General features: G+C 68.3%; 42 protein-coding genes and 1 pseudogene. 33 read left to right on the top strand and 10 right to left on the bottom strand.

The features are described 5' to 3' along the window. Positions 1 to 395: MerR family transcriptional regulator (locus ABD671_RS19535; protein WP_344735144.1), on the bottom strand; the 395-nt coding region annotated here is incomplete at its 3' end. Between the two features lie 224 nt (positions 396 to 619). Next, positions 620 to 1063 (bottom strand): nitroreductase family deazaflavin-dependent oxidoreductase, encoded by a 444-nt coding sequence (locus ABD671_RS19530; protein ID WP_344735143.1) that lies wholly within the window; start codon positions 1061 to 1063, stop codon positions 620 to 622. 84 nt (positions 1064 to 1147) lie between these two features. Between ABD671_RS19530 and ABD671_RS19525 the strand changes: the two genes are divergently transcribed. Beyond that, positions 1148 to 2083, top strand: coding sequence for a 1,4-dihydroxy-2-naphthoyl-CoA synthase (locus ABD671_RS19525; RefSeq protein WP_344735142.1), 936 nt, complete (start codon positions 1148 to 1150; stop codon positions 2081 to 2083). A 19-nt stretch (positions 2084 to 2102) separates the two neighbouring features. On the opposite strand, the gene ABD671_RS19520 is transcribed toward ABD671_RS19525, so the two are convergent. Both ABD671_RS19520 and ABD671_RS19515 read right to left on the bottom strand, forming a co-directional pair. After that, entirely contained in the window at positions 2103 to 3272 is a 1170-nt protein-coding gene (locus tag ABD671_RS19520; RefSeq protein ID WP_344735141.1) for a tyrosine-type recombinase/integrase, read from the bottom strand. A 219-nt stretch (positions 3273 to 3491) separates the two neighbouring features. After that, positions 3492 to 3863: an ArsR/SmtB family transcription factor gene (locus tag ABD671_RS19515; protein WP_344735140.1), complete on the bottom strand. Its 372-nt coding sequence runs from the start codon at positions 3861 to 3863 to the stop codon at positions 3492 to 3494. 680 nt (positions 3864 to 4543) lie between these two features. Here ABD671_RS19515 and ABD671_RS19510 point away from each other — a divergent pair. The 21 genes and pseudogenes from ABD671_RS19510 (at position 4544) to ABD671_RS19410 (ending at position 25572) form a co-directional block, all read left to right on the top strand. Then, a complete protein-coding gene (locus ABD671_RS19510; protein WP_344735139.1) occupies positions 4544 to 5146 on the top strand; it encodes a hypothetical protein in 603 nt (200 codons plus the stop codon). Further along, the gene (locus ABD671_RS19505) at positions 5125 to 6111 is read left to right on the top strand and encodes a hypothetical protein (protein WP_344735138.1); all 987 of its coding nucleotides are present in this window, start codon (positions 5125 to 5127) and stop codon (positions 6109 to 6111) included. The genes ABD671_RS19510 and ABD671_RS19505 overlap by 22 nt, the downstream gene beginning before the upstream one ends. 83 nt (positions 6112 to 6194) lie before the next feature. Further along, complete coding sequence (locus ABD671_RS19500; RefSeq protein WP_344735137.1) at positions 6195 to 6902, top strand: SAF domain-containing protein; 708 nt, start codon at positions 6195 to 6197, stop codon at positions 6900 to 6902. Next, the gene (locus ABD671_RS19495; protein ID WP_344735135.1) at positions 6902 to 7705 is read left to right on the top strand and encodes a hypothetical protein; all 804 of its coding nucleotides are present in this window, start codon (positions 6902 to 6904) and stop codon (positions 7703 to 7705) included. Before ABD671_RS19500 ends, ABD671_RS19495 begins: the two co-directional genes overlap by 1 nt. After that, a complete protein-coding gene (locus ABD671_RS19490) occupies positions 7705 to 9201 on the top strand; it encodes a TadA family conjugal transfer-associated ATPase (RefSeq protein WP_344735162.1) in 1497 nt (498 codons plus the stop codon). Before ABD671_RS19495 ends, ABD671_RS19490 begins: the two co-directional genes overlap by 1 nt. Then, on the top strand, positions 9189 to 10076 hold the full coding sequence (locus ABD671_RS19485; RefSeq protein ID WP_344735133.1) for a type II secretion system F family protein: 888 nt from the start codon (positions 9189 to 9191) through the stop codon (positions 10074 to 10076). Before ABD671_RS19490 ends, ABD671_RS19485 begins: the two co-directional genes overlap by 13 nt. Next, the gene (locus tag ABD671_RS19480; RefSeq protein WP_344735132.1) at positions 10073 to 10981 is read left to right on the top strand and encodes a hypothetical protein; all 909 of its coding nucleotides are present in this window, start codon (positions 10073 to 10075) and stop codon (positions 10979 to 10981) included. Before ABD671_RS19485 ends, ABD671_RS19480 begins: the two co-directional genes overlap by 4 nt. 51 nt (positions 10982 to 11032) lie before the next feature. Next, positions 11033 to 11233: a hypothetical protein gene (locus tag ABD671_RS19475; RefSeq protein ID WP_344735131.1), complete on the top strand. Its 201-nt coding sequence runs from the start codon at positions 11033 to 11035 to the stop codon at positions 11231 to 11233. Between the two features lie 38 nt (positions 11234 to 11271). Then, positions 11272 to 11679 carry a TadE family protein gene (locus ABD671_RS19470; protein WP_344735130.1) on the top strand — a complete coding sequence of 136 codons (408 nt, stop codon included), beginning with the start codon at positions 11272 to 11274 and terminating at the stop codon, positions 11677 to 11679. Continuing rightward, on the top strand, positions 11676 to 12143 hold the full coding sequence (locus tag ABD671_RS19465; protein ID WP_344735129.1) for a TadE/TadG family type IV pilus assembly protein: 468 nt from the start codon (positions 11676 to 11678) through the stop codon (positions 12141 to 12143). Before ABD671_RS19470 ends, ABD671_RS19465 begins: the two co-directional genes overlap by 4 nt. Positions 12144 to 12199: 56 nt before the next feature. Further along, positions 12200 to 12574 carry a pilus assembly protein TadG-related protein gene (locus tag ABD671_RS19460; protein WP_344735127.1) on the top strand — a complete coding sequence of 125 codons (375 nt, stop codon included), beginning with the start codon at positions 12200 to 12202 and terminating at the stop codon, positions 12572 to 12574. Positions 12575 to 12596: 22 nt separating this feature from the next. Further along, complete coding sequence (locus tag ABD671_RS19455) at positions 12597 to 15863, top strand: LysM peptidoglycan-binding domain-containing protein (RefSeq protein ID WP_344735125.1); 3267 nt, start codon at positions 12597 to 12599, stop codon at positions 15861 to 15863. A 216-nt stretch (positions 15864 to 16079) separates the two neighbouring features. Then, positions 16080 to 17389: pseudogene (locus ABD671_RS19450) on the top strand (ISL3 family transposase). A gap of 223 nt (positions 17390 to 17612) precedes the next feature. After that, positions 17613 to 18518 (top strand): hypothetical protein, encoded by a 906-nt coding sequence (locus tag ABD671_RS19445; protein ID WP_344735124.1) that lies wholly within the window; start codon positions 17613 to 17615, stop codon positions 18516 to 18518. Positions 18519 to 18608: 90 nt separating this feature from the next. Beyond that, positions 18609 to 18869: a hypothetical protein gene (locus ABD671_RS19440; protein ID WP_344735123.1), complete on the top strand. Its 261-nt coding sequence runs from the start codon at positions 18609 to 18611 to the stop codon at positions 18867 to 18869. Next, complete coding sequence (locus tag ABD671_RS19435; RefSeq protein WP_344735122.1) at positions 18866 to 19807, top strand: hypothetical protein; 942 nt, start codon at positions 18866 to 18868, stop codon at positions 19805 to 19807. Before ABD671_RS19440 ends, ABD671_RS19435 begins: the two co-directional genes overlap by 4 nt. A 20-nt stretch (positions 19808 to 19827) precedes the next feature. Continuing rightward, the gene (locus ABD671_RS19430) at positions 19828 to 20163 is read left to right on the top strand and encodes a hypothetical protein (protein ID WP_344735121.1); all 336 of its coding nucleotides are present in this window, start codon (positions 19828 to 19830) and stop codon (positions 20161 to 20163) included. 1 nt (position 20164) lies between these two features. Further along, complete coding sequence (locus tag ABD671_RS19425; RefSeq protein WP_344735120.1) at positions 20165 to 21034, top strand: hypothetical protein; 870 nt, start codon at positions 20165 to 20167, stop codon at positions 21032 to 21034. Then, entirely contained in the window at positions 21034 to 22434 is a 1401-nt protein-coding gene (locus ABD671_RS19420) for a TrbL/VirB6 family protein (protein ID WP_344735119.1), read from the top strand. The genes ABD671_RS19425 and ABD671_RS19420 overlap by 1 nt, the downstream gene beginning before the upstream one ends. Beyond that, positions 22431 to 23966, top strand: coding sequence for an SCO6880 family protein (locus tag ABD671_RS19415; RefSeq protein WP_344735118.1), 1536 nt, complete (start codon positions 22431 to 22433; stop codon positions 23964 to 23966). The genes ABD671_RS19420 and ABD671_RS19415 overlap by 4 nt, the downstream gene beginning before the upstream one ends. Before the next feature lie 91 nt (positions 23967 to 24057). Next, positions 24058 to 25572, top strand: coding sequence for an ATP-binding protein (locus ABD671_RS19410; protein WP_344735117.1), 1515 nt, complete (start codon positions 24058 to 24060; stop codon positions 25570 to 25572). Between the two features lie 164 nt (positions 25573 to 25736). Here ABD671_RS19410 and ABD671_RS19405 read toward each other — a convergent pair whose 3' ends face one another. The 6 genes from ABD671_RS19405 to ABD671_RS19380 all read right to left on the bottom strand — a co-directional run bounded on the left by ABD671_RS19405 (position 25737) and on the right by ABD671_RS19380 (position 31221). Further along, the gene (locus tag ABD671_RS19405) at positions 25737 to 26648 is read right to left on the bottom strand and encodes a cation diffusion facilitator family transporter (RefSeq protein WP_344735115.1); all 912 of its coding nucleotides are present in this window, start codon (positions 26646 to 26648) and stop codon (positions 25737 to 25739) included. 3 nt (positions 26649 to 26651) lie between these two features. Further along, the gene (locus ABD671_RS19400) at positions 26652 to 27380 is read right to left on the bottom strand and encodes a cation diffusion facilitator family transporter (RefSeq protein ID WP_344735113.1); all 729 of its coding nucleotides are present in this window, start codon (positions 27378 to 27380) and stop codon (positions 26652 to 26654) included. Positions 27381 to 27411: 31 nt separating this feature from the next. Further along, entirely contained in the window at positions 27412 to 27783 is a 372-nt protein-coding gene (locus ABD671_RS19395; RefSeq protein ID WP_344735161.1) for an ArsR/SmtB family transcription factor, read from the bottom strand. Positions 27784 to 27912: 129 nt separating this feature from the next. After that, positions 27913 to 29745 carry a hypothetical protein gene (locus ABD671_RS19390; protein ID WP_344735112.1) on the bottom strand — a complete coding sequence of 611 codons (1833 nt, stop codon included), beginning with the start codon at positions 29743 to 29745 and terminating at the stop codon, positions 27913 to 27915. Between the two features lie 50 nt (positions 29746 to 29795). Further along, entirely contained in the window at positions 29796 to 30149 is a 354-nt protein-coding gene (locus ABD671_RS19385; protein ID WP_344735111.1) for a helix-turn-helix domain-containing protein, read from the bottom strand. A 28-nt stretch (positions 30150 to 30177) separates the two neighbouring features. Then, complete coding sequence (locus tag ABD671_RS19380; protein ID WP_425574941.1) at positions 30178 to 31221, bottom strand: tyrosine-type recombinase/integrase; 1044 nt, start codon at positions 31219 to 31221, stop codon at positions 30178 to 30180. A 296-nt stretch (positions 31222 to 31517) separates the two neighbouring features. Between ABD671_RS19380 and ABD671_RS19375 the strand changes: the two genes are divergently transcribed. The 11 genes from ABD671_RS19375 to ABD671_RS19325 all read left to right on the top strand — a co-directional run bounded on the left by ABD671_RS19375 (position 31518) and on the right by ABD671_RS19325 (position 41928). Then, positions 31518 to 34238 carry an endonuclease/exonuclease/phosphatase family protein gene (locus tag ABD671_RS19375; protein WP_344735109.1) on the top strand — a complete coding sequence of 907 codons (2721 nt, stop codon included), beginning with the start codon at positions 31518 to 31520 and terminating at the stop codon, positions 34236 to 34238. 92 nt (positions 34239 to 34330) lie between these two features. After that, positions 34331 to 34918, top strand: a complete 588-nt coding sequence (locus ABD671_RS19370) for an ATP-binding protein (protein WP_344735108.1) — start codon at positions 34331 to 34333, stop codon at positions 34916 to 34918. Beyond that, positions 34915 to 35397 carry a hypothetical protein gene (locus ABD671_RS19365; RefSeq protein WP_344735107.1) on the top strand — a complete coding sequence of 161 codons (483 nt, stop codon included), beginning with the start codon at positions 34915 to 34917 and terminating at the stop codon, positions 35395 to 35397. The genes ABD671_RS19370 and ABD671_RS19365 overlap by 4 nt, the downstream gene beginning before the upstream one ends. Further along, entirely contained in the window at positions 35394 to 36881 is a 1488-nt protein-coding gene (locus ABD671_RS19360) for a type IV secretory system conjugative DNA transfer family protein (protein WP_344735106.1), read from the top strand. The genes ABD671_RS19365 and ABD671_RS19360 overlap by 4 nt, the downstream gene beginning before the upstream one ends. 70 nt (positions 36882 to 36951) lie before the next feature. Then, the gene (locus ABD671_RS19355) at positions 36952 to 37611 is read left to right on the top strand and encodes a hypothetical protein (RefSeq protein WP_344735105.1); all 660 of its coding nucleotides are present in this window, start codon (positions 36952 to 36954) and stop codon (positions 37609 to 37611) included. A 6-nt stretch (positions 37612 to 37617) separates the two neighbouring features. After that, on the top strand, positions 37618 to 38358 hold the full coding sequence (locus ABD671_RS19350) for a helix-turn-helix domain-containing protein (protein ID WP_344735104.1): 741 nt from the start codon (positions 37618 to 37620) through the stop codon (positions 38356 to 38358). Between the two features lie 454 nt (positions 38359 to 38812). Then, a complete protein-coding gene (locus ABD671_RS19345; RefSeq protein WP_344735103.1) occupies positions 38813 to 39379 on the top strand; it encodes an RNA polymerase sigma factor in 567 nt (188 codons plus the stop codon). After that, positions 39376 to 40128, top strand: a complete 753-nt coding sequence (locus ABD671_RS19340; protein ID WP_344735102.1) for a hypothetical protein — start codon at positions 39376 to 39378, stop codon at positions 40126 to 40128. The genes ABD671_RS19345 and ABD671_RS19340 overlap by 4 nt, the downstream gene beginning before the upstream one ends. A 32-nt stretch (positions 40129 to 40160) precedes the next feature. Next, the gene (locus ABD671_RS19335; RefSeq protein WP_344735101.1) at positions 40161 to 41252 is read left to right on the top strand and encodes an ImmA/IrrE family metallo-endopeptidase; all 1092 of its coding nucleotides are present in this window, start codon (positions 40161 to 40163) and stop codon (positions 41250 to 41252) included. Positions 41253 to 41332: 80 nt separating this feature from the next. Then, positions 41333 to 41488: a hypothetical protein gene (locus ABD671_RS19330; protein WP_344735100.1), complete on the top strand. Its 156-nt coding sequence runs from the start codon at positions 41333 to 41335 to the stop codon at positions 41486 to 41488. Between the two features lie 155 nt (positions 41489 to 41643). Continuing rightward, complete coding sequence (locus tag ABD671_RS19325) at positions 41644 to 41928, top strand: hypothetical protein (RefSeq protein WP_344735099.1); 285 nt, start codon at positions 41644 to 41646, stop codon at positions 41926 to 41928. Positions 41929 to 42021 lie beyond the last annotated feature (93 nt).

Genomic DNA, 42021 nt, shown 5'->3' with positions numbered 1-42021 from the left:
GGCCCGGTGGTGGGCCCGGTGGTGGGCTGAGTGGTGGTGCCGGTGGTGCGTGTCATCGCGGAGACCTCCTGGTCGCAGGTGACGATGAGCGCGTCGAGGAGGTCGACCCGGATGCGGTGGTCGGCGACGACCCGACGGCGGTGGCTGAGCAGCAGCGCCCGGCGTCCCTCCGCGTCGTCGTCGAGCATGGGCGCGGCGTCCCGCAGCGGGACGCCGGCCAGGCGCAGGCGCGCCAGCAGGCGAGCCCGGGGCACCTGGTCGGCGTCGTAGCCGCGGTACCCGGTGGCCGGGTCGACGCTCGCCGGCCGCAGCAGCCCCATCTCGTCGTAGAGCCGCAACGCTTTCACGGTCAGCCCGCTACGGCGGGCGAACTCGCCGATCGTCCAGCGCTCCATGGCGACCTCCCCTCGTCTCATCATCGGTGGCGGCGCCACCGATGCGACGACGCTGGGCCCTGCCCCTGGGGGAGGGTCAAGCGCAGGTGGGAGGTTGCCGGGATCGGAAAGGTTCGGCGGCCGACCGCCGAACCTTCAGCGGTGGGCCGCCGAAACCTTCGCTGGTGTGACGCTGTGCAGGCGGATCGACCGCGTCGACCTGCACACCGTCACACCACGGCTGCTCAGACCCGCTCGAGCACGAAGACCGGGATCTCCCGGTCGGTCTTCTCCGCGTACTCCGCGTAGGGGGAGTAGACCGCGACCGCGCGCTCCCACCACTCGGCGCGCTCGTCGCCCTCGACGACGCGGGCGCGGTAGGTGTGCTTCTCGGCGCCGTCCTGGAGGTCGACCTCGGGGTGGGCCACGAAGTTGGCGTACCAGGCGGGGTGCTCGGGCGCGCCGCCCTTGGAGGCCACCGCGGCGTAGACGCCGTCCTTCTCCACCCGCATGACGGGGTTCTTGCGCAGCTTGCCGCTCTTGGCGCCGCGGGAGGTGATGACGACGATCGGCCACTCGGGGTGGTCGGGCAGGGTGTTGGCCTCGGCGCCGTTCGTGGCCTCGTAGGTCTCGACCTGGTCGCGCACCCACTTCTCGGGGCTGGGCTCGTACTCTCCGGTGAGGGTCATGCCGCCCAGAACAGCACCTGCGCGGTGACCATTCCACCGCCCTTCGGGCGGGGTGGGCGGCCGCGGCGGCTAGCCTCACGCACCATGAGCGCGATCGACGGAGTCTCCGACACCTTCGACCCCGAGGCCTGGGACGTCGTCCCCGGCTTCGACGACCTCACCGATCTCACCTACCACCGGGCCAAGGCGCACGGCACGGTGCGTGTGGCCTTCGACCGGCCCGACGTCCTCAACGCGTTCCGCCCGCACACCGTCGACGAGCTCTTGCGCGTGCTCGACCACGCGCGCATGAGCGCCGACGTCGGCTGCGTGCTGCTCACCGGCAACGGCCCGAGCGCCAAGAACGGCAAGCACTCCTTCTGTACCGGCGGCGACCAGCGCATCCGCGGCAAGGCCGGCTACCAGTACGAGACCGACGGGCACCTCGACGCCGGCGCCCCGCCGAACCCGATCGACAAGGCGCGACTGGCCCGCCTGCACATCCTCGAGGTGCAGCGGCTCATCCGCTTCATGCCGAAGGTCGTCATCTGCGTCGTGCCCGGCTGGGCGGCCGGCGGCGGCCACTCCCTGCACGTCGTCTCCGACCTCACCCTGGCCAGCCTCGAGCACGCCCGGTTCAAGCAGACCGACGCCGACGTCGGCTCCTTCGACGGCGGTTACGGCTCGGCTTACCTCGCCCGCCAGGTCGGCCAGAAGTTCGCCCGCGAGATCTTCTTCCTCGCCCAGGAGTACTCCGCCGAGGACGGCGTCCGCATGGGCACCGTCAACCGCGCGGTGCCGCACGCCGAGCTCGAGACCGTCGCGCTGGAGTGGGGCCGGCTCATCAACGGCAAGAGCCCGACCGCGCAGCGGATGCTCAAGTACTCCTTCAACCTCATCGACGACGGCCTGGTCGGCCAGCAGCTCTTCGCCGGCGAGACCACGCGCCTGGCCTACATGACCGACGAGGCCCAGGAGGGTCGCGACCAGTTCCTCGAGAAGCGCGACCCCGACTGGTCGGCGTATCCCTGGTACTACTAACCAGAGACGTTTGCGCAGGTCAGCGGCCTGTGCGGTCGCTACTGTGCACAGACTGTGCACGCGGCAATCCGAGCGCAGTGCGCATGAGGCTGCCGGCCGCTCCTCGAGTACGGTCCTCGGCCGTCGGCCACAGGTGCGAGTAGGTGTTGAGAGTCGTGGTTGCGCTGGCATGGCCGAGCGCTCGCTGGACTGTTACCACGTCGCACCCCTCGGCGATGAGGCCCGAGGCGAAGAAGTGGCGGAGGTCGTGCAGACGCACGTCGGTCAGGCCGGCTGCTTGGCGAGTGGCGCGCCAGCGCCAGGTGACTGCGTTGTCGTACATCGGCTCCGTGCCGACGGTGAACAGCCATCGACTCGACTCGCCCTGCGGGGTGAACGCTGCTACGTGTTCAGACAGCAGGGTCACCAGCTCGTCCGGAAGGTAGACGACTCGTTCCGAGCCGTACTTCGGAGGCCGGATCGCGAACGAGCTCCCGTCCCGCTGGAGCTGTCTGCGCACGGTAAGTTGGCGTCGAAGGAAGTCGATGTCACCGACCTGAACGCCGGCGGCCTCGCCAAGGCGGAGGCCAGCGAAGGCGCACAATGCGACATACGCACGGAAGCCCTTCCGAGTAGACACGCGCTTGCTGTCGGCGGCGTCGAGGAGTCGGCCAACCTCGTCTGGCGTCGGGATCCGCATGGCGGCCTCAGCCTTGCGCCGCCGGGGGAGCGTGATTCCCGCGGAGGGGTCGGACGCGATCAGCTTGTCAGCTACCGCCGCCCGGAACACTGACCGGATGATGACGTGTCGCGTCTTGATCGTCGTTGGTGCGAGCGTCGTGCTCATCGCCTTCACCCACGACTCCACGTGTGAGCGCCTGATCGACCGCAGCGGCAGATCTGCGAACGGTACTGATCCTGCCACGTGGTCCGCGTTCTCCCGGGTCGACGGCACCCAGATCTGACGCTGTGACCAGTCGGCATAGAACCGGCTGAAGGTGATCTTGCCGGCTTGGGGATCCACGTAGTTGCCGGTGATGACTGCGGCCGTGGTCTCGTCCAACCATCGCTGCGCATCCATCTTCCGCTTGAAGAGCCGTCGATGCTGCTTGCCGTGCTCGTCGCGATAGTGCGCCTGCCAACGTTCGCCGGTGCGCTCCTCACCTGCCTGCGTCGTCCAGCGGATGGTGCGCTTGCTAATGCTCGCCATGATCGGACCTCCTGTCGCGTAGGACGTACCGAATGCCGGCTGCCTTGCGATGCTGATTCATCATCATGCTTGCCAGGGCATTTCGGCGAGCGGCACCTCTAACTGCGACCTGGGCGTCGTGTCGGATGTCGGCGGCTTGATGATGCGTCCGAGCGCGGAAGAACCTCACGTCGGGATTAGCAACTCCAGCGCCATCAGATCGGACACGTAACCGAGGAGTCATGCTCCTGGAGCGTCCTGGTCGTCCTGCTCGGCGACGGGGGAGTGGCGTCCGCTCACGTAATTGACCCAGATTCGCCCGACCTTTTCGGCCCGCTCGATATTTGTTCGCCACAGCACGGCGCGACCGCGACCGCCTGGTTTGCGCTCGCCAGGAGGCGTGTCGGCGATGACCAGGCCGGCCTCTTCAAGGATGGCCAGGTGCTTGCGGGCCGCTGTCTCTTTGGTGCCAGTCGCTTCAGCGATCTCGTGTACGCCCATCGGTCGCTCCGAGAGCTGGCGGAGGATCTCGGTCCGGACGCTGTGCCCGATCGCATCGATGATGATCTTCACCTCCGTCGGCATCTCGGGCGGAGCGGGCAGTGACGGCATGGACCGCATTGTGCCCGACACACCCATTGCTAAAGGGTCGCGTAACGCGTGGGTTTATGTGATCATGACGGTACAGCAAGCGGCTGGCCCGCCGAGCAGTCCACGCCGCCTTGCAGATCGGAACAGGTGGCCGAATACCCGATTCGGCCCGCTGCGCAAGGCCCGTCCGCCCGCCTGGGTGGGCGTCTCGGAAGGACACAGCGTGGAGACGATCCAGCGACGTACTCATCGGGGAGCCGCGCGGCTGCTCGACGAGGACGCTGTTGCCATTGCCACCGAGCCGGCCGCATACCTCCGCGGTCAGGTGGACGGCAGTAACACCGGCGACTCCGCCGCGCTCGCTTCTGTCCCCACGCCGCGCCAGTGCTCTTCCCGTCCGACGTCGACATCGCCGCCGGGTGCTGCCGCGTTCACGTCGGACGCTTGGGTCGCTCCCGCCAGCCTGTCGCACGGCGGGAGCGACGCAAGAGAGGGTCTTAGAGGAATTTCCCGATCGGATGTCCGATCCGGCGGCGTGACGGTTGCCATCACGTTTGAGAGGGCATCTTGCCGAGGAGAGGAGCCGACATGGACCTGATGGGTGGCGTCGACAGCCGCAGGTTGGCCTTTACTCCGCCGCGAGGACGTGGACATCGGCTTTACGCTTCGAGCAGGCAACACTCGCTCACTCGGGAGGTTTGGTGCTGATGCGCCGCTTTCATATGCACACCGGCTCGGCCCTCGGGGTCGCGACCATCATGCTGACGGCGTCTGCTTGCGGTGGCGGCACCCCGACGACCGACCCCAGTCCGACGCCCACGGTCAGTAGCTCGCCAACCGCCGCATCGCCTACCCCGACCTGGGACGCGAAGTTCAGCCCGGCCCAGCTCCAGCGTTACCAGGAGGCTCGGGCCCGGTGGCTTGAGTACTGGGCCTTCTACACCGCAGCGGCAAGGAAGGGCGTCGATACGCCGTCGGTGATGGCCGGCTTCGAGAAGTACTCGATGGCACCGCTGAGTGAGCACTCACAGTTCCTCGACACATACGTCAACGGAGGAGCTCGAATGGAGGTAGCACCCAAGGTGCTGTGGACGAGCGCCTCGAAGATCGGGCCCACGTCCGTTGTCTTCAACTACTGCCTGGACTACACCGACGCGCGCATCACGACTAACGGCCAGGTGAACGAGATCAATGACCCGAGCCGGCGCCTCGTCAAGGTTCAGATGCGGAAGACGACGAAGGGCTGGATGAAGGAGCGCTACGTCGACCAAGGAGTAGAGCCATGCGCGCCGACAGCACCTTGAGAGCGTCGATAAGCGCGGGCCTGGCTGGCGTCGTGGTCGCCGTTGTCGCGGTCGCCGCCATCCTCACCGGCGGAGGAGTGAGCGGGCCCGCCTGGGCGGACGGGCCCGGAGACTGTCCTCCGGGAACAGGCTGGAACGGCGATCTCGGTGCTTGCATCGCGATCACCATTCCCGGGCAGTCCCCTGGATCAAGTCCTAATCCTGGTGGCGGCGGAAGCGCGCCGGCCGAATGTCATAATCAAGACGGATCCGTCGTGCCCTGCTCGAAGAACGGCTTGTCCTGGTGGGCAAATCCACACTGGTGCTACGCCGAACCCCAGAATCCCCAGCCCACAGCTGACGACCCTGTCTGGGCCGCGAACAACATCACGCCGGCAGACGGCCAGTTCTGGACCTGCAGCACGTGCGCGGCCGGGAGCAACACATGCACCGGTCAGGTGTGGTGGGTAGCGAACGGCACCCAGCCGGTCGACCCGGTCGCCGTGGCCACGACTCTGCAAGCGACGCTTCCATACGAGTTGGGGAACGCGAAGATCGCTCCGCCGCCGACCTATCACACGTACATCTCGTACAAGAACTGGTTGTGGGTGCCATCCGGGCAGTGGCATGCGGTCACTGGGAGCCAGTCACAGAACGGCGCCACGGTCACCTTGACGGCGACGCCGTCGTACACGCAGTGGGACATGGGCAACGGGGACACGGTCTCTTGTGTCGGGCCCGGGCGTGAGTGGGTGACCGGGATGCCAGAGGACGCACCTACGAACTGCTCGTACGCGTACGACGAGATGAAGGACCCGGAGGGCGACACGTGGACCGTGTCGGCGCGGATCAACTACACGCTGGCGTGGACCTGCACCGGCAACTGCGGGGGACTCACGGGCGGTGACCTCCCGGCCGTGCTCGCGGCGGCGGGCAATACGACTTCGATCACGGTGTATCAGCGGCAGACGGTGGTGACCCGTTGACCAGCTTGGACTCTCGGACCTCGCGCCGAGCTACGGACCGACGCTCGACCCAGCTCGCGGGTGGGCTGCCGGGTGCGGCTTCGTTGTCGAAGGCGGTGTCGAAGGCGCCACGCAAGTACGGCCAGATGCTGGTGAGTGTGCTCGTGGTCATCGCCGCGGTGATCGCCGGTGGATGGCTGTACACGAACAAGGGCGGTGTGACTGAGGTCCTCGTGGTTGCGCAGCCGATCCCGGCCGGGCACCCGATCACCGAGGCTGACGTTCGCACCTCGCATGACCCGCTGTTGGTCTCGCGGAGTGTGTCGGGCATTGACGGCGCGATTCCGGTCTCGGATGTCGACTCGGTCTTCGGGAAGCGGACGACGGTGGCGTTGCTGCCGGGTCAGGTGCTCACTGAGGACGCGTTGACGACGAGCCTGCTTCCGCAACAGGGGCAGCAGTTGATCGCGGTGAGCCTCCCGGCGGGCCGGGTGCCGGCGACGCTGGAGGCGGGGTCGGTGGTCGACGCGATCGCCGTGCCGCAGCAGGGGCAGGCCGGTGACTCGAACGCATTGGACACCCCGAAGGATCTCGCCGCGGGCGCGACCGTGTACTCGGTGAAGCAGGCCCAGGACGGGTCTGTGGTGGTGACGCTGCTGATTGACGACTCAGACGCGAAGACCGTCGCCGCGTACGGCGCTGTGGGGCAGTTGACGCTGCTGCAGGCGCCGATCACAGATGGCGATGCATCGCTGGCTCCGCAGCCGAGCACGTCGCCGTCGGCGGAGGCATCGACCGGGAGCCAGGGCTGATGTTGATCGCGGTGTGCTGCGACCGTGGCGCTCCCGGGTCGACGACGACGGCACTGGCGTTGGGCGTTTCGACGCCCGAGCCGGCGGTCGTGGTCGAGGTCGATCCCTACGGTGGCGATCTGGCGCTGCGCTGTGCGGCACCGGGTGGACGGGGTGAGGCGTTCCCGCCGACCCCGACGGTGTTGACGTTGGCGAGTGAGGCTCGCACGATGCTCAGCCCGGGGCTGGTGACCAGCAAGGCGCACGAGTTCACCGAGTCCACGCGGATCGTGCCGGGGCACTTCTCGGCCGAGCAGGCAGCCGGGGTGAAGACCTGGGCTCCGTTGGCGCAGGCCCTGCGGGACTCTGCGTCGCGGGTGGTTGCCGACTTGGGCCGCATCCACTCCTCGTCCCCGACGATCCCGGTCGCGGCCGCCGCCGACGTGGTCGTGATGGTCACCCGCCCGGAGGTGGGCGCGGTGATGCACCTGAAGGACCGTCTGGAGCGGTTGGCGCCGGTATTGGCGAACATCCGCAACGCGCCGCCTGTGATCGTGCCGGTCGTCGTGACTCCGAAGCGCATCGCCGGCGGGGTTGTCGACGAGGTCAGCCAGATGCTCGCGCCCAGCAACGCTGCGGGCGTGATTGCGGGCGTCGGCTGGATCGCGTTCGACCCGGACGGTGTGGAGCTGATGTATGGAGCGAAGGTCGGCGGCAAGGACGCCAAGATTCCGGTGCTGCGTTCGGCGGTGGTTCTCAACGAGCAGCTGAACCAGGCGGTCGGGGTCCGGGCGTATCCGGCGCCGGGTGGGGGAGCGGCGTGATGGAGTACAGCGGCACGCACAGCAACGGGAACGGCACGAACCTGCGGCCGTTGCAGATGAAGCAGTTGGTCCAGGTTGACCAGGTGTTGGTCAAGCGGCTTCAGCAGCGGGTTGGGGCACGGCGTGCGACGGCGCTCGCCGAGTTCCGCAGTCAGGGCAAGCCGACCCCGAAGGGTGAGGACGCCCGGCAGCACACCGAGGCGATCTTGGCCTCGGTTCTGACGCAGTACGAGTCCGAGCTCGTCGAGGACGGTCGCACGCCGCTGGAGGAGGGGGCCCGCCTTCGGCTGGAGGCCGCATTGAAGGCCCAGTTGTTCGGTGCCGGCAACCTCGACCAGCTGCTGGAGGACCCCGAGGCCGAAGACATCGTGATCAACAGTTGGCAGAACGTGTTCGTCACCTACGCCGATGGCACGAAGGCTCAGCTGCCGCCGATCGCGTCATCGGACAAGGAGCTCGAGGAGATCGTTAAGACGATCTCGGCTCACGACGGCCTGTCGACTCGCCCCTTCGACCTGATCAACTACCACGTCACGCTCCGGCTGCCCGATGGTTCTCGACTGCACGCGGTGCAGGGCGTCAGCGCCAACGGGTTGTCCATCTCGATCCGCAAGCACCGGCACAAGAAGGCCACGCTGCTGCCGGTCCCGGGTCTGGCCGAGCGGGAACGCGCGGCTGGGGTGCCGGAGTCGATGCGGACCAAGGACCTCCTCAGCGAGGGGACCGTTGACCACGAGCTGGCGGCGTTCTTGTCGGCGCTGGTGAAGTCGCGTCAGAACCTGATGATCGCCGGCGCGGTGAGCGCGGGGAAGACGACGCTGCTGCGCGCCCTGGCCTCAGAGATTGATCCGTTCGAGCGGCTGGTCACGGTGGAGCGCTCGATCGAGCTCGGGCTGCACGAGGACCCTGAGCGGCATCCCGACATCGTGCCGCTGGAGGAGCGGCTGGAGAACGTCGAAGGCAAGGGCGCCGTTGGGTTGGCGGACCTTGTCCGCGACTCCCTGCGCATGAGCGCCTCTCGTGTCATCGTCGGCGAGGTCCTGGGCGATGAGGTCATCACGATGCTCAACGCGATGGCCCAAGGCAACGACGGCTCGTTGAGCACCATCCACGCCAACTCCTCGCGCGATGTCATCGGCAAGATCCAGACCTACGCCTTGCAGGCCCAAGAGCGGCTGCCTTTCGATGCCACGAACGGCCTCATCGCGAACGCGCTGAACTTCATCATCTTCATGCGCCGCATCCGCACCGCCGAGGGTCGACAGCGCCGCGTGATCGAGTCGATCCGCGAGATCACCGGCCGCGACGAGACCAGCGTGAAGACCACCGAGCTGTGGAAGTACAACAAGGCCACCGGCCGAACCGAGTTCACCCGCAAGGCGATCATGCGCGAGGAGGCGCTCCTGGAGGTCGGGTGGGATCCCGACGCAGGAGACGCCCTCCAGCGCTTCGGTGAGGCAACCGGCACCGAGGACGCCGAGAGGTGGCAGATCTGATGGGCCTGTTCCTCGCGTGCGTGATGGCCCTGTGTCTAGGTGTCATCGGAGTGATCCGGACCGCCCAGGGCAAGAGTCTGGTGCCGGCACGTGCGGTCACCTCACGCCGCAAGGTGGCCGACTACCCGCAGACAGCCCGGTCGGTCACGGTCGCCGTGATCGTGGGCGTCGCGGTAGGGATCTTGACCCGCTGGCCGGTGGCGGGGCTGATGGCCGTAGCGATTGTGCTGCTGTGGCCCAAGCTGGCCCGCTCTGGGGCGATCGAGAAGACCAGCGTCGCCAAGATCGAGGCGATCGCGAACTGGACCGAGTCGCTGCGCGATGCCGCCGCCGCCGAGTCCGGCCTCGAGCAGGCTCTGCCGGCGACGTTGGAGGGCGCCCCGATGCTGCTGCGTCGCCCGTTGCGCAACCTTGTCAACGCTCTTGACCTGCGGACCCCGCTGCCGATCGCGTTGGCTGCGTTTGCCGACGAGGTCGACCACCGAGGCGCCGACAAGGTCGTGATCGCGCTTTCCCAGACCGCCGAGCAGCGCGCCGGCAGCCTCAAGCGGGTCCTGACCACTCTGGCGTCCAACACCCGTGCCGAGCTGGAGATGCGCCGCAAGGTGCTCACTGAACGCAACGGCGTGCGTCGTCAGTCGAACCAGGTCGTGCTGGGCATGCTGGCCCTGGCCGGTCTGCAGGCGGTCTTCCTTCGCGGCTGGGTCGAGCCGTACAGCACCCTGTACGGACAGGGTCTCCTAGCGGTTCTGGCCGGGACCTACGTAGCGCTCCTGGTCCGGCTCCAGCGACTGGCGGCACCGGAACCGCAGCCGCGGTTCCTCTCCGGTGCCGAGGCACTCATGGGCGGAGCGAGCACGGGGGTCGTGGCATGATCGCGATCCTGATCGCCTCTGCGGTCGCAGCGCTGGGCCTGCTTCGGCTGCAGCGGCTCGCCTTCCCCGCCGCGCCACCGCTGGCCGACCAGGCAGCCCGATGGGAGCGAGCCCGATCCCGGGCGGACCGCCGCTCGCAGCGCAACATGGCGGCGGGCGAGGAGTCGTGGTCGACCAAGGCCGCGGAGTGGTTCGCTGAGCAGCTGCGCACCAAGCGACCCGACGACCTGCAGACCTACGAGCGCGATCTTGCCGTCACGGGCCAGCCCATGGAGGAGTGGCTGGCCAGGACGCTGGTGTGGCTCCTCATCGGCCTGCTGGGCCCGGTCGTCCTAGTGCTCCTGGGCAACGCCGCCGGCCTTGGGGTACCGCTCCTCGCAGCACCTGCGATCGGTGTGCTCTTCGGAGTGGTTGCCGTCATCGCGGAGGTGAAGAAGCTTCGCGACGATGCTGCGGCGAAGCGTGAGGAGATGTGCGACGCGTTGTCGGACTTCCTCGACCTGGTGGTGATGGCCATGGAGGGGGGCAGCAGTCACGCCGAGGCCCTGCCCAACGTCGCCGGCAAGGGCACCGGCTGGGCGTTCCACACCCTGGCCGACGCGATCGACAACGCCCGCCCCAACGGCATGACGCCCTGGCAGGGGCTCGGAGAGATCGGCGAACGGTTCGGCGTGGTCGAGCTGATCGACCTACGAGCCTCGATGAACCTGGCCCAAGACGAGGGCACCAGCATCCGCAACACGCTCATCGCCCGCGCTCAGTCGATGCGAGACGCCCGGCTGGCCGACGCCAACGCGCGCGCGAGCAAGTCGACCGATGCGATGCGCAACACCTTGATGATCATGGCGCTCGTCGCCGCCGCCTACGTGATCCTCGCCCGCGTCTTGTTCCTGTTCACCGCATAACTCACGCACCAACCCACCAGCTCCACCCTTGCCTCGGAAAGGACCAACCCGATGAACGAGTTCAACCACCTGCACATGGCGATCGCCTATGTGCGGTCGCGCTGGGAGATGGCGCAGCGCGACGAGCGCGGCGCCAGCGCACCTGAGTACCTGGTGCTCCTGCTCGGCATCCTGGCGATCGCAGCATTGGCGATCATCGCTGTGAAGACCTTCGTCACCAACAAGGGCAACGAGCTCAACGGCGGCCAGTGACCCCAGCCCTGGGGCCACCCGACCTGGACGACTCAGCGATGACCATCCGCACCCGCATCTCGGCACTGAAGCACCGGCGCCCGCGCGACGAGCGTGGCTACGGCGCTCCGGAGTTCGTGCTGGTCATGCCGGTCGTGATGCTCATCTTCTTGCTGCTCGTGCAGTGGTCCGTGCAGCTGTACAACGACCGGATCGTGCATGCAGCGGCACGTGAGTCCGCCGTCTCGGCAGCAGCCTGGGACGGCACCGAAGCTGACGGTCGACAGACTGCGAAAGACTACCTCGCCGACTCAGGCAGCGACCTGTCGAACACCAACGTCACCATCACGCTGAGCCCGACCGAGGTCACCGTCACGGTCTCCGGTGACGTGATGACCCTGGTGCCGGGCATGACGAAACGAGTGTCGGCTACGGCGACGGTGCCCCGCGAGAGGTTCGCCCAATGAGCACCACGCGCGGCCTCCGAGCCTGGGCCACCGCCGGCCGGCGGCGCCTCGACGGCGCCAAGGACGAGCGCGGCTACGCCTCGGCCGAGCTGCTGCTGATGGCGACCGTCCTGGTTGGCTTCATCATCACCGTGGTTGGTGCCGGCCGATTCATCGACTCCCGCAGCCAGGTCGACGACGCCGCCTACGCGGCCGCGCGCGCCGCGTCGCTGGAACAGAACGTCGATGCCGCACAGATCGCAGGCCGTGAGGCGGCCCAGAACTCCCTGACCGACCGGGGCAAGGCCTGCACCCAGATGACGGTCTCCTTTGCAGGCACCGACTTCCGCACCTCTGGAGAGGTCAAGGTGACCGTCACGTGCCACGCGAACCTCAGCGATGTCGTCGGATTCGGACTCCCCGGGTCCAAGGACTTCACCGCCACCGCCGTGGTTCCTATTGAGCAGTACCGGAGACTCCCGTGAGGCGCCTGAGCGCCCGGGTCCGGGCGCGCCTACGGGCGCCTCGTGATGAGCGGGGCGTGGTGTCGGTGTGGACGATCTTCATGGCCTCAGGGGTCTTCTTGATCCTGTTAGGCCTGGTCTACGACGGCGGCAACGCCATGAACAGCAGGATCAGCGCCCACCGCAGCGCCGAACAGGCAGCGCGGGCGGCCGCCGACGAGATGCGCGGCGTCCGCGACGGCGCCGAGGGCATCAACCAAGCCACCGCGGTCCAGCGTGCCAACCAGATCCTCGCCCAGGCCGGCTGGCAAGGGAAGGTCAGCATCAACGGGCTCGACGTCACGGTGGAGGTGACCGGCAAGTCCGACAACGCCTTCTTGGGAGTCATCGGCTTCAAGAGCTTCCCGGTCGACGAAACCGGCACCGCCACGTCAATCACGGGCCCGAACTAGGTCCGGGAGGAAGAGAATCATTATGGTCCGACTTCTCACACGGCTCGGCGCACTGCTGGTGCTGCTCGGCATCCTCGTGGGCTTTCCTGCCCTACTGATCGCCGCGGTGGGCAACCCCTGGCCCGCTGGAGGCATCGACGAGCTCTCGCTAATGAGCAACTCGGCAGTGCTCGGATTGCTCTCGGTGCTGGGCTGGTTCGTGTGGGCCCAACTGGTGCTGTGCGCGCTGTGGGAGATCCCACCGGCCCTGCGCCACGAAACTGCTGGCGCATCACGGATGCCAATCGCGCTCGGCGGACAGCAGCGGTTCATGCGCCTGCTGGTCCACACCGTGCTGGCCGTTGGGATGACCTCCACCCTATTGAGCTCGCACGTCGCTCGGGCCGAGGCCGCCCCGGCGGTGCCGCTCGCTCCGGTGGCCCACGTGGCGGTCCAGGCAGCTGCTCCCGCAACCACGCCCACCGCTGCGAGCGCGACACCAGTCGTCGAGCACGCCCAACACACCCAACAGGGTGACCCGACGATCGTGACCGAGCGTGGTGACACGTTGTGGGCTCTGGCCGAGGCACACCTGGGAGACGGGTTCCGGTGGCAGGAGATCGCCGACCTGAACCACGGGCGCGTGATGCCCGACGGGCGCACCTTCAGCAACCCCCGCACGCTGGAGGCCGGCTGGGAACTGCGGCTGCCCGCGGACGCAACAAACCTTCCCGGCGCCCCGACGCCGGAAGCTCAGACCGCCCACGTCTCTGAGCATGTCGTCGAGCCAGGCGACACCCTCAGTGCGATCGCACAGGAGACGGCCGGCGACGCTGAGAGCTGGCCCGAGCTGTACGACGCCAACCGCACGGTCATCGGTGCCGACCCCGACCTGATCTTGCCGGGGCAGGTCCTGGTCCTCCCCGGAGTCTCGTCGGTGAACCGGCACGAGCAGACAGAAGGCAGGCACACCGGGGAGACCGGCCCCGACTCCAACGAGGCCCACGGGCCGGCGACGGGGGAGCAACAGACCACTCCCCAAGACACTGACCAAGCGCCCGACCAAGCGCCCGACCAAGCGCCCGACCAAGTCCCGGAGAAGGACCCGGGGCGGGCCCCGAGTACGCCCGCGGCGCCAGTAGAGCCAACTGCTCCAGCGACGCCCCAGGGCGCGGACACGACGACCGCGGAGGCGACGCCACCAGATCAGGTGCAGGCACCGGAGCACGACGACGGGATCACCGCGCTGCGAGCCCTGTTGGCGAGCGCAGTGTGTCTCTCGGTCGGTGCGCTGGGTCTGGTGGCGGCGAACCGACGCAGGCAGTTACGTCGCCGTCGCATCGGTCGAACCATTGCCTCGACGCCCGATGAGCTCGCTGCGGTCGAGCAGGCCATCGTCGAGCACGGCACCGATGCCCAAGACGACGTCGAGTTCCTCGACCGTGCGCTGCGGCATGTGGCGGCGTGCTGCCACGCCGCGGGCAACCCGCTGCCCCAGCTCGGGGCCGCCGTGCTCGGTGGCGAAGACCTGACGTTGTTGTTCACCCATCCAGCAGTCGGGGAGGTGCCGGAAGGCTGGTCGGCCACCGACGATGCCCGCGCCTGGATGCTGCCGCGCTGGACCTTCCTCGAGGCCGACCTTGAGACCCAACCCGCGCCTTACCCGGCGTTGGTGACGATCGGCCAGGACGAAGGAGGCCGCACCTGGCTGCTCGACCTCGAGACGCTGGGCACGTTCGGGATTGGCGGGGAGCCGCAGCAGGTCGCCGACCTGGCGCGGTTCCTGGTGGCCGAACTGGCCGTCAACGCCTGGTCCGAGGGCAGTGAGGTCATGTTGGCCGACCAGTTCGGTTCGGAGACCATCGGGCTGAACCCCACCCGTCTGCGTCAGGTGGACCGCGACGTCGCCCTTGCTCGGGCCGCCGGGCTGGTCGGTGAGATCGACGAGGTCGAGCAGAACCTTGACGCTGACGTCCTCACACGGCGCCGTGACGGCCTGGTGCTGGACACCACTCATCCGGTCGTGGTCGTGGTGCCGTCGCGACCCGAGGGCGACCTCGTGGACGACCTGACGATGCGACAACGCTCGCGAATCGTGGTCGTGCACGGCGAGGAGGATGCCCCGGCGGTCGAGCTGACGGGGGACGGGATGGCGTTCCTGCCGATGTGGGGGATCAGCGTCAAGGCGTTCACGCTGCCCGCCTCGGAGGCCGAGGCGATGGCCGCTCTGCTGACCTCGACCCGCAATCTCGAGGACCAGCCGATGCCGGCACCGGAGACCGACGACGGGCCGTTGGGGAAGTACGCACTCGCCGACGGGTCGCTGCGTGAGGAGTACACCGAGCCGCGGCACACCGATGGCAACGACCCCTCATCACTGCTGCCCGACGCCGACGAGGTGTACCTGGCCACCGCCGCCACCACGACCGAGGACCTCGCCGCGGCGGCGCCCAGCATCCCGCAAGAGACCTTGGCTGAGATCGAGGCGATCGACACTTCGCTGGCCGAGGACCTTGCCGACTGGTTCGACGAGACCTCACCACGTCCGAAGATCCGACTGCTCGGGCCGGTCGACGTCACGGTGCGTGGCGGGGGCGATCCGGCGGGGTTGAGCAACCTCGCCGGAACGATCTCGTTCATCGCCTACCTCGCCTGCCAGGACCGCGGAGTGACCGGCGAGCGGGTCGCCGACGCGTTCGGGTGGAAGACCACACGGACAGTCCAGAACCGTGCGACCGATGCCCGCTACCTGCTGGGTACCCGTCCTGACGGCAGCGACTGGCTGCCCGAAGCGGGAGCGAGCGAAGGCGCCCGGCGGGGGGCGCCGACCTACCAGCTGGTGGCTGGCACCGGCGGGGTGCTCGTCGACTTTGACCTGTTCCGGCGTCTGCACTTCCGGGCTCGCAAGCTGGGTGACGGCGGCGGTGAGCGGGACTTGGTCACCGCTCTCTCACTGGTCGACGGCGCACCCTTCGAGGCCTCGACCGATCGCCGGTTCCCGTGGTTGTTCAAGGGACAGCGACACGACGACATCATGAGCTCGGCGATCCAGAAGGTGGCCCACGTGCTGGCCACCCGCGCGGTGGCCGAAGGCCGTACGGACCTGGTCCGGTTGGCCTGTGAAGCGGCTCGCAAGGCGAACCCCTACTCCGACGTCGCGTGGCTCGATCTGGCCGCGGCGGCTGAAGCCGAGTCCGGGCGAGCCGCAGCCGACGAGCTGGTCCGTGCCAACGTCGTGGACCGCTTCGACGAGGACCTCCCGCCCCGCACCGAGGCCGTCATGGATCAGCGGGACTGGGCCGCCGGCTAGCCCGCCTCGGCGCTACAAGAAGGGTCGTACGTGGCCCCGCATCACCGGTTGGTGGGGCCACGCCAGATTTCGGGGCCACGCAAGCGGCGGAGCTCGAACTTTCTGGCTCTTCTGACTCATCTGTGGGTGCCGGTTCGAGCCTGAGGCACCGCACGCCGTTCCCTGGCTAGGTTTCTGAGCTGTCGAGAAACAGGAACCAGTGCACAGGAGAACGGCGTGGGTGATGTCAGCCTATGGCGGGGTCTGCTCGGGGTCGAGAAGACCGTGATCGAGCGGGTCGAGTTCGACGAGGCCGCGGGCGTGTTGGTGGCGCATGTGCGGCCGGTGGCGCGGCAGCGGGGCCGGTGCGGACGGTGCCGACGTCGCTGTCCGGGCTATGACGCCGGGACAGGACGGCGTCGATGGCGGGCGCTGGACCTGGGCACCACGGTCGCGATGCTGGAGGCCGACTCGCCGCGAGTGAAGTGCGCCGAGCACGGGGTGGTGGTCGCGCAGGTGCCGTGGGCCCGCCACGACGCCGGGCACACCTACGCCTTCGACGACCAGGTCGCCTGGCTGGCCACCCAGGCGTCGAAGTCGACCGCGGTGACGCTAATGCGGGTCGCATGGCGCACGGTCGGGTCGATCATCACCCGGGTCTGGGCCGACATCGACGCCGTCCATGACCGGTTCGAGGGGCTGCGGCGGATCGGGATCGATGAGATTTCCTACAAGAAGGGCCACAAGTACCTGATGGTCGTGGTCGACCACGACACCCGCCGGCTGGTGTGGGCCGCACCCGGACGCAACTCCGCGACGGTCCGGGAGTTCTTCGACCTCCTCGGCGAGGACCGCAGCGCCCAGATCACCCATGTTTCCGCTGACGGGGCGGACTTCATCGATGCGATCGTCGCCGAGCGGTGCCCAGCCGCGGTCCGGGTCGCTGACCCTTTCCACGTGGTGAAGTGGGCCACCGACGCGCTTGATGTCGTGCGCCGCGAGGCATGGAACGACGCCCGCCGCCAGGCCAGGGCTGAGCCGAAGCGACCCCGGGGCCGACCCCGCGCCGACGCGCCACCACGGCCCGGCAGCGAGCGAGCCACGTCGTTGAAGGGCGCGCGGTACTCGCTGTGGAAGAACCCCGAGGACCTCACCGCCAACCAGCAGGCCATGCTCGCCTGGATCGCGGCCACCGACCCGCGCCTGTACCGGGCCTGTACCGGGCCTACCTACTCAAGGAAGGACTCCGGCTGGTGTTCCGGCTACCCCACACCGCGGCCGCCGATGCGCTCGACCGGTGGATCAGCTGGGCCCGACGCAGCCGCATCCCGGCGTTCGTGAAACTCCAGAAGAGCATCGTCAAACACCGCACCAGGATCCTCGCCGCGATCGAGCATCAACTGTCCAACGGGCTGATCGAGTCCACCAACACCAAGATCCGACTCATCACCCGCATGGCCTACGGCTTCCACTCCGCCGACGCCCTCATCGCCCTGGCGATGCTCAACCTCGGCGGCCACCGACCCGCCCTCCCCGACCGTCGATGACCCACACATCAGTCAGGAGCGCCAACTTTCTGAATGATTTTTTTCCGGACGGTTGGTGAGCGGCGGCGCCCGTTCTGACCTGCGGTTTTGCGTTTGGTGAGCGAGTTGGTGAGCGCTCTCTAAGCCCTTGTGGACGGGTGGTGAGGATCTTGGTGAGCGGGGTGGTGAGCGGTCAGTTCTGACATGGGCGCGTCCTGATCGCCTGCCTGCTCGGAGGACCGCCATGTCGGCCAGCACCCTCGCCATCCAAACCACCCCACCCACCACCGCACCCACCGCCCCGGCCACACCTGCCGCCCGCGTCGAGCGGGAGCGCCGACGGGGGCAGGGGGCCCTCGCCACGGCCCTGGCGGCCAGCCTTGACCGCTCAGGCAAGTGGGAGCAATGGCGACAGATCGAGCCACGCCTGGCCGGCTTCGCCGACCTGCAGGAGGCTGTCGCGCGATGGCGACGCCGCGACGATGAGTGCTACGAGATGCTGGCGGGACTGGTCGCGCTCGGATCGCGTCGTGGCGGCGATGACGACGATGCCGCGCTGGCCGTGCTCGTGGTCCTGGCCGACGGAGTGAACCGGGTTGCTGGCCAACTCAGTGACCTGCTGTGCGAGGTCGGCGACGTGCACGCCATGGTGTGGGAAGAGGTCAAGGCGGCCGAGCCCCAGCTGGGCAACCGTGCGGGTCGCTACCTGCTGGACCGCGCCCGGCAGCGGCTGTGCCGTCCGGCTGCCGGTCTGCTCACCCGGGTCGAGACCACCTCGTTGGATGCGTGGCTGGCGGGGGAGGCCGGCGGTGAAGGTGCAGGGACAGGCCTCGAGCGCAGCGTTGAGGACCGCGACCTGACCGTCGCGATTCCGGATGTCGAAGACGCGGTCGAGGACCTGGTCGACCTGCTGGTGTGGGCACGCGAGGTCGGCGTGATCGCGCCCGGCGAGATCGACCTGCTCGTCGAACTGATGGCCGCCGAGCACGAGCTCCTCGCCCGGGGCGAGACCAAGCGGACCCGTGAGGAGGCCCAGCGGATCGTCGGGGAACGTCACGGCGTGACCATGCGGCAGATCCGTCGCCGTCGCGACCAGACCACCGCGCGGCTGCGCGAGGCTGCCCCGCAGTACCTGGAGGCGATCGCCTGACCGGACCGACTCGACCAGGTCCAGGACGAATCTGGAAGAACTTACGGCCCCCGCGTCCGATCCGGACCGGGGGCCGTTGCCTGTCCCGACATGAGCGAGAACGCACACGCCGCGGTCAGGGTCTCCGACCAATCGGGAGGGCCGACCCCTGAGGTTGTCGCGCAACTGCTGGACGTCGTGGCCACGCACAGCGTGGACCACGCGCTGTCCGGCATCGAGGACGTGATCGCGCGACTGCGGGCCGATGCCGAGCACGCTGCCGAGGCACGTGAGGTCATCCGCAACACCCCCGCCTCGGTGCTGCGGGAAGCCATGCGTCTGCGGGCCGCCCGGATCGAGGCCGCCCGATGAGCACCAGCACCACGGCCCGGTTCTCCACCCGCGAACTCCAGGCAGCTGCGGCCGCCCTGGCCGCTGGCCGCTTCGCCAACCCCACGACCGCGCTGACAGGGCCGGCCCCGCTCGCGGCGGAGGACCTCGACGTCGACCTCTCGCATCTCAGGGTCGACCTGGGAACCGGCGGCGCCGGCGAGTCAGTCGGCGTCGCCGCATCGGTGACGCTGCTGGGGGAGGGTGACGTGCCTGGTGGGATCGGGCCGGTGGTGCGCGTACGTGCGGCCAACGCCGGTGCGGGAGCCTCCACGATCACCCTCGCGCTGGCGGATGCAGCCGATGTTGCCGGCGTGCGCGCCCGGATCCTGGATGCGGCAGCCCCGGCGTGGTCCGGGCTGCTGGGTGCGACCGTCACCGAGCTTGGCGCGGCACAGGGGTGGCGCCGCGGCCGCCGTGGCGCCAACGTCCTGATCGACCGTGTCGAGGAGCCGGTGTGGGTGCCGGCCGAAGTGCCCACCCCGCGAACCGTCGACGGCGTCGACCTGACCGTGCTCGACACCGGCTGGAGCCCGCGCGAGCTGGCTGCCGCCCCGCAGGGTGCGTGGGTGGCGTCGGCTCGCGCCGACGTCGAGGTCCTGGTGACCCGACCGTACGAGCTGGCGCTGTCCCAAACCGAGGCGGTACTCCACGAGCTCACTGACCACCTCACCGCCGAACGAGTGGTGGTCGTGGTCGTCGGCGCCAGCCGCTGGAGCGACCGCGAGTTCGCCGGTGCCGGGCGTCTGCTGCGCACCGCCCATGAGCAGGACGCGGTGCTGTTCGCGCCACTCCTGACGGCCAAGGCCCTCCCGGGTCTGGGGCCGGACCCGCTGCCCAAGCAGGTCACGAACCCCTCCCAGCACCTGCTGGAGCGGATCACCACCATCACCGGACCGCTGACGGCGAACCGGACCTGAAAGGAAAGCAGGAGAGACACATGATCGTTCACGCCATCTCCGAGGTCGCCATCACGCTGGTGGCCAACGCGGGGACCAGCATCAAGGCCGAGGGCGTTGCCAACGTGTGCGCCCAGGCGCCCACGGGCGTCGCGCCGTACGTCGCCCAGATCCTCGGCTGGGTCAAGTACGGCGTCATCGCCATCATCATCGGTGCGGGCTTCGCCTCCTCCGGTGCCCTGATCGTCGGCAAGTTCGGACAGATGGGACGCGCGGCGCAGCTCGGCGCCTCGGGTCTGTTCTGGACCGTGATCGGCGCCATCGCGTTCGTCTGCATCTACGCGATCCTCAACGGCATCGTCGGGAACGGCTGCTGAGATGTTCACCCGGACCCGAAACGCGTACCAGACCAAGCTGGTCGACCCGAGCACGGAATGGACCCGGCTTCGGCTCCAGATCCTGCTCGGGTCGGCAGCGGTCGTCGTACTCGCACTGGTCATCGGCGGGGCGTGGTCGGTGATCAACATGCTCACCGGCTCCCAGCCCGACGAGGCCAGCCCCGCCAGTGGGTCCGGTACGGCGACGTCGGCACAAGACCAGCTCGCCAACAAGCAGCTCCCGGCAGCCCCGCTCGAGGCAGCCCAACCGGGCGGCGACCTGTCCACCGGCAAGACCGGCACCCTTCAGATCCCGCCGCCGATGAAGGTCGGCGAGGTCGGCGTCGCGACCGGCTACCCACACACCCCGCAGGGGGCGCTGGCGCAGATGGCCGCGATCGACTCCACAGCTTTGAGTTCGGCCTCGGTGAAGATCGCCCAAGACGTCATCACCAACTGGGCCGCGCCCGGCGGCCCCACACCCGAATCCTGGTCAGGGGTCAAGGGCGTGGCCACCCTGTTGGGTTCGGCGGGACTGTCTGCCGACGCCCAGAACGGCATCACGATCGGTGTCGAACCGAAGATGGGGTTCGTCAAGGGCACCGTGGGCTCCGACTTCGTCGTGCCATGCGTGGACTTCATCATCACCGTGACCCTGCCGGGCGCCCAGTCCCAGCAAGTCGCCGCCGCTGACTGCCAGCGCATGGTCTGGCAGAACGACCCCAACGGCTCCACTGACTCCACCGACTCTGTTGGGGGCCGGTGGGTGATCGGACCCGGTGACGAGCCCGCTGAGGCTCCCTCGCTGTGGCCCGGTTCCCCGGGCTCTTTCGACGCCGGCTACCAGTGGCTGGAGGTGCCGCAGTCATGATGTCTCTGGTCGCAAACATCGTCCCGATGGTCGACCTCAACCCGTTGCACTGGTTGGGCAACAAGGCCAAGGAGACCCTGGCCGACGGGTTCACCTCGATGATGATGGCCATCTGGTCGGGCGCCATGTGGCTGCTGAAGACCGCGTTCAGCCTCATCGACAGCTTCACCCCCAACGTGGCCGACCCCGGCCTGTCGAAGCTCTACTCGGTCACCCTGTGGCTCGCGCTGGCAATCGCGCTGATCGTGGCGTTCGGGCAGATCGGCCTGGCGGTACTGCGCGGTGATGGCCGCGGGTTCGGCACCCTCGCTGCGGGTCTAGTGCAGTACGGCGTCGTCCTGTGCTGCTGGATCGGCGTGTGCGGCGGCCTCATCGCAGCCGCCTCGGGCCTGACCAAGGGCCTGTTGAACAGTCTGCTGGGTGTCGACTCCTTCTCCGGCTACGCGGCCGGCGACGGGTTCGTCGACACCGTCTCGGGAACGACGCAGGCCGCCACCTTGGGCATCTGTGCCCTGTTCATCTTGATCCCCGCGGCCTTCGGGCACATGGTGATCATGATGGTCCGCTCCGCGGCCCTGCTGATCCTGACCGCGACGATGCCGTTGACCGCGGCCGGTGCACTCTCGGAGGGCACCAAGTCGTGGATGTGGAAGAGCATCCGCTGGTTTCTGGCCTGCGTGCTGATGGAGCCGCTCCTGGCTCTCGTGGTGGGCATGGGTACCCAGTTCGCGTGGGCCGGGATGCCCGACGGCCAAGGAAACCAGGGGTCGCAGAACTCGGCCGAGCAGCTGCTGCACGTCTCGGACACGTCCTCGAACATCGGCATGTCGGTGGTCGGATCGATCATCATGCTGGTCGCGTGCTTCATGCCGATGGTGCTGTTCCGGCTCCTCGCGTTCGTCGACCCCGGCACCGCCTCCGGAGCCTCGTTCCGGTCGACCATGAACGCCAACGGCGGCGTCTCCGGGCTGTTGAAGGGCAAGGGCTCGACCGGCGGATCCACCGGGTCGGAGGCAGCCACCGAGACCGGGTCTGACGGTCGGACCAGCTCGGAGAACGGAGCCGAGGCCGAGACGGCCGGCCGGTTCCAGTCCTCAGGCTTGGAGAAGTACGGCGGCAAGGTCGGCGCCGCCGTCGGCGGCGCCATGGACAAGACCGGAAAGGTCGCCGCGGCCGGTGCCTCGATGGGCATCGACGTCCTGGGACAGGCCGGCATCGGCAACCAGGGCTACTACGACACCAGCCACAGCCCCCGACAGGCGAAGGACAAGCACGGAAAGGCGCAGCGCATGCAGCCCCTCAACGACACCAACCACGACGGCGTCGCCAACGACAACCCGCCCCCGAAGGTCTCCCCGGCCGAAGCGGTCGGTCCTGAAGACGCGGTGTTCCTCGCATGAGCGTCTACGGAGCATCCGCAACCCGTGACCGGCAGGCCTGGCTCTTCGGGCTGACCGGACCCCAGTTCGTCCTGGTCCTCGCCGCCGGGTTCCCCACCTGGATGGCGATCGCCATGCAGAAGTGGCTGCCGCTGCTGGTCCTGCTGCCCGCATGGGGCGTGGTGGGGCTGCTGGTCTGCCTGCCCATCCGCGGCCACTCGGCCTTCCAGTGGATCGGGGTCGTGTTCCGGCACATGGCCGGGATCGCGTTCGGCTGGTCGAGGTTCCAGTCCAAGGCTGCCGCCGGTGACCTCGACCTCGGCAACGCCGATGACCCCGAGGACGACGGCGAGGCGGGGGAGGCGGACCTGCCCGGCATCCTCGCCGGGATCCAGATCCACGACGGCCCGCCGATGAGCGGACAGACCGCCCGCCCGGCGATCATCCAGAACCACGCCGCCCGCACATGGGCCGCAACCGCCCGGATCATCCACCCCGGGATCGGGATGAGCGATGAGGCCGACCGGTTCCGGATGGGCGCCGGCCTGACCGAGATGATGGAGGCCGCGACCGCTGGCAACCAGATCGACCTGGTCGTGGTGCAGGTACGCACGATCCCCGATGACGGCACGGAGCGTGCTGAATGGGTGCGCACCAACGCACGGCCCGACGAACCGCGTGTATCGGCGAGCGTCAACGCCCAGCTCGATGCGATGACCGCCGGAGCCGCGGTACGCCACGAGGCGTTTGTGACCGTCGTGGTGCGTGAGGACGTCATCAACAAGGACGCCAAGCGCGCCGGCCGTGGTGTGCTCGGCCGAGCACGCATCCTCTACTCGGTCCTCGCCGAGGTTGAGGCACGGCTGACCGGCTCGATCGGCTGTACGCGCGTGAACTGGCTCGACACCTCCGAGCTCGCCATGGCCATCCGCACCGGCTTCGAGCCCGGTGACCTGCCGGCGTTGGCCGACGCGGAGATCCACCACCGCGACGACCCCTCGATCGCCGCCGGCGTCCCGGTCGCGGCTGCGGGGCCGACCAACGCCACCACGGCGATGCGGTCTTACCGGCACGGGGAGTGGGAGTCGGTCTCCTCGACGATTCTGCTTCCTCGCAAGGGCGCGCGCATGGGTGCGTTGGCGCGGGTTCTGGTGCCCTCCCAGCCCGGGGAGCGACGCGCCCTGACCGTGTTCTACCGGCCGGTCTCCCAGCAGGCCGCCGATCGGTCCACCGGCACCGCCCAGATGTCAGCGGTCATGGCCGGCACGCTGCGCGAGAAGGTCGGCCGTGTGGAACGGGCCAAGGACCGCCAGTCGGTCGGCAAGCTCCACGAGCGCGACGAGAAGCTCGAGCGCGGCCGGTCCCTGGTCAAGGTCGCGTCCGCGGTCTCGATCACCGTCCCTGCCGGCTGGAACGTCCAGGACTTCGGCCGCCGCCTAGATGCCTCCATCCGCATCAGCGGTTTCACCCCACTCCCGCTCGACGGGGCCCACGACGCAGCATTCGCGGTGTCGGCGATCCCGTTGGGGGCAGGCCTGCCGAAGAAGCGATGACCCAAGACCGGCGCCTTCAACACCGCACCGGCCGGGAACAGCCCGGCCACTAGATGTCCGATCTGGTGGCCGGGCTGTTGCCTGTCCCGACATGACCAAGAGCGGTACGAAGGCGCGGTCGACCTCGCGCACCATCGACGACCTGCTGGCCGACTTCGGGACCACAATGCCCCGCAAGACCGCGCCACCACCGGCGCCTCCGGCCGAGAAGCTGTTCCCGAACTCGATCAAGGCCCACGGCGTACGACGCCCAGGGCACGGGTGGGCGCCAACCATGCCGCCGCTGGCCGGGTACCAGATGACCTCCGAAGAGACCCCTGTGTTGTGGCCGCTGATCTCCGGCGACGGCCTGCCGCCGTGGGGTGCGGAGATGGGCTACGACGTCCTCTCGGGCGGCAAGTTCTACTGCGACCCGATGAGCTGGGTCCTCGACGACACAATCCCGGTGACCAACCCGAACATCTTCATCTTCGGCAAGCCCGGCCGCGGCAAGTCGGCGACCGTGAAGGCGTTCATGCTCCGCATGATCCGCTACGGCTACCGCTCGCTGGTCCTGGGTGATGTGAAGGACGAGTACGAGGACATCTCGAAGTTCCTCGGCGTCGATCCCTTCCGGATCGGGCCCGGGCTGCCCGGGCGAATCAACCCGCTCGACCTCGGCGCCCTCGGCGTCGACTGGGAGAAGCAGACCGCGGAGGAGCAGGAGAAGCGGGCCACCATCATCTTCAACCGCTGGCTCATGTTGATCCGCGGACTGGTCGGCTCCCAGGGCGTGAGCTTCACCCCGACCGAGGAGACCGTGATCAACGAGGTCCTCCAGGACCTCACGGGCTGGTCGGCAGGAGCTTCACGCCTCAAGCCCGTCACGATCCCGCAGGTGTGGGCCGCGCTGCACTCACCGAGCAAGGAGCTGGTCAACAACAACCGCTACGAGAACCCACAGGCCTTCTACGACGGCACCCGGCCGCTGCGTGATGCGCTCGGCGCACTGTGCAAGGGGTCGCTGCAGGGCATGTTCGACTCCGAGTCGACCTTCCAGCCAGACTGGCGTGCCCCGATCCAGACGCTGTCGCTGCGCTCCCTGCACGCCACCGGCAACAAGGTCGCCGTCGGGATCGCGCTGATGTGTCTGAACTCGTGGGGGCAGGGAATCCGCGAAGCCGCCGCAGCCGGCGACCGACGGATCGTGCTGCGCGACGAGGCGTGGCTGCAGACCCGGCTCTCCCTCGAAGCGGTCGAGGCGCTGGATGCGAACCTGCGGCTCTCGCGCACCGAGGGCGACATCCAGATCGTGACCTATCACAAGCCGTCGGATCCGCTCTCGGCCGGCGACCAGGGCAGCCAGGCCGCCCAGATCGCCAAGGACCTGCTCAACCTCTCCGACGTCCGCATCCTCATGGGCCAAGACGAGTCCGTCGCCGACGAGCTCGGCCGGCTGATGGGCCTCTCAGAGATGCAGCAGAACGTGATCACCAACTGGGCCATGCAGGAGAAGGGCCGTGCCCTGTGGATGGTGGGCGACCAGCGGTACAAGGTCCAGACGCTGCTGACGCCCCTGGAACGGCGCCTGACCTATACCAACGAGGCGATCGACCCGGCAGGTTAGAAGTTCGCATGAAAATTGACGGTTTCGACGCGAACCTGAGTGCCGACGGCGCTCAGAGCGTACGTGGGTGCTTAGGTTCGGGGAACCTGGTGTCGTGGGTGGCTGACGCGGGCCGCGCTCGTTGGGGTCGGCTCATAGCGAGGGCCTTCTGGGAGCCGGGCTGCTCACCACGTGACCTCTTGGCACTGCTTGGTTGGGGTGGCTTCGACCTGCAGGGTCGCGTGCTCGATCCGGTGTCGGGTCGCCAGGACCGACTGCGCGTTGGTCAGCACGGCGTGGGCGTTCGCTGCGTCGTCCACGACGAGGTGGGCGGTGGCGACATTCATGCCGGAGGTCAGCGTCCAGACGTGCAGGTCGTGAACGCTGCCGACTCCGGGGACGGCGTCGAGGTCGGCGATGAGCTGCTCCATCTCGACATCGTGGGGAACGTGCTGTCCGAGGACCGAGAGGACCTGCCTGCCGAGCACGACGGCACGGACGGCGACGAACACGCCGATCGCAACCGCGACGGCGGTGTCCCACCACGACTGGCCGGTCCAGATGACGAGCAGCCCCGCGGCGATGACACCGACGCTGCCGGCGGCGTCGGCCACCACTTCGAAGTAGGCGCCCTTGACGTTGAGGGACTCGGTGGAGCCCTGACGCAGGAGCAGCATCGACACGATGTTCACCCCCAGGCCGATGAGGCCTACTACCAGCATCGTCCCGGTCTGGACTTCTGGATCCTCCCCGATCCGCCCGATCGCCTCGGCCACCACGTACACCGCCACACCGAGCATGATCAGCACGGTGAGACCGGACGCGAATACCTCGGCCCGGTAGGACCCGTAGGTCCGCCGGCCCGTGGTGTCGGGTCGGGTGGCGATCTTGGTGGCCACCAGTGCTGCCCCGAGTGCGACAACGTCGGCTGTCATGTGGCCGGCGTCGGAGATCAGCGCCAGCGAGTTGGCCAGCAATCCGAAGACCAGTTCGACGACCAGGAACGCGGCGACCAGGGCGAAGGTGACCGCCAGCCGCCAGCGGTAGCGTCCGGCCGCGGTCGCCGAGGGGGCTCCGTGCCCGTGTCCGGCACCCATCAGTCAGACACCTGCCCGGTCGGCCGGGACATCGCTGTGGCGTGGGGGATCACTTGGGCCGCAGCAGTCAGACGAGCAGGCTTCCTCCGGGGTCGCGGCGGTGGCAGGGCTGTCGATCAAGGCGGGGGCGCAGGCGCAGCCGTCGCCGCGCCAGGCCTCGAGTCCTTCGCGAATCGCGACGGCGGCGATGACCAGGCCGGCGATCGGGTCTGCCCAGGACCAGCCCAGGGTGGCGTTGAGGATCAGGCCGACCAGAAGGACAGCGGACAGGTAGGTGCAGAGCAGGGTCTGGGTGGAGTCGGCGACCACGGCGTTGGAGCCGAGGCTCCTGCCGGTGCGGCGCTGGGCCCAGGACAGGAACGGCATGATCAGCAGCGAGGCCGCCGCCAGCCCGATGCCGACCGGGGAGGGATCGGGGTCGTGCCCGGTGGCCAGGGCGCGTACGGATTCGAAGGTGACGTAGGCGGCGAGCGCGAAGAACGACAGTGCCATCAGCCGCAGCGCGCGACGTTCGCGGGATTCGGGCAGTGGGTGGCGGAACTGCCACAGGATGATCAGTCCGCTGCTGACCTCGACGATGGAGTCCAGGCCGAACCCGACCAAGGCGATCGACCCGGCGACCAGTCCGGCGGTGATCGCGATGACGGCCTCGATCACGTTGTAGGAGACCGAAGCGGCCGCGAGCAGCTGGGCACGGCGGCCAAGCTGCTGGCGCCGGGCCGGGTCCTCCACGTAGGTGGCGGCGTGTGTGTGGGCGGTCATCTCAGGCGGTTCCTTCGCCGTAGTTGGGGCACAACACCACGGCGTCGCCGGTGGCTGCAAGAAGTTCCTCTGCCGCGGCGAACACCTTCAGCACCGCCTCGGGGTGGGTCAGCGAGAACACCGACGCTCGACCTGCCGGGCGCGAGTCCACGAGTCCACAGTCGCGCAGGCAGGCCAGGTGCTTGGACACCGTGGACTGGGCCAGTCCCAGATGCGCGGTCAACTCGGCCACATTGTGCTCACCGAGCAGCAGGTGCCGCAGGATCGCCACCCGCGACGGGTCGCTCATTCCGCGGAACAGACAGGCCGCTGCCCGGCCGGCCGCTGCCTCGTCGAGGCCATTGGTGTGCGTGTCCACCGGCTTCGCTTTCATCGCCATATAGCGATGTTAACGCCAGTCGTGCCGCGGATGTCAACTCGCTCGACGCGACCGCTACGGCGCCTGGGCTGGCTCCTGGTTGTCCACCTGTCCTGGAGGTCGCTCGTGTGCGTTGAAGACGTCTTAGGTCTGAGTGACCCGTTCGCCTTCGATGGTGAGGTCGGGATGCTCGACGGTTTTCAGGTAGCGGGTGGCGCCTTCGACGCTGAGGCCGAACAGGTCGCAGATGCGGCGGATGTCGCCGCCGGTGGCGTGGATTTCGTGCAGGATGCGGTCTTCGCGCAGCGCTTGGGGTCGGAGGGTGATGCCGCGCCAGGGGAAGCTGTGGCCGACGGGCACCAGCCTTGGTGCGGTGCGTCTGCTGACCAGCAGGTGGGGGTTGATGCAGCCCGGCCAGCGACGCTGGCGGTGGTCGAGCCAGGCCGCGAGTCGGGTCCGGACTGGCGCGGCCAAGGGAATCTCACGTTCGCCGATCGTGAGCCGGCCGTCGACGATGTCGGTCAGCAGGACTGCTCGCAGCTGCTTTCCGGTCAGGGCGTGGAAGGCGACGAGTGCGACGGCGAGTGCGACCACCGGGTCGGGGTGGTTGAGCTCGGCGCGGATCACGGCGGGGTCCAGCGCGAGCGGGATGGTGCCCGCGAGCGGCGTGTGCTTCATGCCGCGCATGGGGTTGGCGAAGATCAGGCGCCGGCCCTTGAGGGTCTTGAACAGCGACCTCAGCGCGAGCTCGGCAGCGTGCCGTCGTCCCGGGGCCAGTGGCTCCAGGGCGTGCTCGATGTCGCTGCGGGTGACCTGGGCGAAGGACTGGTAGCCGGCCTCGACCCACGCGTCGACGACGGTGACCAAGCCCATGATCTGGATCCGGGCGGTCTGGGGGTCGCGGGGTACTTGTCGGGGTGCGAGTCGGGAGCCGTCGAGCATGACCTGCAGCCACAACTCCAGGTGCTCGCGCATCAGCGGCGGCAGGCCGGCGGTCCTGGCGGCGAAGTAGACCTCGACCCGGCTGGGGCGGTCCTCGATGAGCAGCTCGGCTTCGGCGAGCACGTCGATGGTCGAGACGATGTTGCCGTCGTAGCGAGGCAGCTGCATGACGTCGCTGGCGCGGATCTTCGCGGCCGGGGTCTCGCGCAGGGTCTGCAGCAGCCGCAGCGAGCGGGTCACGTCGTTGCGTTGCCGCACCGACCAGCCGTAGCGCTCGGCATGCTCGTCGACGATCGCGGCGCAGAAGCGAGTCAGCTCGCTGTCCTCGAGCAGGACACGTCGGCGGACGGCCTCGGGGTCGGGGCCCATGTCGAACAGGGCCAGTTGCACCGATGCCTCGTCTTCGAATCTGGTTCCGGCGGGATAGGGCAGCTGGTTCTTGTAGCGGCTCTTCCACGGCTCGGTGCCGGCTCGAACGCTCGCCGTGCTCGCCTTGCGGGCACGCGGTCCAGGTCGAAGGTTGGGCTCGGGCCCCAGGCGTGGGGTGATGCGCTTCTTGAACAGCATGTTGGCCAAGAACAGCTGCTGGCTGTGCCGGTTGGCCCCTGCGTAGTCGAGCGCCCGGCCGGGTTCCTGGGTCATCTGGGCCTGCTCGACGCACAGCCGACAAGCCCCGGAGTTCCCGATCCGCGCGGTTCGTGCGCAGAAGTCGCACACTCCTTCGGGGTAGTGGGTGCGCCACCATCGGCACGGCCAGCAGGTCCAGTTGTAGCGCGGGTAGACGCCCCAGGCCATGCAGCCCTTGCAGGCCCCGGGCCGTTGCGGGCTGCGGGGATGGCACAGGATGCAGAGCCCCTGGCTGAAGTAGTTCTTCGCCGTCCCGCACCAGCGGCAGGACGGAGAGGGGAACGGGCCACCGGGCAGGCACTGGTAGCAGAAGTCGACCCGGGGACTGGTCCACGCGACCGGGTTGGCCTGGCAACTGTTGCACCGCGGCGGCAGCCGCAACGGCGCGTCAGGTCCCGGCGCCGGCATGCAGTCCTCGTCGCATCTGTGGTCGACGTCGTCGGTATCACAGAGAGCGTCTACAGCGGCGGTGTCGACCGTGGCTTGCCGAACCGCGGGCTCACCGCCGGACCGGTCCCGCCACCGTTTGGTTTGTCATCGCCGTTCCCGTTCCCGTTGACTGTGTCGGCGTCGCGGACGCGGCGGGCGGCGACCCTGTCGGGCTCGGGGGTCATCAGGTCATTCGGGGTGCACTCGAGCACCGTGCACAGCACGTCGAGCTCCTCCAGGCGCATCGTCGGCGGGGTGCCTGCCCACCACGACGACATCTTCCCGGCGCTGATCTCCAGGCCGGCGTCGGCCAGCATCCGGCGCAGCTGCGCGGACTTCCATATCCCTCGCTCGGCGGCCCGAAGCCGCAGGCTCCACTGCATCTTGATCCTCTCCTTCGGTCGTCGGGATTCAATCGGCCTGGAGTCGCAGACGGGCCTCGACACGATCGTTGGCGCTGTTCCACGCGTGCACGATGTGCTCGCTACGTACGTGGATGTAGCCCGAGGTGGTGGCCAACCACTCGTGGCCCAGCAGCTCCTGGATCGCCTTGATGTCCATGCCGACGGCGTACAGCGACGAGGCGCAGTAGTGCCTCAGGACGTGGGGCGTCATCCGGTCCGACCATGCCGGCAGCCACTGGTCGACGTGGATGGCCAGGCCACGGCGCAACGCGTTCGTGCCCACGCGACCGCACCGGTCCAAGTCCCGGTCGAACCGCTCGGAGGGAAGCATCGGCGCGTCCGGGTTGTCCCAGTCCGTGCCGTACTGGTGCCGGACCTCGGCCAGCCACCAGTCGATCAGCTGGTCGGCGCCGTTGATCGCTGGTATCAGCCGTGGCTTGTGCCCGCGTCCGCGGCTGCCCTTGCCGAAGCGGACGTGGATCTTGCCGAACTCGCCCAGGTCGGGACGCCAATCGCGAATGTCGAGCATGGCGGTCTCGTTGATCCGCAGCCCGAGCCGGCGCCACAGCGAGGCCGCGAAGTAGTCGCGGGCCGCGGGCAGGTACTTGCGGGCCTGCGGGATCGAGCCACGCCAGGCGGTGAACAGCGAGTCGATCTCCTCATCCGACGGCGGGACCCGGACCTTGGCCAGCGAGGCACCGGACTGGCGGTTGAACTCATCGATCGGCTGCTCGACGAGCACGCCGGTCGCACGGCGGATCGTGCCCTCGTAACGGGCGATCACGAACTCGTAGAACAGCGACATGGTGCCGGCCTTGCCCGCCCTCGTGGCGACGCTGTGCCCCAGCCGGCGCTGCTCGGCCATGAACGCGTCCGCGTCCGCACAGGTCGCCTCCCACAACGGCTTCGTCAGCGACCGGGCGAACTCGATCACCACCGCACGGGTTTGGCGGATGTGCCCATCACTCAGGCCCGCTGCCGACATCGCCAGTGCGTACTGGTCGACGATCTCCTGCTCGAAGTCCTCGGCCGCCTGCGCACTCGACAACACCAGATCCCCGGTGCCGCCACCCGGAAGCGCCACCAGACCCATCAGTCACCGACTTCAAAGGAGCCGACCATGCGTCGATGCTACACCGAAAGCGTCAGCCTGAGTGAAGATCTATCACTTCACACCCGAGCGGGCGAGGAACTGACGTCACCTGCACAAACACGATTCGAGGCCGCAAATGCCGCGGATCGAACCTGAGTGCCTAGAGACAAACTCATGAATGTTCGCGAGATTGCTGACGGTACTGACGCGAACCAGAGCACCCACGGTGCCCCGAGCATGGGGAGCTGGGAGAGGTGAAGAAGGTCGCGCTCGGGCTGCCGCTGCTGCTAATGGCGCCCCTGATGCTGCTGTTCCTCGGCATGGGCAACGCCAACATTGCCGCGGTTCAGGCTGCCTGCGGCACCGCAGCGACGAGCCCAGGCGGCATGTTCGGGATCGGCACCCTCAACTGGCGCGGCGCCTCGCACTACAAGTCCAACCCGCATCCGGGCGAGCAGCCCTACGCCGTTCGGGTGCCGAACATGGTGGCCAAGATCGGTGCCTCGGGGGCCAGCATCATCGGCTTCCAGGAGTTCGAGTCGGTGCAGGCGCAGGCGTTCTTGAACGCCACCCACGGTGCGTGGGCGATCGTGAAGGGCCACGCCCACGGCAAGCCGGCGACCGCCGATTCGATCGCCTACCAGCCGGGCGTGTGGACCGTAGCCGAGGTCCGCTACGTCGCGATCAAGTACGGCGGCCCGACGGTCCAGATCCCGCTGGTGCGGTTCACCTCGACCAAGGGCCTCGGCTCGATCTGGGTGCTCAACACCCACAACCCCGCCGACGTGGTCAACGGCAACGACGCCATGCGCGACGACGCCGTCCGAGCCGAAGCGAACGCGCTGCGACAGCTGCAGACCAGCGAGCCGACCACGCCTCTGTTCTTGACCGGCGACATGAACGACAAGGCCCGGTTCAAGAACCTCTTCCTCACCACCGCGGGGAGTGGCTGGAGCAGCGCGAACACCGACGACAACCAGATCGACTGGATCATGGGCTCGCCGACGGTCACCTTCTCCGGCACCGTGGTCGACCAGTCCACTAAGGACAACGCCCACGACTACACCGACCATCCGTTCGTCTACACCAGCGCACAGCTCACCAACGGCCCGAGCGCAGGAGACACCGCCGCCAGCACCGGTCAGGCAGGGACCGGGAACGACCTCGGGGTGATGCCGACCAGCATCAACGCCACACCTGGCGGCCGGGTGAACGGCAACATCCTGATCGCCAACGCGAACATCAAGCTCCGCAGCGGCTTCACCCCGGGCGTGCGTGCGCTCGCGGCCCCGGCCCCTGACTTCATCACTCTCAACGAGGTCGGCGACGTACCGATCGCGCAGATGCAAGCCGACGCCCCCGGGTACGGGGCCTACCGCGACCCGACGCCCGTCCGAGCCGCGGACGGCGGAGCCCGATCGCTCGACAACGCCATCATGTGGCGCACCGACACGTGGAAGATGCTCGCCGGCGGCCGCGTGCGCATCGTTCAAGACGACCACGTCATCTTCCACGGCTCCAACAAGAACTGGGGCCGCTGGGCGATCTGGGGAGTCTTCCAACGCACCGACGGTGCCGTGGTCTCCGTCATCTCCTCCCACCAGATGACCAACCCCTTCCGCTACCCCAACTCCCAGTGGGGTGACCAGCCGTTCACGCGCGCCACCCAGTACGGGCAAGGAATGGACTACCTGGTCCAGCTGGCTGCCAAGCTCGCTGCCTACGGACCGGTCTTCCTCGGCGGCGACATGAACTCCCACCCCGGGGACGGCCCCGAGTCGGCCGCGGCCAAGATGCAGGCCGCCGGGTTCAGCCACACCAAGGACTCCGGGGTGATCTACAACTTCTACGCCGCTCCGGTGAGCATCGAGAAGACCTGGGAGATCAGCAAGGCGGCCGTCCACTCCGATCATCCAGCCCTGTTCACGCGCATGGCGATGAACGGTGCCGGACCTGGCGGTCCGACATCGGTCACCAGCGGTGCCGGTGTGGAGAACATCGACACTGGGACCACCTGCCCTCCGTGCCCCAGCACGTACGGCGATGCCGGCTCAGTGGTCTTGCAGAACGTCGCGGCCACCGACAGCAGCAGCGGCGCGCAGGTAGCCGCGAAGGCGGCCTACCAAGCCGGGTTCCGAGGCGAGGACCTGGTGACCGCGGTGGCAATCGCGCACGTGGAGTCGAGCTGGAACCCGAACGCCAGTAACGGCACCCACTTCGGGCTGTGGCAGATGGCGGCCAGCCACCAGGGGCTGGTGCCGGGCTGGAACCAGCCGGGCGACATCTTCGACCCGCTGCTCAACGCCCGTTACGCCTTCGCTCTCTACTCCGGGCGACTCGGGTCCGGGGAAGCGAAGTTCGCCGACTGGCTCCCCTTCGAGCACGCCGACTACCACCAGTACCTCGACCAGGCCCGCCAAGCGGTCGCCGCCGCAGTCGGCACCGGCGCGCTGACACCGGTCGCCGACACCGGGGCTAGTTGCGCGGCCTCGGCGATCACCGTTGCCGGCGACCTCTCAGCCGCCCTGTCGGCACGGATCAACGCGATGCAGCACACCCCAGGCGGCCTGTGCGGACTGTCGTGGACCCACGGCGCACCCTGCACCTACTCCGGGCAATGCCCGAAGGTCGTCGACGCCCTGTACGGCGGACCGGGGGTCGGCCGTGGCTACGGCAACGGCCAAGACGTCGCCCAAGGCATCATCAACGCTGGCCTCGCCCAGGCCCACGGCACCGGCCTCGACCCGCTCCCACCCGTCGGGGCGGTGGTGTCCTACAACCGCGGCGATGGAGTCGGCCATGTCGCGATCTACGTCGGGAACGGCAAGATCTTCGGCAACGATTTCGGCTGCTCGGCCAACGGCGTCTACGGCTGTGTCGGGTTCGCCGACGTCCACACACCGTCCGGATCGGTGACCTGGGCGCTTCCCAAGGCTGGCTTCGACCTCGGCGGCATGCCCGCCGCAGTCGCCTAACTCGGGGCCATATCGTCGTGACCGGCCGGCCGCGCGTAATCTGTTGCCGCAGTGGTGTCCGATCCGCGGCAGGTTGCGTTGCCTGTCCCGACATGGACGTACGCATCGGCGCGACCGTGGATGGCCAGCCCGCCGGGTTCGACACGAACAGCACCCGGCCTCTGCTACTGATCGGCGGCGTCGGCCGCGGAAAGACCACTCTCGCCCGCTACCTGACGCGCTGGTGGCTGGCCGACACCGCGCGGCACGCCCATGTTTTTGCCCAGGGGCCTACGGAGTGGTCCGACCTGGTCGAGGACCCGGAGTACCCCGACAACCTCACACGGCCACTCGGCGGTGCCTGCCGACGCGGCACCTGTCTGGTCGTGGTCGACGACATCGACCTCAAGGACGACGGCTGGCTCAACCTGCTGCCGTTGGGAACCGCCCGCGTCATCCTCACCTCCTACGGAGGCAACCGGCTGATCGAGCGGCCACTGCTTGAAGGCGACATCACCTGCTTGGGGCTGATCCGCCCCGAGCACGCCGACGCGGTGGAGACGGCAGCTCTCGACGGGCAGGGTCGGCTGGACTGGCCGCTCGGCACCGTGCCGGTCGTACCCGATGCGCGGGGTCCGATGGACCGGCCGTGTCACCGCTGGCAGGCACCGGCTCGTAGTCCGATGGCGGTGTCGCGATGAGCATGGAGCGGTCCCGTCGCGCCCGATTCGCCAACACCGCACCCTCGACGGGCGAGTTCGCGATCGGGTTCGTTCTCGTTGGCGTCTTCGTCTTCCTCATCACGCCTCTAGCGGTCCAAGGGCTCGTCGGATGGGCGACCTCAGGTAGTTTCGCGTGGCCCAACGGCCATCTCGCGAGTGCCTACGGCGGTCTTCTGCGCGGCCGCTTCGGCGCCGGCCTAACGGATGTTGTCGCTGCCGGGTTGCCGGGCAATGCGGTGATGTGGGTGCTCGCCGTGATCGGGGAGGTCCTCGCGATCGGCGCCACCGTCGTGGTCGCGATGTGGATGCGCGACGTCATCGGCGCCAACTCGCGCCACGGACTGGCCACCGCCACGCAGGCCGCTGAGGCCCTCGGCCTGACACCTCTGCGCAAGCGGGCCGACCAGATCCGACCCGATCTCTATGCCCGCACCAACCGGAACGGACTTTTGCGATGAGCCTTGGTCTGAAGCACGTAAACCCCACTGACGTCGGCTGGCGGCTCGGCCGCGCCGGACGCCGAGGCCCCGAACTGTGGGTGCCGTTCGACCGCACCACCTGCGTCTTTGGCCCGCAGGGCTCCGGCAAGACCCTCGACCTGCTGGTACCCGCGCTGCTGGATGCGCCGGGCGGCGCGTTGGTGACCCTGACCAAACCGGAGGATCTGTTCCTCACCCTCGAGGCCCGTCAGCAGGTCGGGCCGGTCGCGGTGCTCGATCCGTTCGGGCTCGCCCCCGGGGTGCCCGAGCTGGTGGTGGACGTGATCGCCGGGTGCGAGAACGCCATGTTCGCCGAGCGGCAGGCCAAGGCCTTCGCGGCCGGGACGATCAAGGGCGCCACCGCTCAGTCCTCTGACCAGGCGGCCCGGTTCTACGCCGGGGAGTGCGCGAAGGTGCTGCAGGCCTACTTCCACGCCGCCGCGATCGCCGGCCGCGACCTCGAGGAGGTGCTGTTGTGGGTCTCCAGCCCGCGCGAGTACCCCCAAGCCGAGGAGATCCTGCGCACCCACCCGGCAGCCGAGCCGCTGTGGGACGGCCTGCTCCGCGGCGCTCTGTACGGCGACGAACGGACCGCGGGCAACACGATCACCACGGTGCAGCAGGCGATGGCGCTGTTCTTCCAGCGCTCCATCCGCGAACGGTGCGTGCCCACCCCGGCACGGCCCGCGACCAACCTCGAAGACCTGATCCGCTCCGGCGGCACGATCTACCTGCTGGGTCGCGAGGACCCCTACGCCAGCGCCTCACCGCTGATGACCGCAGTCACCGAGCAGATCCTCGACACAGCCCGGCGGCTTGGGGAGACCTCCGAGGTCGGTCGGTTGTGCCCGCCGTTCCTGGCCTGTCTCGACGAGCTGCCCTCGACCGCCCCGATCCCGACTCTGTCGACCAGGCTGGCCAACGAGCGAGCCCTCGGCCTGTCCTTCATCTTGGCCGCGCAGACGTGGCGGCAGTTCGTGGTCTGCTACGGCGAGGACGAGGCCCGCACCATCTACGGGTTGTCGAACAACCTGGTCGTCTTCGGTGGCGGCAAGGACATTCGGTTCTATCAAGAGCTCTCCGACCTGATCGGGTCGACCACCCACACCGAGACCCGCTACTCCTCGCGGGGCCACGAGTTGTTCGGCGTCATGGACCGCTCCTATGACCAGCGCCGGGTTCCGATCCTGGAGCCAGCCGAGCTGCGGCGCATCGAGCCCCGCAAGGCGCTGGTGCTCTCGGAGATGTACGACCCGATCATCGCGAACCTGCACCGTTGCATCGACGGCAAGCGCGGCAAGGAGCTCTTGGCCGCCCAGAGGCGCGCACGCCTCGACGCCCGCGGACAAGACCGCGCCACCGCGCAGCCCGGACATCTGATCGAGACCATCGACCCGGTCGAGCCGCTGTCCGTGACGGAGACCGTCGCGCGGACTCGGGCGCGACTCGGGATGCCGAAGTAGAAGGCGGGAGCCACCGGTGAATACAACGCATCCTTCGCGGATCGCCAGCCGTGCCGCGGCGGCCGGCGGCGTGACGTCGAGCAGCAACGCGATGATGCCGCTGGTCGGGCTGATGGTAAGCCCGTTCCCCGAGCCTGGTCCGACTATCCGCACCGCGATGGAGCAGCTCCAGCAGGCCAGCGTCGAGCCGCCGGCCGATGAGGAAGCGCTACGCGAGCTCGCGCAGATGCCGCGCCCGTGGGACCCGGGCACCTGCACGGGTCTGATGCGCGCCGAGCTGTGGGCATGGTTGGACCTGGTCGCGATGTGGGTCAACGAGCAGCATCTGTGGAACGTGACTCGTCCCGGCATCCCGGAGTGCTGGCCCGCGCATCCACACCTGGTGCACGACCTCGCGGTACTTGCGTGCACTCGCTACTACACCTCGTTCGCGATCAACCCCGCCGCGCTGGAGGACTGGCACCGCTACGGCCTGCCTGGGTTCCTCGAGCGACTCAGGGACCGTCTCGGCGACGCCTGCCAACCCGGCAAGCACCAGCCACGCCCGCGCCGCGAGCGCGACGAGGCGCACGCGGCCAACTCGGTGCGCCGGGGTCGCCGACAGCGGTACCGCGACGACGTGGAGCGGGCGGGCGAACTGCCCGTGCTTAGCCAGCCTTCCGAACACGTCACGCAAGGGAAGCCCACGCCCGGCGAGCACGAGCCCGACGGCTCTCACGAGAGGTGGTGATGACCGATGGTCACACCTGACAACAGTCGACGGTTCCGGCTCGTCGACGTCGACCGCGACGATTTCGACCACGCCCCGACAGACGCACTCGACGAGGCCACTGATGACGGGCTGAGCGTCCGGCAGGCGGCCGCGTTTGCAGCCCTGGTCGCCGAAGACAACCAGGCGGCCCTCAGCTACACGCTGGAGCAGATGAGTGCCGATCAGTTGAGATCTCTCGCATTGGCCCTGGCCACGCAGGTCAACGCGGTCGGGACCGCCAACGGCGAGGTCGCCGACGTCGGTCCCGACGGCCTGTGCGCCATCGCAGTCGCCTCGGCTGCGCAGGCATTCGGGACCACCAGAGACGCCGTCCTCAGCACGGACCGGCACCGTGCCGTCACCGATGCGCGCGCGGTGGCCATGACCGCCGCGCGCCGCGGTGGCCTCACCCTGCCCGCCATTGGGGCCTTCTTCAACAAGGACCACACGACGGTCATGTACAGCCTGACGAAGGTCGCGAACAACCCCCGCTTGGAAGCGGCCTGCAACCGGATCGTCGACCAGCTCGACGAGCACTACGTCAAGGCGACCAGCGTCCCGAACGAGGACCCGGCAGCTACCGCAACGTCTGAAGCCGCGGCCGCGGCTTCCGGGCGGTCCAGCCCCCTGCAGCTCGCCGCGATCGAGCAGGCACGCACCGACACCGCACGCCGGCGTCACGACCAGGACACCCAGCGCGTCGCGGTCGCCGGACCGAGCCGGTAGGCCTGGACCGGCCATGTTGAACCGCGATCAGCAGAGGCTGCTCGGTGCCGCCGGATCAGGATTGGCAGCATCGGCCCTGCTCGATGAGATGACCGTGCGGACCACACCCTCGAAGGTGGATGCTCGGAACCTCAGCCCAGTGGTTCCGAGATGGTGGTCCTCCACGATGGCCAGGACCGCGCCGGACCACGCGCGGCAGTTTCGAAGGTGGACGTCGGTGAACACCGGGCGTAGAACTCTGACTCCTGTACGTGGTTGTCGACAGTGGTGACTCACCATCGCTTGAAGCCGCGTTCTCGAGCGGCTGTGCGCCCAGCTCGGGGTAGTAGTTGAGCTGGTGTGCTGTCCTCCGCTAACGATCCGTCGGCCCCTCTCGTCTACCTTCTAGAAACCGGACCGGCATGCGCGGTCCACGGGGGAGGTGGAGATGGAACCGCAAGATCAAGCGGCTTCTATGCCAGGTGTCGAGCCTGCTGATCTCGATATCGGAGCGGTCTACCTCCAGCACGGGGATGCCATGTGGGGCATGGCCCTGAGCATGCTGCGCGGCGACGAGGAGCGGGCGAAGGACATCGTTCAAGCGGTCATGCTGACAATCGTGGCCAAGAAGCCGACTGGCGTCCGCAACTGGGAGGCCTTCCTCGTTCACGCGGTGAAGATGAAGATCTACGACCTCTGGAAGTCGTCGGCGCACCAGCATGAGCGTCTCCGCCTGGAGGAAGCCACACCGCTCGAGGGTGAACGTCTCGGTGGTGATGATCTCGCTCTAGATCCGTTGGTCGTGTTTGAGGAGGCTGAGGCTCGCATCGCGACCGTCACTGAGGTGCGTGAGGCTCTTGCCGAGCTACGGACTACCCACCCCGTCGAGCACGACGTGCTGATGAAGGCGAAGAGTGAGGGTCAGACATCAAAGGAGATCGCCGCAGAGATGGGGGTCTCGGACTCGCGAGTACGGCAGCACCTGATGGCTGCTCGATCCGAACTGAGCAAGATCCTGGACGCCCGAGGAGGTGAGCGATGAACGAGAACGAATTCAATGACCCGAAGCGGCCCGCAGTGGAGCCCCAGAAGGAGCGGAAGGCGGGGATTGGGCTGCGCTGGAGCCGTAGCCCGGCCGAGCAGTTGGAAAGCACCCTGGAGCGCCTGATGGAGATGCCGCCAGGACCGGAGAGAGAGCAGATGTTGGCGTCGTTGGCGCCGTACCAGCGTGAAGCCATTTCGAAGATGATCGAGCTCGACGACCTGGTGTGGGCGGCCATCCACGGTGCACCGCCCCTGCAGGAGGACCCGGTCGCCGCAGCGCTCGGCCTCGTACCTGACGCAACCTTCCGCCTCGACTCGACGGCCTTCACTCAGTTGTGCTCGCGCCAAGGCGTGAAGCCGACAGCTTTGGCGGCGCGACTCAGGGAGCGGGGCTGGAAGGTCGACGCCGCTGACGTCTTCCGTTGGCGGACCAGCGTGGCATCCGACGTGTCTCCGGCACTCATCCGGGCAATCGGCGAGGAGCTGGGCGTCAGCCCCGACGACCTGGTCGGCGCACCGGCGGCTCAGCCGGCGGCGCTGGACGTGGTAGCCGAACGAGTGACAGCGACCAAGCGATTCACCGACCTGGTGCAGCGGTTCGCGCTGGCGCAACGGATCTCGCCGAGCATGGCGAACACGATGCTGCGCACGCGAATGCTGGCCACTGTGCACCGCGGCGAAAAGCCCGGGGCCGAGCAGATGCTCGATTCGCTTGAGACCCTCGTCCGGACTCTCGAGTCGGACTGAGCAGCCGCACCGGTACGGAAGGGCGATCCAGCTTGAAGACGATCGAGGACTGTGTCGCAGCTGCGCTCGCCGGCATGGCTCCGGATGCGCAGGCACGGTTCGCGGTCGACCCGCTGGCCACGATGCGTACGGACCTCGGGCTCAAGGTGACCGGAGCTGATCACCTGACCGAGAAGCGGTCCGACGGCGGTGCGTGCGACGGCCTCTCGTTCCTCAAGGACGGGGTTATCCTCTACGCGCCGACCGACAACTCTCGGCGGGAGAACTTCACGTTGGCTCACGAGCTTGGGCACTGGCTAGTGGAGCAGGTGCCTGAGATCTTCGACTGGCTCTTCGAGCAGCCAGCACCCGAGAGGGCGCTGGAGACGTTGTGTGACCAGATCGCACAGCGTCTCCTGCTCGCCGAGTCGTCAGTCTCCGCCATCGTGGGCAGCGGCCCGATCCGGGCGCGACATGTCGTCGACCTCTACAACGCGACCCAGGCAAGTATCCCTGCCTGCGCGATCGCGCTGGCCACGCGCCTGCCCGGTCTGGGCACCATCATCGTCGTCGACACCACGACGACCTTCGGCGAGGCAGAAAACCGCGCCGTTGTGCGCTACGCCAGCGTCCGGCCCGACCCACACAAGGGGTGGCCGAAGGTCTACCCATGGCCGGGCCAGACCCTGCCAACGGGCCACCCACTGCAACACCTGTTCTCGTCCGCGCAGACCGGCCCGCAGCAGACAGCGGGCGTCGAGATCGAGCCGAGGGCACTCCAGCAACGGTCTTTCTGGGCGACGCCGTGGGGCGAGCGGGCCACCTTCTACCTCGACGCCGTCGCGGTCTCGGCACGTCGGGTCATCGGCGTGCTCGCCGACACCGACCTGTGGGGAGTCGAGCGATTCCACCCGACAGAGCGCCGTGACTTCGACCAGCGCCCTGAGCAGGAGATCACCTGCTGCGGCCAGATCCGCAAGGTTCGTGGCTACCCGTGCGAGCGTTGCGGGCAGATCCACTGCCCGGTGTGCGGGAAGTGCCGCTGCGAGCGCCGCGACGACGAGCTCGTCATGTGCGAGGGCGGGTGCTACCTGAAGTTCAAGCCGCACCTGCTGGTCAACGGCCGCTGCGAGGACTGCCGCTAACACCTCCCAGCCCCGTCTCGACTACCTAGTGAGAGGACGTCGGGATGGTCCGGGGCTCTCGGGGAGGAGGTGAATGGGCAGTGGCAAAGAACACCGGCAAGGGCCACCGCATCGGTGCGGTCAAGGGCCGCAGCGAGTTCAAGGTCAACGGCACGTGGTTCAAGCGTGACACCAAGACCGGCCGCATCCTCGACGGCAGCCCGAACCAGCACAAGGGCGTCCGCAACGAGAAGTGACCGCGCGGGGTGCCCGATCTCTACTCGGGCACCCCGCCGGATCCCCGGTCACCCGGACAGGTGTCTTCGCAGGACCACTTTGCAGCAGCACCCGCACGTTCCTGTGCGCTCCGTGTACAGGAACTCCCGCCTCGACACATGCCTCAGGAGGAGACATGAACGGCAACACGGCAAACAACGGCCACGACAACGGCTACGAGAACAACGGGCACCACGGTCGTCGGGTGACCATCACCATCGACGGTGTGTCCTTCACCACCGCGAAGGACCATGAGCAGGCCTCGGCCCTGCTTTGGATGGCCGGTGTCGACCCGGCGCAGTACGACCTTGCGATGGTCAAGCAGCACGGTCAGACCGAGGTCTTCGGTGACGACAAGGTCATCAACCTCAAGAACGGCGACGCGTTCGTCACCGTACGTCAGAGCGCTCAGGTCGCCTGATGAGCGCCGGGCCTTCCCCTGCTGACGGGGTCGAACGGTTCCTCGCCGACCTCGAGGAGGAAGGCCTTCGGCCGGCCCGTTGCGGCAACGCGA

The sequence above is a fragment of the Nocardioides fonticola genome, assembly GCF_039536805.1.
GTDB classification, from domain to species: domain Bacteria; phylum Actinomycetota; class Actinomycetes; order Propionibacteriales; family Nocardioidaceae; genus Nocardioides; species Nocardioides fonticola.
The sequence above is the reverse complement of the archived record's forward strand: the minus strand, read 5'-3'. Positions and strand labels throughout refer to the sequence as shown.

Coding starts and splice junctions, on each gene's coding strand:
- ABD671_RS19365 (WP_344735107.1), top strand. CDS start 34,915: ATGAGCATGGAGCGGTCCCGTCGCGCCCGATTCGCCAACACCGCACCC.
- ABD671_RS19465 (WP_344735129.1), top strand. CDS start 11,676: ATGAGCACCACGCGCGGCCTCCGAGCCTGGGCCACCGCCGGCCGGCGG.
- ABD671_RS19470 (WP_344735130.1), top strand. CDS start 11,272: ATGACCATCCGCACCCGCATCTCGGCACTGAAGCACCGGCGCCCGCGC.
- ABD671_RS19390 (WP_344735112.1), bottom strand. CDS start 29,745: ATGCCGGCGCCGGGACCTGACGCGCCGTTGCGGCTGCCGCCGCGGTGC.
- ABD671_RS19440 (WP_344735123.1), top strand. CDS start 18,609: ATGAGCGAGAACGCACACGCCGCGGTCAGGGTCTCCGACCAATCGGGA.
- ABD671_RS19415 (WP_344735118.1), top strand. CDS start 22,431: ATGAGCGTCTACGGAGCATCCGCAACCCGTGACCGGCAGGCCTGGCTC.
- ABD671_RS19395 (WP_344735161.1), bottom strand. CDS start 27,783: ATGAAAGCGAAGCCGGTGGACACGCACACCAATGGCCTCGACGAGGCA.
- ABD671_RS19360 (WP_344735106.1), top strand. CDS start 35,394: ATGAGCCTTGGTCTGAAGCACGTAAACCCCACTGACGTCGGCTGGCGG.
- ABD671_RS19345 (WP_344735103.1), top strand. CDS start 38,813: ATGCCAGGTGTCGAGCCTGCTGATCTCGATATCGGAGCGGTCTACCTC.
- ABD671_RS19350 (WP_344735104.1), top strand. CDS start 37,618: ATGGTCACACCTGACAACAGTCGACGGTTCCGGCTCGTCGACGTCGAC.
- ABD671_RS19475 (WP_344735131.1), top strand. CDS start 11,033: ATGAACGAGTTCAACCACCTGCACATGGCGATCGCCTATGTGCGGTCG.
- ABD671_RS19405 (WP_344735115.1), bottom strand. CDS start 26,648: ATGGGTGCCGGACACGGGCACGGAGCCCCCTCGGCGACCGCGGCCGGA.
- ABD671_RS19490 (WP_344735162.1), top strand. CDS start 7,705: ATGGAGTACAGCGGCACGCACAGCAACGGGAACGGCACGAACCTGCGG.
- ABD671_RS19435 (WP_344735122.1), top strand. CDS start 18,866: ATGAGCACCAGCACCACGGCCCGGTTCTCCACCCGCGAACTCCAGGCA.
- ABD671_RS19530 (WP_344735143.1), bottom strand. CDS start 1,063: ATGACCCTCACCGGAGAGTACGAGCCCAGCCCCGAGAAGTGGGTGCGC.
- ABD671_RS19480 (WP_344735132.1), top strand. CDS start 10,073: ATGATCGCGATCCTGATCGCCTCTGCGGTCGCAGCGCTGGGCCTGCTT.
- ABD671_RS19340 (WP_344735102.1), top strand. CDS start 39,376: ATGAACGAGAACGAATTCAATGACCCGAAGCGGCCCGCAGTGGAGCCC.
- ABD671_RS19430 (WP_344735121.1), top strand. CDS start 19,828: ATGATCGTTCACGCCATCTCCGAGGTCGCCATCACGCTGGTGGCCAAC.
- ABD671_RS19325 (WP_344735099.1), top strand. CDS start 41,644: ATGAACGGCAACACGGCAAACAACGGCCACGACAACGGCTACGAGAAC.
- ABD671_RS19495 (WP_344735135.1), top strand. CDS start 6,902: ATGTTGATCGCGGTGTGCTGCGACCGTGGCGCTCCCGGGTCGACGACG.
- ABD671_RS19420 (WP_344735119.1), top strand. CDS start 21,034: ATGTCTCTGGTCGCAAACATCGTCCCGATGGTCGACCTCAACCCGTTG.
- ABD671_RS19520 (WP_344735141.1), bottom strand. CDS start 3,272: ATGGCGAGCATTAGCAAGCGCACCATCCGCTGGACGACGCAGGCAGGT.
- ABD671_RS19385 (WP_344735111.1), bottom strand. CDS start 30,149: ATGCAGTGGAGCCTGCGGCTTCGGGCCGCCGAGCGAGGGATATGGAAG.
- ABD671_RS19525 (WP_344735142.1), top strand. CDS start 1,148: ATGAGCGCGATCGACGGAGTCTCCGACACCTTCGACCCCGAGGCCTGG.
- ABD671_RS19515 (WP_344735140.1), bottom strand. CDS start 3,863: ATGCCGTCACTGCCCGCTCCGCCCGAGATGCCGACGGAGGTGAAGATC.
- ABD671_RS19445 (WP_344735124.1), top strand. CDS start 17,613: ATGTCGGCCAGCACCCTCGCCATCCAAACCACCCCACCCACCACCGCA.
- ABD671_RS19410 (WP_344735117.1), top strand. CDS start 24,058: ATGACCAAGAGCGGTACGAAGGCGCGGTCGACCTCGCGCACCATCGAC.
- ABD671_RS19370 (WP_344735108.1), top strand. CDS start 34,331: ATGGACGTACGCATCGGCGCGACCGTGGATGGCCAGCCCGCCGGGTTC.
- ABD671_RS19425 (WP_344735120.1), top strand. CDS start 20,165: ATGTTCACCCGGACCCGAAACGCGTACCAGACCAAGCTGGTCGACCCG.
- ABD671_RS19455 (WP_344735125.1), top strand. CDS start 12,597: ATGGTCCGACTTCTCACACGGCTCGGCGCACTGCTGGTGCTGCTCGGC.
- ABD671_RS19505 (WP_344735138.1), top strand. CDS start 5,125: ATGCGCGCCGACAGCACCTTGAGAGCGTCGATAAGCGCGGGCCTGGCT.